This is a genomic window from Streptomyces sp. NPDC005931, from assembly GCF_042871235.1.
Lineage (GTDB): Bacteria > Actinomycetota > Actinomycetes > Streptomycetales > Streptomycetaceae > Streptomyces.
In genome coordinates this window covers 283,220-340,266 of the sequence record NZ_JBIAIG010000006.1, presented here as the reverse complement: position 1 = coordinate 340,266, position 57,047 = coordinate 283,220, and the positions used below count along the sequence as shown (strand labels likewise).

At 70.2% G+C, this 57,047-nt stretch carries 48 protein-coding genes and 2 pseudogenes (1 of these 50 cut by a window edge); 30 read left to right on the top strand and 20 right to left on the bottom strand.

All coding sequences use genetic code 11. The annotated features are described in order from the left end of the window. Positions 1-14 precede the first annotated feature (14 nt). Positions 15-1,445 (top strand): wax ester/triacylglycerol synthase family O-acyltransferase, encoded by a 1,431-nt coding sequence (locus ACFYOV_RS17535; protein WP_389088585.1) that lies wholly within the window; start codon positions 15-17, stop codon positions 1,443-1,445. Positions 1,446-1,638: 193 nt separating this feature from the next. Further along, positions 1,639-2,727, top strand: a complete 1,089-nt coding sequence (locus ACFYOV_RS17530; protein ID WP_389088582.1) for a TerC family protein — start codon at positions 1,639-1,641, stop codon at positions 2,725-2,727. A gap of 64 nt (positions 2,728-2,791) precedes the next feature. Here the strand turns inward: ACFYOV_RS17530 and ACFYOV_RS17525 are convergent, their stop codons facing one another. Then, the gene (locus ACFYOV_RS17525) at positions 2,792-3,976 is read right to left on the bottom strand and encodes an FAD-dependent oxidoreductase (RefSeq protein ID WP_389088580.1); all 1,185 of its coding nucleotides are present in this window, start codon (positions 3,974-3,976) and stop codon (positions 2,792-2,794) included. Between the two features lie 424 nt (positions 3,977-4,400). Between ACFYOV_RS17525 and ACFYOV_RS17520 the strand changes: the two genes are divergently transcribed. Beyond that, complete coding sequence (locus ACFYOV_RS17520) at positions 4,401-5,246, top strand: endonuclease/exonuclease/phosphatase family protein (RefSeq protein ID WP_389088578.1); 846 nt, start codon at positions 4,401-4,403, stop codon at positions 5,244-5,246. Positions 5,247-5,451: 205 nt separating this feature from the next. Here ACFYOV_RS17520 and ACFYOV_RS17515 read toward each other — a convergent pair whose 3' ends face one another. After that, complete coding sequence (locus ACFYOV_RS17515) at positions 5,452-6,180, bottom strand: hypothetical protein (RefSeq protein WP_389088575.1); 729 nt, start codon at positions 6,178-6,180, stop codon at positions 5,452-5,454. A 302-nt stretch (positions 6,181-6,482) separates the two neighbouring features. On the opposite strand from ACFYOV_RS17515, the gene ACFYOV_RS17510 reads away from it, so the two are divergent. Beyond that, entirely contained in the window at positions 6,483-8,036 is a 1,554-nt protein-coding gene (locus ACFYOV_RS17510) for a M1 family metallopeptidase (RefSeq protein ID WP_389088573.1), read from the top strand. Positions 8,037-8,175: 139 nt separating this feature from the next. Here the strand turns inward: ACFYOV_RS17510 and ACFYOV_RS17505 are convergent, their stop codons facing one another. Further along, a complete protein-coding gene (locus tag ACFYOV_RS17505; protein ID WP_389088570.1) occupies positions 8,176-8,364 on the bottom strand; it encodes a hypothetical protein in 189 nt (62 codons plus the stop codon). Positions 8,365-8,576: 212 nt separating this feature from the next. On the opposite strand from ACFYOV_RS17505, the gene ACFYOV_RS17500 reads away from it, so the two are divergent. Further along, positions 8,577-9,716, top strand: coding sequence for a glutathione-independent formaldehyde dehydrogenase (locus tag ACFYOV_RS17500; RefSeq protein ID WP_389088568.1), 1,140 nt, complete (start codon positions 8,577-8,579; stop codon positions 9,714-9,716). Positions 9,717-9,898: 182 nt separating this feature from the next. Here the strand turns inward: ACFYOV_RS17500 and ACFYOV_RS17495 are convergent, their stop codons facing one another. The 3 genes from ACFYOV_RS17495 to ACFYOV_RS17485 all read right to left on the bottom strand — a co-directional run bounded on the left by ACFYOV_RS17495 (position 9,899) and on the right by ACFYOV_RS17485 (position 12,640). Then, entirely contained in the window at positions 9,899-10,294 is a 396-nt protein-coding gene (locus ACFYOV_RS17495) for a cupin (RefSeq protein WP_389088566.1), read from the bottom strand. A 107-nt stretch (positions 10,295-10,401) separates the two neighbouring features. Beyond that, positions 10,402-11,526, bottom strand: a complete 1,125-nt coding sequence (locus tag ACFYOV_RS17490) for a serine hydrolase domain-containing protein (protein WP_389088760.1) — start codon at positions 11,524-11,526, stop codon at positions 10,402-10,404. A 217-nt stretch (positions 11,527-11,743) separates the two neighbouring features. Next, positions 11,744-12,640, bottom strand: coding sequence for an alpha/beta hydrolase (locus ACFYOV_RS17485; RefSeq protein WP_389088564.1), 897 nt, complete (start codon positions 12,638-12,640; stop codon positions 11,744-11,746). Between the two features lie 117 nt (positions 12,641-12,757). Between ACFYOV_RS17485 and ACFYOV_RS17480 the strand changes: the two genes are divergently transcribed. The 4 genes from ACFYOV_RS17480 to ACFYOV_RS17465 all read left to right on the top strand — a co-directional run bounded on the left by ACFYOV_RS17480 (position 12,758) and on the right by ACFYOV_RS17465 (position 17,468). Continuing rightward, a complete protein-coding gene (locus ACFYOV_RS17480) occupies positions 12,758-13,792 on the top strand; it encodes a helix-turn-helix domain-containing protein (protein ID WP_389088562.1) in 1,035 nt (344 codons plus the stop codon). Between the two features lie 394 nt (positions 13,793-14,186). Continuing rightward, positions 14,187-15,938: a lysyl oxidase family protein gene (locus ACFYOV_RS17475; protein ID WP_389088559.1), complete on the top strand. Its 1,752-nt coding sequence runs from the start codon at positions 14,187-14,189 to the stop codon at positions 15,936-15,938. Between the two features lie 351 nt (positions 15,939-16,289). Further along, positions 16,290-16,772, top strand: coding sequence for a hypothetical protein (locus tag ACFYOV_RS17470; protein ID WP_389088557.1), 483 nt, complete (start codon positions 16,290-16,292; stop codon positions 16,770-16,772). Positions 16,773-17,084: 312 nt separating this feature from the next. Then, positions 17,085-17,468, top strand: coding sequence for a hypothetical protein (locus ACFYOV_RS17465; RefSeq protein WP_389088555.1), 384 nt, complete (start codon positions 17,085-17,087; stop codon positions 17,466-17,468). A gap of 152 nt (positions 17,469-17,620) precedes the next feature. On the opposite strand, the gene ACFYOV_RS17460 is transcribed toward ACFYOV_RS17465, so the two are convergent. Continuing rightward, complete coding sequence (locus tag ACFYOV_RS17460) at positions 17,621-19,906, bottom strand: MMPL family transporter (protein ID WP_389088552.1); 2,286 nt, start codon at positions 19,904-19,906, stop codon at positions 17,621-17,623. A gap of 849 nt (positions 19,907-20,755) precedes the next feature. On the opposite strand from ACFYOV_RS17460, the gene ACFYOV_RS17455 reads away from it, so the two are divergent. The 5 genes from ACFYOV_RS17455 (at position 20,756) to ACFYOV_RS17435 (ending at position 25,324) form a co-directional block, all read left to right on the top strand. Beyond that, the gene (locus ACFYOV_RS17455; RefSeq protein WP_389088550.1) at positions 20,756-21,544 is read left to right on the top strand and encodes an LPXTG cell wall anchor domain-containing protein; all 789 of its coding nucleotides are present in this window, start codon (positions 20,756-20,758) and stop codon (positions 21,542-21,544) included. A 117-nt stretch (positions 21,545-21,661) separates the two neighbouring features. After that, complete coding sequence (locus tag ACFYOV_RS17450) at positions 21,662-22,660, top strand: branched-chain amino acid ABC transporter permease (RefSeq protein ID WP_389088548.1); 999 nt, start codon at positions 21,662-21,664, stop codon at positions 22,658-22,660. 9 nt (positions 22,661-22,669) lie between these two features. Further along, a complete protein-coding gene (locus ACFYOV_RS17445; protein ID WP_389088545.1) occupies positions 22,670-23,662 on the top strand; it encodes a branched-chain amino acid ABC transporter permease in 993 nt (330 codons plus the stop codon). Further along, positions 23,652-24,554, top strand: coding sequence for an ABC transporter ATP-binding protein (locus tag ACFYOV_RS17440; RefSeq protein ID WP_389088542.1), 903 nt, complete (start codon positions 23,652-23,654; stop codon positions 24,552-24,554). The genes ACFYOV_RS17445 and ACFYOV_RS17440 overlap by 11 nt, the downstream gene beginning before the upstream one ends. Before the next feature lie 2 nt (positions 24,555-24,556). Further along, positions 24,557-25,324, top strand: coding sequence for an ABC transporter ATP-binding protein (locus tag ACFYOV_RS17435; RefSeq protein ID WP_389088539.1), 768 nt, complete (start codon positions 24,557-24,559; stop codon positions 25,322-25,324). Positions 25,325-25,359: 35 nt separating this feature from the next. On the opposite strand, the gene ACFYOV_RS17430 is transcribed toward ACFYOV_RS17435, so the two are convergent. Further along, on the bottom strand, positions 25,360-26,565 hold the full coding sequence (locus ACFYOV_RS17430; RefSeq protein WP_389088536.1) for an ABC transporter substrate-binding protein: 1,206 nt from the start codon (positions 26,563-26,565) through the stop codon (positions 25,360-25,362). 317 nt (positions 26,566-26,882) lie between these two features. Here ACFYOV_RS17430 and ACFYOV_RS17425 point away from each other — a divergent pair, with 317 nt between their 5' ends. Beyond that, positions 26,883-27,671, top strand: coding sequence for a tetratricopeptide repeat protein (locus ACFYOV_RS17425; RefSeq protein ID WP_389088534.1), 789 nt, complete (start codon positions 26,883-26,885; stop codon positions 27,669-27,671). 582 nt (positions 27,672-28,253) lie between these two features. Here ACFYOV_RS17425 and ACFYOV_RS17420 read toward each other — a convergent pair. Next, positions 28,254-29,198 (bottom strand): glycosyl hydrolase, encoded by a 945-nt coding sequence (locus tag ACFYOV_RS17420; protein WP_389088531.1) that lies wholly within the window; start codon positions 29,196-29,198, stop codon positions 28,254-28,256. 562 nt (positions 29,199-29,760) lie between these two features. Between ACFYOV_RS17420 and ACFYOV_RS17415 the strand changes: the two genes are divergently transcribed. The 3 genes from ACFYOV_RS17415 (at position 29,761) to ACFYOV_RS17405 (ending at position 33,664) form a co-directional block, all read left to right on the top strand. Continuing rightward, positions 29,761-31,272: a condensation domain-containing protein gene (locus ACFYOV_RS17415; protein WP_389088529.1), complete on the top strand. Its 1,512-nt coding sequence runs from the start codon at positions 29,761-29,763 to the stop codon at positions 31,270-31,272. Then, on the top strand, positions 31,265-32,539 hold the full coding sequence (locus tag ACFYOV_RS17410) for a wax ester/triacylglycerol synthase domain-containing protein (RefSeq protein ID WP_389088526.1): 1,275 nt from the start codon (positions 31,265-31,267) through the stop codon (positions 32,537-32,539). The genes ACFYOV_RS17415 and ACFYOV_RS17410 overlap by 8 nt, the downstream gene beginning before the upstream one ends. Positions 32,540-32,743: 204 nt before the next feature. After that, complete coding sequence (locus ACFYOV_RS17405) at positions 32,744-33,664, top strand: class I SAM-dependent methyltransferase (protein ID WP_389088524.1); 921 nt, start codon at positions 32,744-32,746, stop codon at positions 33,662-33,664. Positions 33,665-33,732: 68 nt separating this feature from the next. Here the strand turns inward: ACFYOV_RS17405 and ACFYOV_RS17400 are convergent, their stop codons facing one another. Then, positions 33,733-34,065 carry a hypothetical protein gene (locus tag ACFYOV_RS17400; RefSeq protein ID WP_389088521.1) on the bottom strand — a complete coding sequence of 111 codons (333 nt, stop codon included), beginning with the start codon at positions 34,063-34,065 and terminating at the stop codon, positions 33,733-33,735. A 352-nt stretch (positions 34,066-34,417) separates the two neighbouring features. After that, on the bottom strand, positions 34,418-34,549 hold the full coding sequence (locus ACFYOV_RS17395; RefSeq protein WP_389088519.1) for a hypothetical protein: 132 nt from the start codon (positions 34,547-34,549) through the stop codon (positions 34,418-34,420). Positions 34,550-35,114: 565 nt separating this feature from the next. On the opposite strand from ACFYOV_RS17395, the gene ACFYOV_RS17390 reads away from it, so the two are divergent. Next, positions 35,115-35,369, top strand: coding sequence for an EF-hand domain-containing protein (locus ACFYOV_RS17390; RefSeq protein WP_389088516.1), 255 nt, complete (start codon positions 35,115-35,117; stop codon positions 35,367-35,369). An 84-nt stretch (positions 35,370-35,453) separates the two neighbouring features. Here ACFYOV_RS17390 and ACFYOV_RS17385 read toward each other — a convergent pair whose 3' ends face one another. From ACFYOV_RS17385 to ACFYOV_RS17375, 3 genes are all read right to left on the bottom strand, one after another. Continuing rightward, entirely contained in the window at positions 35,454-35,900 is a 447-nt protein-coding gene (locus tag ACFYOV_RS17385; protein ID WP_389088514.1) for a subtilase-type protease inhibitor, read from the bottom strand. A 283-nt stretch (positions 35,901-36,183) separates the two neighbouring features. Further along, complete coding sequence (gene glpK / locus ACFYOV_RS17380; RefSeq protein ID WP_389088511.1) at positions 36,184-37,698, bottom strand: glycerol kinase GlpK; 1,515 nt, start codon at positions 37,696-37,698, stop codon at positions 36,184-36,186. A 35-nt stretch (positions 37,699-37,733) separates the two neighbouring features. After that, positions 37,734-38,501 (bottom strand): IclR family transcriptional regulator, encoded by a 768-nt coding sequence (locus tag ACFYOV_RS17375; protein ID WP_389088508.1) that lies wholly within the window; start codon positions 38,499-38,501, stop codon positions 37,734-37,736. 197 nt (positions 38,502-38,698) lie between these two features. Between ACFYOV_RS17375 and ACFYOV_RS17370 the strand changes: the two genes are divergently transcribed. Further along, positions 38,699-39,124 carry an ATP-binding protein gene (locus ACFYOV_RS17370; RefSeq protein WP_389088505.1) on the top strand — a complete coding sequence of 142 codons (426 nt, stop codon included), beginning with the start codon at positions 38,699-38,701 and terminating at the stop codon, positions 39,122-39,124. Between the two features lie 82 nt (positions 39,125-39,206). Here ACFYOV_RS17370 and ACFYOV_RS17365 read toward each other — a convergent pair whose 3' ends face one another. Further along, entirely contained in the window at positions 39,207-39,854 is a 648-nt protein-coding gene (locus ACFYOV_RS17365) for an FkbM family methyltransferase (protein WP_389088503.1), read from the bottom strand. Between the two features lie 234 nt (positions 39,855-40,088). Next, positions 40,089-40,393: pseudogene (locus ACFYOV_RS17360) on the bottom strand (potassium channel family protein); the annotation flags it as partial. A 108-nt stretch (positions 40,394-40,501) separates the two neighbouring features. Here ACFYOV_RS17360 and ACFYOV_RS17355 point away from each other — a divergent pair. The 3 genes and pseudogenes from ACFYOV_RS17355 (at position 40,502) to ACFYOV_RS17345 (ending at position 44,711) form a co-directional block, all read left to right on the top strand. Further along, positions 40,502-40,861, top strand: a complete 360-nt coding sequence (locus tag ACFYOV_RS17355) for a hypothetical protein (RefSeq protein ID WP_389088500.1) — start codon at positions 40,502-40,504, stop codon at positions 40,859-40,861. 360 nt (positions 40,862-41,221) lie between these two features. Next, positions 41,222-43,645 (top strand): annotated as a pseudogene (locus ACFYOV_RS17350) (SpoIIE family protein phosphatase); the annotation flags it as partial. A gap of 442 nt (positions 43,646-44,087) precedes the next feature. Beyond that, the gene (locus tag ACFYOV_RS17345; RefSeq protein ID WP_389088757.1) at positions 44,088-44,711 is read left to right on the top strand and encodes a hypothetical protein; all 624 of its coding nucleotides are present in this window, start codon (positions 44,088-44,090) and stop codon (positions 44,709-44,711) included. A 191-nt stretch (positions 44,712-44,902) separates the two neighbouring features. Here ACFYOV_RS17345 and ACFYOV_RS17340 read toward each other — a convergent pair whose 3' ends face one another. Further along, positions 44,903-45,361: an SRPBCC family protein gene (locus ACFYOV_RS17340; RefSeq protein WP_389088497.1), complete on the bottom strand. Its 459-nt coding sequence runs from the start codon at positions 45,359-45,361 to the stop codon at positions 44,903-44,905. Positions 45,362-45,558: 197 nt separating this feature from the next. Here ACFYOV_RS17340 and ACFYOV_RS17335 point away from each other — a divergent pair, with 197 nt between their 5' ends. Then, positions 45,559-46,413, top strand: a complete 855-nt coding sequence (locus ACFYOV_RS17335) for a PrsW family glutamic-type intramembrane protease (protein ID WP_389088495.1) — start codon at positions 45,559-45,561, stop codon at positions 46,411-46,413. A 44-nt stretch (positions 46,414-46,457) separates the two neighbouring features. Here the strand turns inward: ACFYOV_RS17335 and ACFYOV_RS17330 are convergent, their stop codons facing one another. Further along, positions 46,458-46,685, bottom strand: coding sequence for a DUF5133 domain-containing protein (locus tag ACFYOV_RS17330; protein ID WP_389088493.1), 228 nt, complete (start codon positions 46,683-46,685; stop codon positions 46,458-46,460). 392 nt (positions 46,686-47,077) lie between these two features. Here ACFYOV_RS17330 and ACFYOV_RS17325 point away from each other — a divergent pair, with 392 nt between their 5' ends. The 5 genes from ACFYOV_RS17325 (at position 47,078) to ACFYOV_RS17305 (ending at position 53,415) form a co-directional block, all read left to right on the top strand. Further along, complete coding sequence (locus ACFYOV_RS17325; protein ID WP_389088491.1) at positions 47,078-48,334, top strand: PP2C family protein-serine/threonine phosphatase; 1,257 nt, start codon at positions 47,078-47,080, stop codon at positions 48,332-48,334. A 449-nt stretch (positions 48,335-48,783) separates the two neighbouring features. Further along, complete coding sequence (locus tag ACFYOV_RS17320) at positions 48,784-49,284, top strand: sortase (protein WP_389088488.1); 501 nt, start codon at positions 48,784-48,786, stop codon at positions 49,282-49,284. Between the two features lie 99 nt (positions 49,285-49,383). After that, positions 49,384-50,055 (top strand): class F sortase, encoded by a 672-nt coding sequence (locus tag ACFYOV_RS17315; RefSeq protein WP_389088486.1) that lies wholly within the window; start codon positions 49,384-49,386, stop codon positions 50,053-50,055. A 200-nt stretch (positions 50,056-50,255) separates the two neighbouring features. Beyond that, positions 50,256-52,208 (top strand): PAS domain S-box protein, encoded by a 1,953-nt coding sequence (locus tag ACFYOV_RS17310; protein WP_389088484.1) that lies wholly within the window; start codon positions 50,256-50,258, stop codon positions 52,206-52,208. Positions 52,209-52,422: 214 nt separating this feature from the next. Next, complete coding sequence (locus ACFYOV_RS17305) at positions 52,423-53,415, top strand: alpha/beta hydrolase (RefSeq protein ID WP_389088481.1); 993 nt, start codon at positions 52,423-52,425, stop codon at positions 53,413-53,415. A 129-nt stretch (positions 53,416-53,544) separates the two neighbouring features. Here ACFYOV_RS17305 and ACFYOV_RS17300 read toward each other — a convergent pair whose 3' ends face one another. Both ACFYOV_RS17300 and ACFYOV_RS17295 read right to left on the bottom strand, forming a co-directional pair. Continuing rightward, positions 53,545-54,750: a S8 family peptidase gene (locus ACFYOV_RS17300; RefSeq protein WP_389088479.1), complete on the bottom strand. Its 1,206-nt coding sequence runs from the start codon at positions 54,748-54,750 to the stop codon at positions 53,545-53,547. 212 nt (positions 54,751-54,962) lie between these two features. Continuing rightward, positions 54,963-55,754, bottom strand: coding sequence for a hypothetical protein (locus ACFYOV_RS17295; RefSeq protein WP_389088478.1), 792 nt, complete (start codon positions 55,752-55,754; stop codon positions 54,963-54,965). A gap of 807 nt (positions 55,755-56,561) precedes the next feature. On the opposite strand from ACFYOV_RS17295, the gene ACFYOV_RS17290 reads away from it, so the two are divergent. Then, positions 56,562-57,047, top strand: partial view of a GNAT family N-acetyltransferase gene (locus ACFYOV_RS17290; protein ID WP_389088475.1) — the 5' portion only. The gene runs 156 nt beyond the window's last position; 486 of the gene's 642 nt are visible here — the first part of the coding sequence; its start codon is at positions 56,562-56,564; its stop codon lies off the right edge, out of view.

The window sequence follows — 57,047 nt, the reverse complement described above, 5'->3', positions numbered from 1 at the left end:
TGATGTGAGTGGACATGCGCGACCGAGCCGTCGGCAGCGACCGGATCGAGCGGTTGAGCCCCCTCGATCTGAGCAATCTACGCGTCGAGACACGTGGTGCGCCCATGCACGTCGCCGCTCTCGCCCTGCTGGAGGGGACCCGCCTCCTGGACGAACACGGCGCGCTGCGACAGGGCAAGGTGCGTGACTGTCTCGAGGCGCGCCTCCCTCTGGCCCCCCGGCTGCGCCAGGTGCTGTACCGGCCCTGCTTCGGCCTCGGACCACCCCTGTGGGTGGACGACCCCCGATTCGACATCCGGGCGCACGTCCGGACCCGTACGGTGCCCGCGCCCGGTGACGAGGCGTCCCTGTTGCGGGTGTGCGCCCAGTTGAACGAACCGCCCCTGGACCGCTCGCGTCCCCTGTGGCAGATCTGGCTGCTGCCCGGACTCGCCGACGGCAACGTCGGGCTGCTCCTGCGTCTGCACCACGCGGTCGCCGACGGCCTGGCCGCACTGGCCCTGATCGGTGCCCTCCTCGATCCGGCGGCGCCCGCGCCGGACCCACCCACGACCGCAGCCGCGCGCACCCGGGCCCCGAACCGCCCGAAGCCGCACCAGCCCGACCCGGAGAGCCGTCCGTGGTCTCCCCGGCCGCGTCCCGGTCCGCGGGAACTGTTCGCGGAGAACCTCCGCCGGCACGGGGCGGCGGTGGCCCATGCGGCGCGGGCACTGACGCATCCCACCCGGTCGACGGTCCGGCTGCGGGCACTGCTGTCGCAGGGGCGCCGGCTCCGGGCGGAGGGCCGCGCTCCCGCGTTGTCGGTGAACCGTCCCGTCGGCCGGCACCGCCGCGTTCTCCTGCTGCGAGCGGATCTCGGTGACCTCAGAGCGGCGGCCCACAGGCACCGGGCGACGGTCAACGACGTCGTGCTCACGGCGGTGGCCGCCGGTGCCCGCGGTCTGCTCCAGGCCCGGGGTGAACTGCGGCCGGGGCTGACCGTCAAGGTCTCGGTGGCGGTTTCGGTGCGCACCACGCTGGACGAGCGGGCCGGAGGGAACCGGGTGGGCGTCATGCTGGTGCCGCTGCCGCTGGACGAGGCCGACCCGGTCCGCGTGCTGGCGAGGATCGCGACCGCCACCGCCTCACGCAAGCGGCTTCCCCCGTACCTGCCCATGGCACGCTTCGCCCAGCGGTGGATGGTGCGGGCCATGCCGCGCCAGCGCCTGGTCAATCTGTTCACCAGCAACCTGCCCGGCCCGCAGACACCGATGAGCATCGCCGGAGCCCGGATCCGTGAACTGTTCCAACTGGGCGTGGTACAGGGGAACGTGCCGATCAGCGTCGGCGTGATCTCCTACGCCGGACGACTCGAAGTCGCGCTGGTCGGCGACGCCCGGCTCGTCCCTGACCTCGACGTCTTCGCCGCCGGGATGTCGTACGCGTGGGAGTGCTTCGCACCCTGAACCGACTGGTCCACCGCGGTCGACGCTGCCGCCCCCCGGGGCACAGGGCATCGAGGCCCTCTGCCGGGTCCGTCCCCCTTGTCGTCCGGGACCGTCCCCTCGCCGTCCGCACACCGGCACCGGGACAGCCGCCGCCGAATGCCCCAGACTCTTAAGAAGACTCCCGGTCGGTCGCGGTGGAGAGGTCGAGACCGTGCATGACGTGCCGCTGTGGATGTGGGGGGCGTTCGCCGTCACCGTGCTGGTCTCGCTGGCGGTCGATCTCCTCGCGCACCGGCAGGAACACGTCATCGGCTTCCGCGAGGCCGCTGTCTGGAGCGGCGTGTGGGTCGGCTTGGCGGTCGTCTTCGGGTGCGTGGTCTTCGTGGTGGTCGGCACGACCGCCGGAGTCGAGTACACGACCGCGTGGCTCCTGGAGAAGAGCCTGTCCGTCGACAACCTCTTCGTCTTCGCCTTGATCTTCGGCTACTTCCACGTGCCGCGCGCCTTCCAACACCGTGTGCTGTTTCTGGGTGTTCTGGGAGCGTTGGTTTTCCGCGGCATCTTCCTCGCCGCCGGTGTGGCCGTGGTCAGCCGCTTCACCGCCGTCCTGTTCGTCTTCGCCGGGATCCTCTTCTACAGCACCTACAAGATCTTCAAGGGGGAGGACGAGAGCTTCGACCCGGGCAAGAGCATCGCCGTGAAGCTGCTTCGGAGGATCATCCCCGTGCGCGACTCCTACGTGGGGGCCCGGTTCTTCGTCAAGGAGGCCGGCAAGCGAGCCGCCACGCCGCTGCTCGCCGTCGTTGCCGCGATCGAAGCCGCCGACCTCGTCTTCGCCGTCGACAGCGTGCCCGCCGTCCTGGCCGTCAGCAGTGACGCGTTCATCGTGTACACCAGCAACGCCTTCGCCATCCTCGGTCTGCGCGCTCTGTACTTCATGCTTGCCGGGCTGCTGGACCGTTTCCACCACCTCAGCAAGGGTCTGGCGCTCATCCTCGCCTTCATCGGGGTCAAGCTCATCCTCCAGGCGTCCCACGAAACGATCAGTACCTCCGTGCCGGAAATTCCCTCACCGCTCAGCCTCCTCGTGATCGTCACCGTTCTCGCCGTCTCCATCGGCTTGAGCATGGCTCGCCCCCTGCCCTCCGGCCCCCCCGACCCTTCCGACCCCGCCGACGACCGGCCGCGGACCGACGCCGGCACTGCTCCCCCCGCTGCTCCCGCCCAGGATGCGTCCTACACAACCGACCGGGATCCACCCGCCGATCCGCCCACCACTGACGAGCCACCCGACTCCTGAGACGGCGAGCGCGTTCCAGGACGTGACGAAAAAGTCCCGCTGAGCACGGGCGGAGGCACGGCCGTTACGCCGGGAGACGAAAGCCGTCGAAGAGGTCGTCCAGGCCGCGCAGGGCCAGGCCGGCGGGGGTGGCTCGGACCGCCAGGTCGCGGGCGGCGGCCAGGAGCGGGTTGCGCAGGACGCCCAGGCGGCCGACCCGACGGGCGCGGACGCGTACCGCGTCGGTGCGGTCACGGCGCGCGGCGGTGTACGCGGCGAGAGCCACGGGGACCTGGTCCGTGCCGACCGCACTGTCTCCGGCAGGGAGGAGGCGGGTGAGGACCGCGGCGTCCTCGATGGCCTGGCAGCCGCCCTGTCCGAGGTTGGGGGCCATGGCGTGGGCGGAGTCGCCGAGCCAGGCGATCCGGCCGTGGTGCAGGCTGGGGAGCGGCCCGGCCAGGTCGTAGAGGTCGTTCTGGAGGACGTCGGCGGGGTCGAGACGGCTGACGCGCTCCAGCAACTCCGGGATCGGGGCGTGCCACGAGCCGAAGCGGCGCCACAGTTCGTCGCGGGAGTCGGCCCACCGGGTGCCGGCCGGGACGACTGCGGTGGCGTAGAGGTAGAACCGGCCGTCGGACAGCGGCGTCACCCCGAACCGCTCGCCCCGCCCCCAGGTCTCGCTCATGTCCACTGGGGGAAGGTCCGGGGCGTCCACGATGGTCCGCCACGCGGTCTCGCCGATGTAGTGCAGACCGGGATGACCGGGGAAATGTGCACGGCGCAGTGGGCTGTGGATGCCGTCGGCCGCGACGACCAGGTCGGCGGTGAGATCCGGGCCCGCGTTCGTGCGGACGGTGGGGCGGCCCGCGGCGTCGTCGACGCCGGTCACGGTGGTGCCGTAACGGAAGCCCTCCGGCGGCAGGGCGCCGGCGAGGGCGGCGGTCAGAGCCGGTCGCGGAACGGCGATCGGGGGCATGCCGTGGCGGGCCGCCATGTTCGCGGTGCTGATCCGGGTGAGCCATCGCCCGTCGGATCGGCGCACGCCCATCGTCTCGGGTACGGCGCTGCCGACGGCGTGGGCGGCGTCGTCGACGCCGATGGTTTTCAGCGCGAGCAGGGCGTTGGGAGCCAGACCGATGCCGGCACCGGTGGCGGGAAGCTGCGGGGCGCGTTCGCAGACGGTGACGCTCCAGCCTCTGCGATGCAGCGCGTTGGCGGCCGTGAGGCCGCCGATGCCCGCCCCCACGACCACCGCGTGACGTCTTGGCATGGACTTCCCCGTTCGGTGCGAACGCCCTCGGCGCAGCCGGCAGAACCCTTCGTCGCGCAACTGTAGAGGCTGCGGGCCGGGCGTCGGTTCCGTCGACGGGGCACGGGTATCGCCGAGGGGAACCAGGGGTACGGGGCACAGGGTCGACCGTGGCGCGCACCGGTCGACCGGAGCCCATCTGACACACGTGCGGGGTCAGGACACGCGAACCGCGTGTGCGGGGAGGGCGGTTCAGTGGCGGGCGGCAGGGTTCGCGGGCGGCCGTCCTGCCCGGGGCGCGTACAGCTCCGCTGGGCGTGCGGCCGGGCGGGCCGTCCGTACCGTGGCGCCGCCGGATCCGGCACTTTACGTATGGCTGACACCCGCGTCCCATAACCTCGTGCACCAGGACGTCGGACGCCCGTGCACGCACGCAGAGGAGGCCATGGTGCTCGGAGGGGGCACTCGGTGGCTCGCGGGTGCCATGACGCTTGCCTGCGTGGTGCTGATGGGCCCCAGCGCGCCGAGCGGTGCCCTCGGCACGTCACAGTCCGCCGAGGCCGTCGGGGACATCGTGACGAACCGGGTCCTGACGTGGAACCTCTGCAACCCCTGCGACACGAGCAACGTCGATCGCGCGGCGGAGATCGCCGAGCTCGCGCCCCAGGTCGTCGGCCTGCAAGAGGCATGCACGCGTGACGTCGACAGGATCCGGGAGTACCTGGAGAACCTCTACGGGCTGACCTACCACGTCGCGCACGGGCCGGTCCTGCGGAACATGGGCCGCTGCGGAGGAGCGCCCTGGAGCCCCGGGGCCTACGGTCAGGCGATCCTCTCGGCGGCACCGATGAGTGATCGCGTCGTCGTCGAATACCCCGACGGGGGGTCCGAGGACCGCGGATACATGGCGGTCACCACCCTGGTGGACGGCCGGCCCCTCCGGGTCTTCAACACACATCTCGCCCAACGACGTCAGGAAGCGGTCCGAGCGGACCAGGCCGATCTGCTCGCCGCGGACATCGCCCGCCACGACCGCGCGCTCGTGCTGGGGGACTTCAACGCCGTTCCCGAGGCCCCGGAACTCACCCGGATCTGGGCACTCGCCACGGACACGGATGCCCAGTGCCGTCCCACGCGCACCGCGACGTGCCGGCCGACCACCGACTGGCAGACCAAGTTCGACTACGTCTTCCTGCGGGGCATGCTCCCCCTCCGGCACAAGGTGCATCCCACTCCGCACTCGGACCACCACCTGCTCCACACCGACCTGGACCTGGATCTGCGGTCCTGACGACTGGGCCGGACCTGACGCGAGTCCTCACCGTCGACGTCGTGTCCCGAGGGGCGGGGGACGTCGCGATCCGCCTCGTCCGCCGTACAGGTGCCCTGCGGTACGCCCGGGCGGGCACGGGGCGGGCTCCGCACGCGTCGCCCGGGTCCACGGCAGAGAGGGAATCCGGCCCGACCCGACGCCGTGATGTCGCGGACCTGCCGGCCTACGCGGACTGCAGGGCGCGAACCCGGGCCCGGAAGGTACGCCAACGTCGCTCGTTGTCATGCACGAGCATCGCCGACTCCGCCATCAGGTCCGCCGCCCGGTCGAGCAGTTCGGAAGCCGCATACAGGTATGCGGGAGCCTTCCGCTCGCCCGCCAGGTCGGCCCGCAGCGCAGCCGGCGCGAAGTCGACCTGGGCCAGCAGGTCGAGGGCACGCCGCAGCAGTCGCGCGATCAGGGACTGGAGCGCGGCCGACTGCCAGTCGTTGGCGATGATCCGGTGCCGCTCCCCCAGCAGGTCGGCAAGCACGGGATAGGCCGCCAGGCTCCCCGCCGTCTCCCACGCCTGTTCCATCGCCCCAGCCAGCCAGGCAGCCGTCTGCTCGCCGTCATCCGCCACCTGCCGGACCTCACGCCTCAAGCGCTGAAGTTCAGCCGGCTCCCCCTCCCCCTCCATGAAGAGGACTCCCGACTCGGCGACGAGTCCGGGGGCGTTGAGGTCCTCCGTACCCGCGAACCCGGCCGCCGCCGACGGCTGCTGCCCCACCGCGACCTCACTCCACCGGTCGGCCAGCGCCTTCAGCACCCGCGACCTCGCCTGCACCTCACCGGCCTGCCGCAGCGGCGCCTGCGCGTAGTACTCCTCATGCTCGCGATGGAACCGCGAGAGATTGTCGATCACCTGCAGCAGAGACGCGGGAGGGTTGGACTGCGCTTCGTTCTCGGCCATGCCGCAAGTCTGCACCGCTCCCCCGCGCACGGCCTCGAGGCTCACGACCGCCGCGGCGCGGACGAGGGCGCCTTCCTCCGGACGGCCGCCCGTGGTGGTGCCCGCGGACCCGGCGGGCCGCCTTTGCGTGCGTGACGCGCTCGGCGTCATCGGGCGCGCGGCAGCGGCCCGCCGCGGCCTCCGCCACCGTCCTGGCGACCCGCCAGGCAACCGACGTCCCGATCCTGCCGTCCTGCAGAGGAGATCACTCGTATCCGTGACGGCCGGATCCGACCACCCGGCTGCCAGAGCGAAAGCGGACCATGAGATATCGCACCAGAGTGACGGCCCCGGCGGCCGCCCTGATCGGCACGGCCGCGGCCCTGACCACCGGGGTCCCGGCCCAGGCGGCGCCCGCGGGGGTGGGGAGGACGGATGGCACACCCGGCTCCGAGACCCTCGGCGACCCCGTCTACCCCGACCTCGGCAACGGCGGCTACCGCGTCTCCGCCTACCACCTCGACCTCGCCTACGACGCCGCGACGAAGCTCGTCGATGCCACGGCGACCCTGAGGATTCGCACCGACCAGCCGCTGACCCGCTTCTCACTCGACGCCCTGGGACTGGACATACGGTCCGTCCGCGTCGCCGGCCGCGGGGCCGGCTTCGAGCAGATCGGAGAGAAGCTGCGGATCACGCCCGCCCGTCCCCTCCCGGCGGACTCCCCGGTCACCGTGTGCGTGAAGTACACGGCCGACCCACGCCGTGCCCTGCCGCACACCGGCTGGGTGGCGACCCCCGACGGCTTCGCGGTGTGCTGCCAGCCCCGCTCGGCGCACACCGTCTTCCCCTGCAACGACCACCCGTCCGACAAGGCCGGCTTCACCTTCCGCATCACCGTGCCGAACGGCCTGCGCGGCGTCGCCAGCGGCCGGCTGGTGCGGACCGAGCAGCTGGCCGGCGACCGCACCGCCTACACCTACCGCTCCCGTTCGCCGATCGCCACCGAGGTCGTACAGATAACGGTCGGCGACTACGTGGTCAAGGACCGGCCGGGCCCGCACGGGCTGCCGCTGCGGGATGTCGTTCCCACCGCCCGGGCCGACGCCCTGGAACCCGCGCTGTCACTCACGCCCGGCCTGGTGGAGTGGATCGAGCAGCGGCTCGGCGCGTACCCGTTCGAGACCTACGGTCTGCTGCCCTGCAACTCCGACGACCCCAACGCCTTCGACTTCACGGGGCTGGAGACCCAGACACTTACGATCTACAAGCCGAACTACCTCCTCCAGGAGGAGAAGAAGATCGGCTCGCACATGATGCACGAGCTGGTGCACTCCTACTTCGGCAACAGCGTCAGCCCCGCCACCTGGGCCGACCTGTGGCTCAACGAGGGCCACGCGGACTTCTACGGGTTGCTGTACCGCTATGAGCGTGGCTGGGCCGACTCCTTGGGCCTGACGTCGCTGGAGGCCCGCATGAAGGACACCTATGCGCGCGGCGACCAGTGGCGCCGTGACTCCGGGCCGGTCGCGGCACCGAACGCGGTCAACCTGTTCGACAGCCAGCGTTACCTCGGCGGTGTGCTGGTCCTGTACGCGTTGCGGCAGCAGATCGGTGCGGAGGCCTTCGGTGCCGTCGAGCGCACCTTCCTCGAGCGGTACCGTGACTCCACCGCCTCGACGCAGGACTACATCGCGGTCGCCTCGGAGGTCTCGGGGCAGGATGTGAGCGGTTTCCTGCGGGACTGGCTGTACGGCACGAAGACCCCGCGGATGCCCGGCCACCCGGACTGGACGGTGACGCCGGTGACGCCGTCCCTGGCGGCGCCGCACAGCCGTGGCGAGAGCCGTCACCACGACAATTCGGCCACCCTGTAAGGGCGGCGGTCGAGCCGGGCGGAGGCGCTCCGCCCGGCTCCCGCCGCGGGCCGCGCCGCTCGTGGACCACGGTCACTGCCTGCTTCAGCGGCACGGACGCTCCGTCGTGTCCGACAGGCCATGCGCGAGGGGCGTCGCGTCAGGTGCGGGGCGCGTCGTCCTGCCGGGTGTCGGCGAACTCCCACCAGGCCAGGGGCAGCCAGTCCCCGTCGACGAAGCCGTCGACGGATCCCCCGGTGCCCCGGATGGTCACCTGTGTTCCCACCGGGTAGCTGGTGCCGGACAGCCCGGACACCGGAACGAGCAGTACGCCGAGACGTCGTGACACGGTTTGATCCTTTCTGGACCGGAGGGGAACAGGGCTTTGCGGTCCCTGGATGCAAATCCTCTCATCATGGACGAGGCTGGACTATGAGGAACCGCACAGAAGGCCAGTCCACCTGCGCGGACCGAGGGGTGTTCACGCGGCGGGGCAGACGTTTCCCGGGAACTGGTTTCCATCTGTGATCGGGCAGGCACGTCTAGTGGAGGTGCTCGATTATGAGGGCCGTCGTGTACAAGGGACCGTTCGAGGTAGCGGTCGAGCAAGTGGAGGATCCCCGGATCCAGCACCCGAACGACGTGACGGTACGCGTCACGTCAACCGCCATCTGCGGCTCCGACCTGCACATGTACGAGGGCCGCACCGCCGCCGAGCCGGGGATCGTGTTCGGCCACGAGAACCTGGGGACCGTCGAGGACGTCGGTGACGGTGTGACGACGCTCAGTCGGGGAGACCGCGTCGTCATGCCGTTCAACGTCGCGTGCGGTTTCTGCAAGAACTGCACGGCGGGCTTCACCGGCTTCTGTCTCACCGTGAACCCGGGCTTCGCGGGCGGCGCCTACGGCTATGTGGCGATGGGTCCTTACGTGGGCGGCCAGGCGGAGTACGTGCGGGTCCCGTACGCCGACTTCAACTGTCTGAAGCTCCCCGAGGGCACCGAGAACGAGACCGACTTCGTGCTGCTCGCCGACATCTTCCCCACCGGCTACCACGGCAACGAACTGGCCGACGTGCGCCCCGGTGAGAGTGTCGCCGTCTACGGCGGCGGTCCGGTCGGGCTGATGGCCGCCTACTCGGCGATGCTGCGGGGGGCGAGCAAGGTCTTCGTGGTCGACCGGGTGACCGAGCGGCTGCAGAAGGCGGAGGAGATCGGTGCCGTCCCGATCGATTTCACCCAGGGCAACCCTGTCGAACAGATCCGGGAACACACCTCGGGCGAGGGCACGGACAAGGGCATCGATGCCGTCGGCTACCAGGCCCAGGCGGGTGGCGAGGACCGTGAGGAGCCGGCGACGGTGCTGAACTCCCTGGTCGAGACGGTGCGGCCGACGGGCGCCCTGGGCGTGCCGGGACTGTACGTTCCGCGCGACCCGGGCGGACCGGATGAGCAGGCCAAGCACGGCATGCTGATGGTCGCCGTCGGCCGCCTCTTCGAGAAGGGCCTGCGCATGGGCACCGGTCAGTGCAACGTCAAGCGCTACAACCGTCAGCTGCGCGACCTGATCATCGAAGGCCGAGCCCGGCCCAGCTTCGTCGTCTCCCACGAACTGCCTCTCGACCAGGCGCCGTCGGCGTACGAGAAGTTCGACAAGCGAATCGAGGGCTACACCAAGGTCGTCCTCCACCCGCACGCGTAGGTCCGCCTGCGGTGCCCGAACGCCGGACCGTCGCCGGCACACGGTGTCCCGGGCCCTGGCCCGGGACACTCGCACGGTGAGAGCGAGACGCCCGGGCCGCCGCCCGGGCTCGTTCATGTCCGCGACCGCACGGCTCCCCGGCAGCGGCGACCACCGGAACCACGTCGGCAGCGGGCTTCGGCCTAGGCTTCGGTCCACTTCTCCTCGTGGGTGCCGCGGGGCAGGGTGACGGCCATCATGTCGCTGGGGGCGTCCAGTGCCAGGCGGTGCCATCGCCCGCGCGGCACGATGGTCGCGGTCCCAGCACCCAGTTCGATCTCCTCCTCCTCGTCCCCCGGCCGTTCCGGGCGGAGGATGACACGTATGCCGCCCGTAAGGCAGGAGACGAACTCGTCCGCCTCGGTGTGGATTTCCCAGTGGTCGCCGTGGACGTCGGCGTCGGTCTCCGCGTGGGCGACCATCAGCAGCCAGCCGTCCCGCTCGAGCTCGGTGTCCGCTGTGGGCCGCTCGGTGTGCACCTGGCCGCCTGGGTGAAGGTGGACCAGGGATCCGAACAGTTCGATCCGGGTGGCAGTCATACCAGGACGTCCTTCGTGTGGTGGTTCTGCGTCGGTGAGTTGTGGCATGAGGGTGGCCGGTGAGTCGGCGGCCCGTGGCCTGGGTCGGTGAGCGTGCAGCACTCCGGTCACGGGGCGAGCGCCGTGGCTTGCGAGGCGTTCTCGGCCCGGGCGTTTGAGTTGCCGCACATCGCCTGCTGGTACAGCGTCTCCAGCGCGTCGTCGATGGGGTGGCGCTGCGGCTGCCCCGAGGAGTCCCGCTCGTTCCATCTCTGGAGATTGACCGCGACGGACATCTGACGCTTTCCGTCGGCCCGGGTCAGGGACATCGTTCCGGCCCCCCAGACCGTGCCGTCGTGGCCCCAGAAGGTGCCGCAACCCGGGATGACGACCTTGTGCAGACCGAGGCCGTACTCGATCATCGATCCGTCCAGGGCGATGACGGGAACCGTGCGCTGCATCTGAGCCAGCGATGACCTGCTGACGATCTTGCCGTCGAGCAGCTTGGCGTAGAAGCGGTTGAGATCCTCCATGGTCGACACCAGAGCGGCACCCGTCCACGTCCAGGACATGTTGTACACGCTGTAGTCGCGCGGCGGGTCGATCAAGCCGTGCAGGGCCTCGTACATGCGTGAGTGCGGCCCGTTGATCCGTGGGCCGGTCGGGAACTCGGTGTGCCGGAGGCCGGCGCGTTCGATGACGCTGCGGGTGATGTACTTCTCGGCCGTGGTGCCGGTCACCCGCTCCAGAAGCCGGCCGAGGAGCAGCCAGTTGGTGTTGGAGTACACCCCTATGGGTGCTCCCGGCTCGCTCGCGGGAGGCGCCGTGACCCCCATTTCGATCAGCTCGGCCGGGGTGAACTGCCTGAACCTGTTGTCGTCCAGACTCGCGGGCGAGTTGCGCCGCAGGGAAGGGAACGCGTAGGGGATGTAGTCGGGGAGGCCACTGGTGTTGTTGAGCAGCATCCGGACCGTGATCTTCCTGCCGCGCTCTCCCGGCACCAGCTCGGGAAGGTAGTCGCCGATCGGCGCATCGAGCCGGATCCGGCCCCGCTCGGCCTGCTGCATGACCGCGGCGGCGGTGAAGGTCTTGGTGATGCTGCCGACGCGGTGGCGCATCTGCGGGCTGACAGGACGTCCGGTCCTGACATCGGCGACGCCGGATGCGCCCCGCCATGTCCCGTCGGTGTCCCGCACCTCGGCGTACGCCCCCGGTACCCCGGCGCGGTGCACCGCGTCGAGTGCGGAGTTCAGCTCCTCGCGGCCGAAGCCGGCGGACGGGCTCGTGCTGCCGGTCGGCCCGATTCCGGCCTCGGACACGGGAGCCGCTGCCACCGTGCCCGCACCCACACTCAGCGCGGCCACGCCAGCGCACACCACCAGTCGGATCTTCACGGCGTCCCTCCTTTCACGATCGACGAGTGCGACAGGGACTCTCCCCGCGCGTTCCGGTATCCGCGGGATCCGTGGCTCATCCGGCGAGAGCGCGGCGCAGGACGGCGCCGATCTCGGCGTTCTGGCGCTGCGAGACGTCGGCGGAGAGGATCGCCTGCGATCCGTGGAACGTGCCGGGCCACTGGTGCAGCTCGACCGAAACGCCCGCCTGCATCAGGCGCAGTGCGTACTCGATGCCCTCGTCGCGGTTCGGGCAGAACTCCGCGGTGGCGATGTGGGCCGGGGGCAGGCCGGACAGGTCGGCGGCCCGCGCGGGGGCGGCGTACGGTGTGGCGGCCCGCGAGCCCAGACAGTGCCGCCACGCCGCGGTGATCTTGTCTCGGTCGAACCAGGGCGTTTCGGTGAAGTTCCGCGCCGACCAGGTGTCCTGTCGGTCGTCAAGGCCCGGCTGGTTGAGCAACTGGAAGCAGATGGCCGGCCCCTGCTCGTCACGCGCCCGCAGCGTCACGGCGGCCGCGATCCCGGCGCCGGCACTGTGCCCTCCGACCGCGATCCGCTCCGGATCGATGCCGAGTTCGTCCGCGTGTGCGGCCGTCCAGGTGAGTACGGAGTAGGCGTCGTCCAGGGCGGCCGGGAACGGGTGCTCGGGTGCCAGGCGGTAGCCCACCGAGACCACCACCGCCCCGGAGAGGTCCGCGATCCGGGCAGCCCACGGATGCTCGGTGTCCAGGTCACCGAAGACCCCGCCGCCGCCATGCAGCCAGACGATGGCGCCTCGTGCCCGCAGCGGGCGGTAGACCCGCACCGCCACGTCCGGATCGGCGGGCACCGTGCGGTCCTCGACCTCCATGGCCGAGGTCTCCGGTGCCGGTGCCGCAGCGGCACGTTCCGCGAAGTCCTTGCGCGCGGCAACCGGGTCGTTCATGTCGATGTGCGGGAGGAACGGGATGAACGCTTCGAGTTCGGGATCCATGACGACCATCCTCATGGCCGTCCCCCGAGGGGTCATCCGCCACCCGTCGCGCATCCCGCCCCGATCACGCACCGATCGGCGCCCCCGTCCTGACGCCCCTCCTTCTACCCTTCTGCCATGGAGGCACTGGCCATACGGCTGTCGGGACTGGATCCGTACATCGACGGCGCGATCCGCATCATCGCGTTCTACGACACACTGATGCGCCGACGGGTGGACCTCCCGGCACTCGCCCGGGCCTCGGCGGGCCTGGCCGAGTGTGTCGCCGGGATACGACTCCACGGCACGGGGCGGGCGACCCGGATCTCGCCCCACGGCACGGAAGCGCCCATCCCGCAGTCACCCGCGTCCACCACGGCGCCGATCACCCTCGACGACGAGGAGATCGGCACGGTGTGGTTGGAACGCCCCGGCCCGCCGGGGCCGCTCGACGAGGTCCTCCTCGACCGGCTCGCCATCGCTGCGGCGGCAGCCGTCGAGCGGTACGGCCCTGCCCGCACCACCATGGCCGACCCCGCCCTCGTCGAACTGGCCATCAGCTCCGACAGCGACGAGGCAGCCAGAGCACGGGCACTACGACTCCTCGGGTTCGCGGCCGACCTGCCGATCCACGTCGTCGCCGTACGCTCGCAGCTCCCGCTCGACCAGATCGGCAGCCTGGTCTGCCCCGCCCGCCCCGTGAAGGCGGCACCGCTCGCCGACGTAGGCGTCATCCTGGCCACCACCGTGGAGCGGGCCCGGTTCCCGGCAGGCGTGCGCGCGGGCATCGGCGCCGCCGAAAGCCCCGACCGGTCCTGGCAGCAAGCCCGCACCGCCCTCCGCTTCAACACCCCGCGCGAACCCGTCATCCGCTACGCCGACCTGGGTGCGCTGGCACTCCTCGCCGAGGTACCTCAGGACACCGCACGCCGCAACGCCGACGTGGCCGCCATCGCCCGCATCGCCCGCAACGCGGAAGACTTGGAGACTCTGGACACCTACTGCGCCACCGGCTCCCTGCGCCGGGCCGCCGACCTCCTCCATCTGCACCACAGCAGCGTCGCCCGCCGACTCGAACAGATCGCGAAGACCCTGGACGTCGAACTCGCCGAACCCGCCGGGCTGACACGAGTCAGGCTCGCCCTTACCGCATGGCGGCTGCTCGACGACTGAGCAAGATCCACCTCGCCACCTGGACGAGGACGCGAGCCGCCGGTCTGTGTGGTCAGCCCCCGGGTGCTCGGAGGGGCTGTCCTCACCCTGAGCAGCATCGGAGGCCGGGCTCCGCCCTGTGTCGGACGACGCCCGGTGCCCAGGTACTGGCACAACAGTTCCCTCGGGTGACGGGTCAGTTGAGGCGGCAGGTCCGGATCGCCATGGGCGGAATCCGGCCAACATCCCGCTCTTCCGACCCACCGCACAACCGAGCCGTCCATCCGTTCCTCTTCCTGCGCGGGCACAGCACAGCAGCCGGCACTCGCCGCGCCGGCCCGGCGAGTGACACGCGGCGCAGCCCCGCCCCCCGCCGTCTGCTTCCTTCCACAGCATCCGGAAAGACGAGGAACCGATGACCAGAACTCGCACCACCCGACTGCGGCGTCCACTGTTCACGGGCGTCACCGCCCTCGCTGTGATGGCCGTGACGGCCGGTCTCGTGGCCGCCAAGTCGGGGACCGAACAGTCTCCGGCCAAGCCGAGGCTCAGCCTCATCGCCGCGACCACCTCGGTGACGCTCACCTCGTGGAAGGAAGAGCCGGGAGTCTACCTGGACCTGGGCACCTATCTCCGCGCGGAGGAGGCGCCGTTGGAGCTGAAGGTGACCAGGAAGTCCTACCGGGATCCGGTGACCGTCTCCCAGACCGTGTACGAGGGCGGCAAGGCGAGGAGCAAGGCACTACCCAAAGGCACCGTCAAGGACTTCTCCGGGCTTCCCGGCTTCGCCGAGATCACCCTGACGGACAAGGCGGGCAAGAAGGTCCTCAGCCGGAGCGAGGACTTCTGTCCCAACAACGCGAGCGGACGGGTGCGACCCGACGCACCCGCCACGTCGAAGTATCCGGAGAGCTGCCCCACCAACCCGTTCACTCTCGGCTCGGTGTGGGGTGTGGAGAGGGGTTGGGCCGCCAACACTTACGGGGGCTCCTACAGCAAGGCGGTGAAGCTGGCGGCCGGTGCGTACACCGCCAGGGTGAGCGTGGCCAAGAAGTACCGTGACCTCTTCGGCATCGCCGACAAGCCGGCCACGGTCAAGGTGACCGTGGTGGAGCGCAGCTACGAGGAAGAGGAGGGTGCCCCCTCGGCGGCCCGCTTCGCCAAGGCCGGTCAGCATGCCGGGCACGGTGCCGGCCACCACGCGCCGGCCGCGCACGCGGGTCACGGACCGGGCCACGCCCCTACGCCCGCAGAAGCCGGCGCCCCTGCGACGAGCGGAGCGGGCCCCTCCTACAACGTGGGACACGGGCCGCTGAGGGCCGCACCCCCCGCCTTGCCTTGGGCGCTCAAGAAGCGAGTTGCCGCGCACTCGCTGAACGCCGGTGACACCAAGGGCCAGACCGACGGTTCGCGCAAGGCGCCCGCCCTCGAGCCGCTGTCGAAGCGGCCCACCGGCAAGGCCTCGGTCCCGGACGTCCCCAAGCCGGACCTGCGTTCGCTGCCCGCCTACGGCATCACAGTCAGCGACGGCGACAAGGACGTGCCCGGCAAGGACTACCTGGCGTTCAGTGCCAATGTCTGGAACGCCGGTCCGGCCCAGCTCGTGGTCGACGGCTTCCGCTCGCCCGGCAAGCCCAAGATGGACGCCTTCCAGTATTTCTACGACGCCAAGGGCAAGCAGGTCGGTTACACCCCGACCGGCACCATGGAGTGGGACCCGCGCCCGGGCCATGTGCACTGGCACTTCACCGACTTCGCCAGCTACCGGTTGCTGAAGGCGGACAAGAAGGAGGCCGTGCGCAGTGGCAAGGAGGCCTTCTGCCTGGCCAACACGGACGCGGTCGACTACACGGTGAAGAACGCCAACTGGCACCCGAACAACACCGACCTGGCGACCGCCTGCGGAGAGGAGAACTCGATCTCCGTCCGCGAGGTGCTGGACGTCGGCTCCGGTGACACCTACACCCAGGACCTGCCGGGTCAGTCCTTCGACATCACCGATGTGCCCAACGGCACGTACTACATCCAGGTACTGGCCAACCCGGAGAAGCGGCTGAAGGAGACGAACCTCGGCAACAACAGCGCACTGCGCAAGATCGTGCTCGGCGGCAAGCCCGGCAAGCGAACGGTGACCGTGCCGGCGCACGACCTGGTGAACGCGAACTGACACGACTGTCCTCGGGTCGACACCGCGCCCCGCCCGGGTGCGGTGTCGACCTCGTATTGTTCAGGGCCGGTCCGCACACCACGTGCGGCGTCGCAGTGGACCCGGCGGACGACGCGCGCCGCACGACGCACCTCGCATCGACGTCACCCACTGGCGCGCCGTCCTCCCGCAATCCGTCCGGCTCGGTCGTGCAGAGGGATGGCGGAGCCCGGCGACAGCGCGCGGCTCCTGGCTCCACGGGGTCATGTGGGTCAGCATGCTCGGACAACACCCCTCCCCCCGCACCGAGGCCATGTGATGCCGGAGCACGATGTCGATCCCGTCCGTCCCAAGAGCGTCACACCGTGGCCGATGTGGCACGGACCCGCAGAAGAATCGCTGTTCAGGGGCATTTACGGGTTGGTGCTGGCCAGCGCCCTGGTGGCCGCGCTGGAGGGGACGGGCGAGGAGGCCGATCCCGGTTCGGACGCGCTGTGGGTACTGCTCACGGCCCTGGCCTCGGGCGCGGCTCATGGGTACGCGCACGTCATCGCCCGGCGGGCGTCCGAGGACCGTTCGGCCACCCCTGGCCGGCTCGGGCTGGTGCTCGCCGAGTGGCCCGTTGTCGCTGCCGTGCTGCCCACCGTGGTGATGCTGCTCGCCGCGGTGGCGGGCTGGTGGTCCGAGGCCGTTGCCGTGGACGCGGCCCTGGTGTTCAACACCGCGGCTCTGTTCGGTTGGGGAGTGTGGGCAGCCCGCACCGCCGGACACGGGTGGCCGTCCTCGCTGCGCTCGGGCGGCCTCGACATGCTGATCGGCTTGGTGATCATCGCCGCCAACGCTCTGATCAAATAGGCGGTTTTCGGGCGACCGGCAAGGTGCCTGTCACGCGGACTACCGACGGCAGGGCGTCGTCGGTACCCGCGACGGGCAGCCCTTGCCGACGAAGGGCCGGTGCCGTGTCCCCGGTTCGCCTCCGCGTCCACCGTGGTCGCCCGACCGCCGTGACGCGCCCCGCTTCAGCGCCCTTCACTCCTCATACGCTCCCCCGATCGAGGATTAGTCACATTGCATGGGGCTTGCCGACAGTGTTGTGTGAATCCCTGGTACAGCCAGGCGCGGCCGCGGTCTGGAGCAATTGGTCACTCTTCTGCCATGGAGGTCTCCATGCGTCCGAGTCATCGCCTCACTGCCAGGATCGCCGCTGCCGCCCTCGCGGTCGCAGCCGGCCTGTTCGCTCCCATGGCGGCAACGGCAGCACCTGCCCATGCCGCCACGATCACGCACCGTCAGTCCACCACGGCTGTGACGGGCTCCGTGAGCATCGGCCTGACGACCGGCGTCACGATCACCGTTCCCGGCGTCCAGCTCACCGGCGGCGCCACCCTCGACACCGGTGTTCAGGTATCGACCGTCACCACGGTGACCAACAACACCAACGCCACGCTCGTCCTCTCGGGAGGCGGCGGCACCAGCGTCACCGTCGCGCCCGGCGCCTCCGCCACTGTCGACGCGCTGGTCGACGGCACCCTGAAGATTCGGGTCGCGTAGCGGGCGGACACCCCCGTCGGGCGGGCGGTTTCCGGGAGTACTCCGGAAACCGCCGGCCCGTCAGGGCCCAGTACCAACCCGGTTCGGTACTGGGCCGGAAACGACGCGCCGTCCATGACGATCCCGTACGCCCCGGAAACCGGCCAGGCCCATCAGCGGAGCGACTTCTGCTGGGCCGTCAGGACGGCCGGCGCCGTCTCGCTCTCCTCTTCGCCCTCGGTGTCCACGTGCGGCAGGAGCCGGTCCAGCCAACGCGGCGTCCACCAGGCAGATCTGCCGAGCAGTGTCATGGCCGCGGGCACGAGCAACAGCCGCACGATGGTGGCATCGATGAGCACGCTGGCTGCGAGTCCCAGGCCGAGCATCTTGACGACGATGTTGTCGCTGATGACGAAGGCCGCGAAGACGCTGACCATGATGAGTGCCGCGCAGGTGATGACCCGCGCGGTGATCTCCAGCGCGTGAGCGACACTCGCCTTCGGGTCCCCGGTGCGCTGCCATGCCTCGTGAACCCGGGTGAGCAGGAAGATCTCGTAGTCCATGCTGAGCCCGAAGACGATGGCGAACATCATCATCGGCACGTAGCTCTCGATCGGCACCTCGCCGGAGACACCGAGCGCGGGCCCGCCCCACCCCCACTGGAAGACGGCCACCACCACGCCGTACGAGGCGGCGATCGACAGCACATTGAGTACGGCTGCCTTGGCGGCGACCAGCACGCCGCGGAAAACGATGAGGATGATGAGGAAGGCGAGGCCCACGACCACCGCGATGATCAGGGGCAGCCTGCTGGAGACGATGTCCAGGAAGTCGACCTGGGCCGCGGTCGTGCCGGTCACGTACGTACGGGCGTCGGTGCCGGACACCGCGCTGGGCAGCACCTCGTCCTCGAGGCGGTTCACCAGGCGGGTGGTGCTCGCGTCCTGAGGGGCGGCGGCCGAATACGCGGTGCCGATCAGGACGTCGCCGTCCGAGGTCGGTGCAAGGGGGGTGATCGTCGCGGCGCCCTCCACATCGGTGAGGGCTTTCTGCGCGGCGGTGGCGAGCGCGGCACGGTCGGCCTGCGGGACGTCGCTCTGGTCGATGACCAGAGTCATGGGGCCGTTGGACCCGGGTCCGAACGCCGAGGACATCAGGTCGAAGGCCCTCCGGTCCGTGAAGGACTTCGGGTCGGCGCCGTCGCCGATGTGCCCCAGTTGCATGGAGAAGAGGGGGATGGCGAGGACGGTGAGGACGACGACTCCGGACACGAGGAACCACCAGGGGCGGCGCTCCACCCGCTGCGCGTAGCGATGCCAGGTGCCGTGGGCCTCCTCGCCGGGGTCTGCGTCGGTCTCGGCGAGGGGCCTACGAACCCTGAGCCTGTCGATCCGTCGACCGATCAGCCCGAGCATGGCCGGGACCAGGGTCAGGGCACCGAGGACGGCGGTGGCCACGGTCACCGCGGCGGCGAGGCCGAGCTTGCCGATGAAACTGATCCCGGAGACCCACAGGCCCGACAGGGCGACGACCACTGTGCAGCCGGAGACCAGCACGGCACGCCCGCTCGTGGCCGCCGCCAGGCCGGCCGCGGTCACGGGGTCCCGGCCGTTCATCAGATTCTGACGGTGCCGGGTGATCAGGAAGAGCGAGTAGTCGATGCCGACGCCGAGACCGATCATCGTGGCGAGCGTCGGCGAGACCGTGGCGAAGACGAACGCGGTGGCCAGGAGGCCCAGGAGCGCCAGGCCGCAGATCACGGCGATGAGGGCGGTCACCAGGGGGAGCACGGCGGCGATGACACTGCCGAAGCCCACGAGAAGGACCAGGATCGCCACCGCGAAGCCGATCGCCTCGCTGGTGCGGTCGTCGGGCTCGGGCCGGGCCAGCTCGCCGAGCGGACCGCCGTACTCGACCGTCACGCCGGCCGACCGCAGCGGCTGGACGGCCGTGTCGACCCCGTCCAGGTAGGACGCTCCCAGCGTGGAGGGCTGGACGTCGAACCTGACGGTGATGTAGGCCGTCCTGCCGTCGGTGGAGAGCGGGCCCACGTTCTGACTCCCGGTGGGCGGAGCGGTGCCTGGTGCGGGCAGGGGGTTCTGCGCGTTCAGCACGTGGGGCAGCTTCTTCAGATTCGCCACCGTGGTGCCGATCGGGCCGCTGACGTCGGTGAGCGGCTTCGAGGAGTCGTTGAGGACGATCTGGGCGCCGTATCCGCCTGCGGCCGGGTCGTGGGCCTTCAGGACGTCGAGGCCTCGCTGCGACTGGGAGCCGGACAGGGTGAAGTCGTCCGAGTACTCGCCCCCGTAGACACGGTCGAGCACCTGGAGGCCCACCAGGGCGGCCAGCCAGAGGACGAGGACGGTCACACCATGACGGGCGCACCATTCGCCGATACGGCGCAGTGTGCCCTTGCTGACGGTGCTGGCCCGCTCGGCTGTGCGCGGCGGCGTTGGCATGCCTTCCCTCCCGACGGCTCTCCGCGTTGCCGCGGACACGGTCACTGCGCGTTCTTGAGCTCCCGGGAGCCCGAGGTACCGCACTGCCGTCATTGAAGGAGACCGCCTGCTTCCCGGCACGCCCCGGCGGGGGAACGGGTGACGCTGAGCGGTCTCACACTCCGGTCGGGCGGGCCATTTCCGAACGTTGTCCCTCCGGATGAAAAGCAATCACTCATCCATGCGAGTGTCACCCGTTTGACGGATTTTCCCGCCGAGAGGCTATTGCATCCGTCCAGGGGTGAGAAAACGCAAGGGCAATCACATCCAGCAGACAATATGACTGATACGGTCATATGGCCACGCCGCCCAGAGGCGTGTAGAGCGTCCATTCCGCACCTCATCGGAGGCGAGGATCTGGCTGGTTGGACAGTGACGGCTGGAAGAAATTTCAGAGCGTATCCACCGCTGCATCTCCCGCGGTAACAGTTGTCGAGGTCCTTCTCAGTGCACCAGTCAGGAGATCGAGCGGACGCGGCACCACAGGAGAAAGGAGGTTGTGCCGAGACGGAGCCATAAGAGCCGGCTTCCGCGGCAGGCGCACGCATTGACTTGCTCCCCGTCCGCAGCCCTCCGGATTCCGCACGTCATGTGCCGGCCCGGCAGCGGTCGCCCTGCAGCGCACCGGCGACGGGCCGAGACACGGCCCTGGGCCTTTCCGGAATCCGAGGCTTTCCCATTCCTACCAGAAGAAAGACGACGAGATTGCGACAGAAACTGAGCAGGGGACTGGTCGTGGCCGCCGCCGCGACGGGCGTCATTCCCCTGTATGTCATCCCGGCATTGGCGGACTCGCCAGCCGAGGTTCCCGTGAGCACCAGCAGTGCCGGCCCGCAGGCGGCACACGGTGCTCCCGAGGTGTCCGCACCCGGCGACGACCGCGAGCGCGACATCTCCGGCGGCGACAGCCGGCACGGCATCGACTCGGTGGCATCCGCAGTGTCGGCTGCGTCCGCGGCCTTGGCATCGGCGGCATCAGGGGCATCGGCGGGCTTCGGCGACACGCCCACCACCCTGCCTGACGCCGCGCCACCGGCCATGCGGGAGCAGACGTCACCCGCCCACCACGACGGCTACGGCGAGGACAACGGCTACGGTCAGGACGAGGCCGAAACCGGCTACGGCTCCGACGACGGCTACGGCAAGGAGCCGGAAACCCCCGGCTACGGCGACACGCCGACCCCCAAGCCCTCCACCACACCACCGGCCAAGCCGAAGCCCACCCCACCCGCCGACCCCGGCCACGGCTACGGCGAGGACCACGGCTACGGCCACGACGACGGCTACGGTGAGGAACCGGACGCCCCCGGCTACGGCGACAGTCCGACGAAACCACCGGTGACGAAGCCTCCCACCAAGCCACCGGTGACGAAGCCGCCGACCACACCTCCGGCCACCAAGCCACCGACCACACCACCGGCCACCAAGCCACCCACCACACCGCCGACCAAGCCACCCGCCACTCCCCCGACGAAGCCGCCGTCCCTTCCCGACACCGGAGCCGGGGAGCAGGCTGCCCTGGTCTCGGGGGTCGCCGCGCTCCTGCTGGCGGCCGGCGTCATCCTCTACCGGCGAAGCCGCGCCGCGACCCGTCGGTAGGGAAGCGACCTGGGTGCCCCACGCATCGCGTCCGGCACCCGGGTCGTCCGGCATCTGTCCGGCGCCCCAACTCCTTTACACTGAGCAGCAAGCGAATCGTCCGCATATGCCGGTCTCATGATGCGTGGTCGGTCGACCCTGGTACCGATACTCGCCCTGCTCCCTGTGGTGCTGTGCGCGGTCCCCGCGCGTGCGCAGGGCGAGGGGGCTCGCCACGGCCCGACCTTCGGCGCACGCGCTCTCCAGGCTTTCATCGACGGCGTTCAGTTCGGTGTCGTCATCGCGATCACCGCGGTGGGGCTGTCGTTGATCTTCGGGACCATCCACCTGATCAACTTCGCGCACGGCGAGTTCGTCACCATCGGTGCCACCTTCGCGTTCTTCCTCAACGTCTCGCCCGCGGGTCCCGGCTGGCACCTCGTCCCCGCAGCCGTCGCAGCCGTCGCGTTCGGGGCTCTGGTGGGCTGGGCCGTCGACCGCGGCATCTGGCGGCCCCTGCGCGCCCGTGGCACCGGGCTGATCAACATGTTCATCGTCACCATCGGCCTGTCGCTGCTGCTGCGCCACCTGATCCTCGTGCTGTACGGCAACCGTCCCGCCTCCTTCGCCCAGTACGACATCCAGAGCGCCATCGACGTCGGACCGGTCGGCATCACGCCACGTGACCTCACGGTCACCCTGCTCTCCGTTCTGGTGCTGCTGGGCCTCGCCGCCTTGCTGCAGAGAACTCGCATCGGCACCGCCGTTCGAGCCGTGGCCGCCAACCGTGACCTCGCCGAGGCATCGGGGATCGACGTGCGGCGGATGGTGAGCATCGTCTGGATGACCGGCGGCGGGCTGGCCGCGTTGGGCGGAGTCTTCTTCGGACTCGTGGAGGTCATCACCTGGGACATGGGCTTCAAACTGCTGTTGCTCATGTTCGCCGGCATCGTCCTGGGCGGTCTCGGCTCGGCCTATGGTGCCATGGTCGGCAGTCTCGCCATCGGCGTCGTCGCCCAGATGTCGACCCTATGGTTTCCGGTCGACCTGCAGTACGCCTGGGCGCTGCTGGTGCTCATCGTCGTTCTGCTCGTCCGGCCCCAGGGCATTCTCGGCCGCCGTGAGCGCGTCGGGTGAGGGGGCGGCATGGACGTCTCGCTCATCCTCTCCGACGCGCTCCGCTCCGGCATCGGCCCCATCGCCGCGATCTACGCCCTCGCCGCCATGGGCCTGAATCTGCACTTCGGGTACACCGGGCTGCTCAACTTCGGCCAGGTCGGCTTCATGCTGGTGGGTGGCTACGGACTCGCCATCACCGTGGCGACGTGGGGCCGGCCGATGTGGCTCGGCGTGCTGGCCGGACTGGGCTGCGCGATCGTGCTGGCCCTGCTGCTCGGCGTTCCCACCCTGCGGTTGCGCGCCGACTACCTCGCGATCACCACGATCGCTGCCGGGGAGACCCTTCGGCTGTTCTACCGCTCCAGTTGGGCCGAGCCCGTCACCGGTGGCGTGTACGGGTTGCAGAGATTCGCGGGCGGCTTCTACGACCTCAATCCCCTCCCGCGCGGCAGCTACGGCGTGGGGCTGGTGAAGTTCGGCGCCCGTGACCTCTGGGTGATGACCGTCGGCTGGTCGATGGTGGCCCTGGCCGCGGTTCTGCTCGCGTTGCTGGTCCACAGCCCCTGGGGCCGTGTCGTCCGGTCGATCCGTGAGGACGAGACGGCCGCTGCCGGATTGGGCAAGAACGTGTACGCGTACAAGATGACGAGTCTGGTGCTGGGCGGCCTCATCGGGGGCGTTGCGGGCATGCTGCAGGCGATCCAGGTGCAGTCGGTGAATCCCGACGGCTTCGATCCAGCCGTCACCTTCTTCCTGTACACGCTGCTGGTGCTGGGTGGGGCCGGGCGCGTCCTCGGCCCGGTCGTGGGCTCGGTGCTGTTCTGGTTCCTGCTGACCTTCCTCGACAGCGGCCTGCGTCAGGCCATCGGCGCCGGTTACGTGTCCCCCGAGCTGATCAGTACCGCAGAGGTCGGTGCTGTGCGCTTCGCCCTGGTGGGAGTGGCCCTGATCCTGCTCATCGTCTTCCGACCGCAGGGCCTGCTCGGCAGCCGGAAGGAGATGCTGCTCAGTGGCCGGTGAAACCGCTAGCCCGGACGGAGCTCCGGGTCCCGCACCCGGCGTCCCGCGTTCCGCCGCCGGTCGGCTGACCGGGATCGCGGCCGAGCCCGGAGTGCGCAAGCCCGAGCCGCTGCTCGTCATGGACCGGGTGACCCGCACCTTCGGGGGCCTGGTCGCCGTGCGGGTCGAACACCTCGAACTGCAGAGAGGGATCATCACGGCACTGATCGGACCCAACGGTGCGGGAAAGACCACGCTGTTCAACGTCATCAGTGGATTCGACCGGGCCGCCCATGGCCAATGGTCGTTCGACGGAGAACCCCTTACCGGCCGTCCGGCGTACCGGGTGGCGCGGAGCGGTCTGGTGCGAACGTTCCAGCTCCCCCGGACGCTGCCCCGCCTGACGGTCATGGAGAACATGCTGCTGGCGGCCCCTCGGCAACGCGGCGAACGACTGCTGCCCGCCCTGCTGCGACCGTTGTGGCACGGGCAGGAGCGGGCGGCCGAGCGCAGGGCCGACGAGCTGCTGGAGCGGTTCAGGCTGGCGCCCCTCCGCGAGGACTACGCGGGTTCGCTCTCCGGTGGACAGCGCAAACTGCTGGAACTGGCACGCTCGCTGATGTCCCGGCCGGTCATGCTCCTTCTCGACGAGCCGATGGCAGGCGTGAACCCGGCGTTGACCCAGGCCCTTCTCGGACACATCACCCGGCTGCGTGACGAGGGACTGACCATCTGCTTCGTCGAGCACGACATGGACGTGGTCATGGGCATCAGCGACTGGGTGGCCGTGATGGCCGACGGTGCCCTGGTGGCCGAAGGCCCGCCGTTCACGATCGGCCGCAACCCCGCCGTCGTGGACGCCTACCTCGGCAGGCGCCACGACGAACCGGTGACGAGGCCCGAGGAGGAGTGACCATGGCCGAGCATGACGACCGTCGGACGGACACCACGCCCGGCCCCGAACCGGCGCTGGCAGCCGACGGGATCGTCGCCGGATATGTACCGGGAGCGGATGTGCTCCGCGAGTGCAGCATCCAGGTGGGCCCCGGCGAGCTGGTCGGTGTCGTCGGACCCAACGGGGCGGGCAAGTCGACCTTCGTCAAGGCGGTCTTCGGGCTGCTGCGCGTGCGCGGTGGGACAGTACGGCTCCGGGGTCGGGAGGTCACCAACCGGCCCGCGCACGAGCTGGTGCGCCACGGTGTCGGGTACGTGCCCCAGTTGCAGAACGTCTTCCCCGAGCTGACCGTGGAGGAGAACCTGCGCATGGGGATCTATCTGCGGCCCCGGGCCTACGCTCGGCGGGTCGCGGCGATGGAGGACCTCTTTCCCGCACTGGCCACCCGCCGCCGGCAGAAGGCCGGCTCCATGTCCGGCGGCGAACGCCAGATGCTCGCGATGGCGCGTGCGCTGATGATGGAGCCTCGGCTGCTGCTCCTGGACGAGCCGTCGGCCGGTCTGTCGCCTCTCCACCAGGACCATGTGTTCGAGCGGGTGAAGGAGATCAACGGCGCGGGCGTCGCCGTGCTCATGGTCGAGCAGAACGCGCGCAGGTGCCTGCAGATCTGCGACCGCGGCTATGTCCTCGACCAGGGCCGCAACGCCTACACGGGCACCGGCACGGCCCTCCTGCACGACGAGAAGGTGATCGAGCTGTACCTCGGCACCCTCGCCCGCGTCCGCTGACTCGCCCTCCGGGTCGCTCCGCCCGGAGTCCGTGGTCACTCCGGGGTGCTCTCCTGTGTGCGCAGCGTGCGCAGCTGCGCCTGGTCGTCGTAGCCGTACACCTCGATCGTCGCCCGGCCCGGCTCACCTGCGCCGGTGAAGTCGAGCGGACCGCTCACGCCGTCGTAGTCGATGTCACGTCCGGCCGCGAGCAGCTTCTTGCACTCGGCGAACGACCGGCACTTGTCGCCGTCCTTGGTAATGGCGTTCATCTCCTTGGCGAAGACCTCCGGGTTGTCCGACTCGGCCTGCTCGGCGGCGAGTGCGATGGTGTTCACGCAGTCGAAGGCCTGTGGTGCGTACTGCACTTCCTTCAGCTTGGGCGCGAACTCCTTCAGATCCTTCACGTACTGCTCGTTGCCGACGGAGGCAGGAGCCGTGCCCTTCATCCCGGCGAGCCGCTCGGGATCGCCGGAGGAGACCAGCGAGGGCAGTTCCTCGCTGCGCAGTCCGTCAGCGCCGTAGACACCGACACGATCCGGTCCGAGCCCCGCCTCGAGCAGGCCCTGAAGGATCTGAGCACCCTCCTCGAAGGCGATCACCACGACCGCGTCGGGGCCGGTGTTCCTCACCTGCTGCACGATCTGGTCGAAGTTGGTGGCCCTGGGGTCATAGGTCTCGGCGAGCGCCACGGTCGCGCCGCCTGTCTCGAGGGACTCTTCGGTGGCCCTCAGCAGCCCACGCCCGTAGTCGTCCGCCCGGGCGATCAGGGCCACACGCTCGTGGCCGTCCCCCCGCACGACGTCCGCGAGGACCGGACCCTGCAGGACGTCGCTCGGTGCGGTACGGAAGTAGAAGCCGCCGTCGTCGTAGTCGGTGAACGTGGGGGCCGTGTTGGACGCCGAACACTGCACCACTCCTGCGCCTGTCACCCGGTCGATGAAAGCGAGTGACATGCCGGAAGCCGCGGCGCCGATCACCGCGTCGACCCCGGCGGCGAGAACGCGGTCGGCGGACTGAGCCGCGACGGCCTCTTGACCGGCCTCGTCGCTGGAGACCACGGCCGGCACGGGCTTGCCCAGAACCCCACCGGCGTCGTTGATCTGCTGGATCGCGAACTTCACCGACTCGATCTGCGGCGGTCCCAGATAGGCCAACTGCCCCGTCTCCGGCAACACGTAGCCGAACTTCAGCTCACCGTCCTCGTCACCGGCCGGGACGGCGGACGCGGTGACACCGGTCCCGCCAACCGCCGAGATCAAGAGAGCAACCGCACTGGCGCAGATCGCACAACGCCGCGTCGACGCTTTCATGCCCGCCTCCTCTCCTCGGAGGCGACGGAAGGTCGTCAGGCGGCCTTCCGCCTGCCTTCCCTTCCGAGAATAGAACACCTGAACGGCACCCTCACCTGTTGCCGACCGGCCGGCTTCCTCCCGCGGCGGCGCGACGGCCGTCGAGTCGCAGAAGCGGACCGACTGCACGCCCTCCCTTCTGCTCGGCCCTGCGGCTGCCGGCGCGTAGCCGGGGCAACCACGACGGAAAGCTATCTTCCGCTTGTCGTGGACGCGATGATGCACGAATGCAGCGTGTGTCGAAGGCGTGGCGCTGGCCCCTGGGCGGCGTGGCCGCTGCCGGTGCCGGTTCGATGTTCGTGCCGGTCGGCGGGATGCTCTGGACCCATCTGCTGGTGTCGCTGGGCGCGACCTCCGTGCTCGTACGGCTTGCACACCGCGAGGTACCGTTCCCGGTGGCGTTGATGCAGTGGCGCCTGGGAGGCGATGATCCCCGCGTCCTGCGCGCCCGTGCACTCTCGGCGGTGGCATGCCTGCCGCGGGGCCGTGTCGGTGTCGCGGTAACGCGGCTGCAAGAAGTCCTGCCGGAGCTGACCCGCGTGATGGGGCCTGATCACCCCGACACCCTGTCGGCCCGACGCCTGTCGCTGCAGTTACGGGGAGAGACAGGCGGCCTGCCCGACCGCATCGCGGCGATGAAGGCACTGCTGAGCGACGTCAACCGCGTCCTCGGCCCCGGCCACCCGGACACCCTGGCCGGGCACTACTGCGTGGCCGAATGGCTCAACCAGGACGGACGGACCGAGGAGGCCGAGGCCGCCTACCTGGATGTCATCACCACGGGCACCCAGGAGTTGGGTCCCGACCACAACATCACGCTGATGGCCCGCAGTTCACTGGCCATCCTGCATTACTACGGAACCGCGCAGGACAAGCCGCGAGCCGTGGAGGAGATGGCCGCCGTCGTCGACGGCATGGAACGCACCCTCGGCCCTGAGCACTCCAGCACGGCCGCCACCCGCCGCCTCCTCACCCAGTGGAGCAGCGCCACAACCACCGATCCCACCAGCAGCTGATCGGGCTTGTCGCCGCCATCGTCCCGGCCACCGGGCAGGGCGGAGCCGTTCTCGCCGAGCCGAACACCGAACTCGGCGAAGACGTGCCTCATTGCTCTCAACGTTCCGCATCACGGTGTGGGACGGGACGCCGAAGTTGCCCCACCTGCCAGAGCCACCGGATCAGCCGATGCCTGGACGGCACCGGCTGATCGGATCCAATTCCTCTGCCAGGGGTGCCCATGGCGGCACTCTCGACACAACCGCCGATCCCCGAAGGAATCACCGGCGGCTCAACTGCCGCATCCCCCGGAGAGAATGGGCGGCCCACCGGTTGGATGCCCCCATCCAATCGACTGCCGCGAGATGCGGTCAAGGCTCTCCCGGTGGGGTCACGCAAATAGCGGAGCGCAACATTCCGCCCTCTCCGGAGCTGTACCACCTACCGCGCGACGGGTGGGCCCGTCGGCAGCAAGGGTGACGCCGGCTGCTCGCTCCGAGCGTGGATCGCGCACGTCGAGTCGTCCGGTCCCGCGTCGACCGCGGTGATCCGCACCTCCCGCTGGGCTCGTCGCGTACGTCGTCGCAACGGGGGGTGAGCTGTCACGAAGCCCCGAATCGGAGCTTGTACTGCGCTTTCCCGTTGGGAAAGTCGTCGAGTGTCCCACTGCCCCAGTCATGGCGGAAATACGCCTGGTACGTGGAGTCCCGGACCAGCTCGGCCATCCGGTCGATGAAGTAGGGGGAGTCCCCTCCCCCGGCATAGGCGTCGCCCTTACGGTACAAACCCCATTCCGGGTACGACTTGGGCTTGTTGTGCGCGGCGGCGAACGCCTTGAACTCATTGACCCCCATGGCAGTGGTGAGGGTGTGGTTCCACCGCTGCACCGGCGTGGCATCGGGACGCTGCCACCACACGTCGTAGATGTTGAGCCCCACGATGTCGACATAGGCGTCGCCGGGGTACAGCGTCTCGAACGACGTGACCCGGCCCGCGGTGCCAACGGCCATGTTGTAGTCGAACTGGAAGGCCGCTCCGGCACGAGCACGCATCAAGGTGACCACCCGGCGGAACATCGCTCGGTAGGCTGCAGGATCGTCGGTTCCCTGCCACGACCCGATGTTCCTGTTGTTCCCCTCGTAGCCGAGACGGACGACGGAATCTCCCAGGCCGTTTTTGATCATCAGGTCGGCAAGATTCCGGAACTGGCTGTCGTACTGGCCGCGAAGCCCTTCCGCGTAGGTTCCGCCCTTGGGCAGCAACGGCAGTCCGAGCACGAACTCCCGGTCGGCTCCGGCTTTCTTCCAGTCGCCCCAGTACTTGGTTGCGTACTGATTCCACAGGGTGTTCTCGGATGGATCCAGATAGTCGGTCGCATCCACCTGGGACCGGCCGAGCCACGCCCGGAACCCATTCACCTCGGTGGTCTTACCGGGGCCAATGTACACACCGAGGCGAGACGGAGTGATGACACCTTCCGACGGCACGGCCATACAGCCGAGCATAACCAGCGCCAAGGCCAGCATCGTCGCCAACTTGCGTTTCATTCTCATCCTTCTCGACCGGCCCGCGCGAGATGCGGATTTCCACGCCACGACCGCGCCCCGACCACCCGGTGCGCCCCATGGCCCCGCCATTCTCAGAACGGCCGCACACACAGGCAACGAAAGATCGCTACTACGCGGCTACGTAGGAAGAATGGGCCTTGCTGTGGGCTCGTCCGCATGCTGTCCCTCCCCCCTGGCCCACCCAGCACCTGTGACGCCGTCAGAAAAGCCGCACGGCTGACCGGAACGCCGTCGGCGTCGGTCTGAGAGAAGGCACACCCATGGACGGACGTCGCATCCGTTATGCACCACAAGCATCAGTTCGTCCTGGATGGCGCACTGCTACCCGGCGTCGTTGAGGCCGAGCGCAGCATGGCGGATATCACATCAGCGGAAGTTTCACCCGTTCGGAGCACTGCACCCGGCGAACCGCCACCGCGGTTGCCATAGTGGATCGGCAGACGAGCTGCACCCGTCCGGGTGGGCTTGCGGCACGTGAGGCCCGCCCCCTGCGCCTCTCGAACGGGGCACACCGGAGGACACCACGGACAGGCGGAACTCCATGCTGACCGAAATATCCGACTATGACATACAACCGGGCCTTCTGGTGGAATTCTGGGCGCGCCCGCGACTTCCGGGAGAGCCCCCCGACGACAGCCGACCACCGTCGTATCTCCAGGAGGCGCACGTCCGCTCCGTGGACGCGATGCGCCGTGCCGGATGCTGGTCGCCTTCCTGGCTGGCCATGGCCTTCGACCTGCCGGGCAAGGTGGGCGTCGAGCAGCTCGGCTCGGTCCTGTCCGCCTGGATCGACCACCATGAAGCAGTGCGCAGCGGATTCCGGTTCGCCGACAAACACCTGCGGCGTTTCACCTACGCGAGCGGGGACCTGGTCGTACGTCCCCGGGTGGTAGGCCGGTTCTCCTCGGGACGGGCCGTCGGCGTACATCTGGAGGCGGTGTTCGACCGAGCGACGGATCCGCTGGCCGGCCGTCCTCCCTTCCTCGGTGCCGCGGTGGTCCGCGAACGGTCGACGACCGTGTTCACCGCGTTCGACCACAGCCTCACGGACGGATACTCCTGTTCCCTGGTGCCGCACGAGGTGCACGAGCTGCACTCGGCGCTCCTGGCCGACCGCGACCCGGACCTGGAGCCCGCCGGCAGCCACGCCGACTACAGCGCGGCGGAACGCGCCGAGGCCGACGGCATGGAAGCGGATCATCCGGGGGTGCAGATCTGGCAGCGGTTCCTGGACCGCACGGGCGGCGTCCATCCGGAGTTCCCGCTGGAGCTGGGTGTGCCGGCCGGGCAGGCACCCGAGTCCGCAGGACGACTCGAGGACGTGATGTCGGCGCCTGGTGCGGAAGCGTTCGAGGCAGTCTGCAGGCAGGCCGGGGGCCGTTTCCACACCGGGCTGCTGGCCGCCTGCGCCATCGCCGCGTTCGAGGCCGGTGGATCCCAGGACTTCTGCACCACTGTGCCGATGCACACCCGCTTCGAGCCCCAATGGGTGCTGTCGCAGGGGTGGTACGTCAACGTCCTGCCGGTTCACATCCGGGTAGGGGCCACCGAGAGCTTCACCGAGGTCTTCGCCCGCGCCACAGCGGCCATGCACACCGCCCTTCGCGCGGTCCGTGTGCCCAGCATCCGCGCCTGTCAGCTGATCGGCGCGTCCCCGGCACCGCGTTTCACCGTGTCCTACATGGATCTGCGCGTGGTGCCGGGAATCGAGAAGTGGCCGCGGTGGAACACGCGGTGTCTGGGCAAGTCCGACCGCGGTGACCACGTCTTCATGTGGTTCCATCACGGTCCCGAAGGGGTGTCGGTGACGACGGCCCACCCCGAAACGGCCGTAGCGCGGAACAACGTGGCCGCCTACGTCCATCGTGTCCGGCACGTCATGAACACGGTCGCGACAACCGGCGGGTACGAGGTACGCCGGCCCATGGCACGCACCAGGCTGAGCCCACCGGCACCGCTGCACGACTTGTCGGCCCGTAGGCAGGATCCTGCCGGTTCGGATGCGGCGCGTGCGGTCCGGAACACCCGCAGTTCCGGTGACCCCTATGGCTGAGAAGGTGGCGCTCACCGCCGCGGAGGGCATCCACGCCGGCAATCCGAGGGTCCCGCAGACATTCGCCGTTGCGGCGTTGTTCTCCGGCGGGCCTCCGGACCTCGAAGCGCTGCGCGGGCGGGTCGCCGCCCGCTGGGGGCCCGTCACGAGACTCAGGCGGGTGCTTCCGGTGAGCCGCCCTCCGCTCGGGGTGGGCCGGCAACGCTGGGACGTGCTGGACCACTTCGACCCGGCCAGGCACGTCGTCGCGTCCGCCGACGGCGGTGATCTGACGGACCTGCTCGCAGCGACAGTGTCCCGCCGACTGTCCGCAGGCCTCCCGCCGTGGAGGCTCCGGGTCGTACCCCACATCGGCCGCGACGGCTTCGCGCTCGTCCTGACCGTGCACCACGCCCTGATGGACGGAGCATCGGCGCAGACCCTGCTCGACCGCCTTCTCGACGGCCCCTCTCCTCCGGCCGGACGAAACGTCTCTTCGGCACCGGTCGGCGACCACGGCCCCACCCGCCCAGGGGTGCCCACCGGCGACACGGGAGCCGCACGTCTCACGCTCGGTCTGCTCCGCCCGAGCAGACGCCTGCCGACAGGTTCCACCCGAACTCTGCCGCAGGCGACCTGGAGGCCGCTCGATGCCGGAGTGTTCGCAGCGGCCAGAAACGCCCTGCCCGGCCAAGCCGTGACGCGCACCGAGATGGTGCTGGTCGCGGCCGCCGGTGCCCTGAGAGCCGTCTACGGGCCGCCGGAGGCCTGGGCGGGCAGACCGGGGCCGGTCTGCGCCGGAGTGCCGGTCAGCACGCGCTCCGAGACCGGCGAACTCGGCAACATGCTGTCGGGTCTGCGCGTCACCCTGCCGGTCACCGCTGCTCACCCGCGTGCGCGCCTGACCGCCTGCCGGGGGGTTGTCGGCGCCCTGCGCACGGAGCACGCGCAGATCGGCACCCGCGTGCTCGAGACGGCGGGGCGGCTGGGGCCCCCGGCGCTTCGTGGACTGGCGGCTCTCCAGCCGCACATCGCACCGATCGGATGCACCAGCTTCCGCTGGAAGCAGGGCCCTTGGTCCCTGGAGGGCAGGCCGCTGACCCGAGTGATCATGGTGCCCGCCCTGTCCGTCGCGGGAACGTGCTACTTCGTCGTCACCGAATGCGACGATGCCCTTACGTTGTGCGTCGGCGCCCACGCTCCCGCGAGGCACGCGCGCCTCCTGGCGGCCGCCTTCGAACGGGAACTGGCCGTTCTCGCGCCGCCGGAGAGCCTCCCGGTCGGCTGAGCGAACGACGTCCCTGCGGCACGACAAGGCCGACTCGCGAGCGCTTCCGCGCCGGGATGTGTGCACACGTGGCGCCGCGCCGGGTCACGAGGGGCATGACACCGACCGGCTCACGCGCAGCAGTGTGCGCAGTGATGATGCGAGGTGGCCGGACCGGGTAGGTGAGGAAAGAGGGCCGGACACGCGCGAGCGGAGGACGCGCCGATGGATGCCAGCGAGGACATCACGGGTGCATACAACGACGACAGTGTGGTCTTCCGGGTCCTGCGCCATCTCGGCTGGGACACCCTGGCCAACATCGGCTACTTCACGCTGCCCACGGTGCCGATCGCGGCATGGGCCGGTCCGGTGCCGTTTCAGCGCCGTCTGGCGCGCCGGTCCCTGGCATTGCTGGGTGCCGCGCCCGGGCAGCTCGTACTGGATGCCGGATGCGGAAGCGGTGACACCACGGCGCGGTTGGGCACTGCGGGGTGCCGGGCACTGGGGGTGGACGTCCAGCCCGCGCAGATCGACCGGGCACGTCGCCGGTTCGGCGGCTGCTCCGGCACGCATTTCGCCGTGGCCGACGCCAGGGCTCTGCCCCGACAGGCAGCGGGGATCCCGCTGACCGACGGTTCCTTCGACCGAGTGCACTGTCTGGAGGCCGCCTTCCACTTCGGCCACCAGGGTCGTCAGTCCTTCCTGAGCGAGAGCTTCCGGCTGCTCCGCCCGGGTGGCCGACTGGTCCTCGTGGACGTCACTTCCCGCACCGGGCAGCCGATGGCAGAGCTCGACCCGAGCGGACTCGTGCGCGGGACGTGGCGCTTCGACGACATCGAGGCGTACGAGCGGTATCCGCTCATGGCTGCCACGGCCGGCTTCACCACGCACCGCGTCCTGGACTGGACCGCACCGGTCCTCCACAGGGCCGCCCAGCTCTGTGCCCTGTTCACCGGCGCCGCGTCCACCCGGGTCGGCCGTCGGGCACTGATCCTGCGGTGGCCCGGCCTGAGATCCCTGAACGCACGCGACTGGGCCGAGGTGATCGCCGTCGTCCGCGCTCACCGGGCCGTCGGACATGCCGCCTGTTATGCGGCGTACGTCTTCGACAAACCCGCGGACGGCTTCGACGACGTTCCTCTGTAGCGCTCCGGTCACGCCCGCGTACGCGGCATCGGTGACCGCCATCGCCCGGAACAGCAGCGGAGACTCGTTCATGTCTCACTCCGCGGGCCGTCGTACCGGTGCGCCGGATCGGTGCACTTGTGGTCGTGCGCCGCGCCCTTCGACGTCCGGCCGAGTCGGCAGCACGGCTCCAGCGGCGGCGGGGACTGCCCCAGGGCGCGGCGTCTGGCCCAGTCCTGTTCGGCCGTGACCCGCTTGTGGTGGGCGTACTCACGGGCGGCGAGCCAGACGAAGAAGCCGGCCGTGTAGAGCAGGCAGAGGGAGACCGGCCAGTACGGGGTGCGAGCCAGCCAGGCGGCGCCCGCGGTGAAGAGGAGGGCAGCTGCGGAACTGGCGTGGGCGTAGCGGAGGCTGGATGTCACAGCGAGCTCCCGGTGATCGGCGCATCGGTGGGGTGTGGAGCCGGAGGCGGTGAAGCCCTGGCGCGGGTCGCGGAGTCGTGGAGGCGGGGCTCGTCGGGCTCCTCGCCGTGGTCGGACCGCGGTCGAGGACACGTGGGTCGTCGGCGGTCACGGCGGTTCCCCTGCCCCTGCCGTGCGACGGCGATCCGCTCGAACTGTTCGGGCGCTCGGGGGCCGCGCGGCGCCGACCGATGGGAAACGGGCGCCGCCTCCAGGCGGCTGCCCTCGGCGCGGGCGGCGGTGTCGTCCCGACCGCGGCGGGCGGTGCGACGGACGTGCAGGAAGGCGGACCGGACGTCCCGTACCACGGGCATCAGCGGCTCCGGCGGCGTCGGTGGACCAGCTCGCGCACGGCACGTGCCGCTCGGCCGAGGCCCAGCAGGGCGGCACTGATGGCGACGGTTCCGCCGGCGACGAGGACACCGATGAGGCGGGCCCCGTTCACGCGGTTTCCCCGTGCCGGGTGAAGGCGGTCTCCAGGGTTTCTGTGATCACGGGTGCTCCGGGTGGCTGGGAGGACGGCGCAGGTCGCGGGCGGGCGGGCCGGCCGGAACCGGACCGATGGCGGAGGTGCCTGCTGTTCCGGACAGGAGCGGCCTGCGCCCCTCCCTGGTCGGTGCTGCGGGGCACACCGCACCATGTGCAACGGCCGTGGAGCGCGCGGGTCGCGGCAAACCACTCGCAGGTGGTGAGGTGTGGTGATGTGAAGAGTTCAAGGCGCGGCTCTTGCGTCGTGCACCGAGTGCGGTTCGGGCGCCGAGGGCGCCTTCGTCGACGGGCCTCCAGGCGCAGATGAAGGCGTGCCGTGACGGGTGCCGCAGCTCCGGCCGTCACGTCCGGGGGATCCACGCGCGGGCCCGAGCCCACCTACCTCGGGACCATGCGGTGGGAGAGCCGCTGAGGCGAGCCGCGCAGGAGTTGGCCGGCGGCTGGAACCCGAACGCCTCCGAAGGCGTTCTCCTTCTGTGAGTGGGTGGATGTGCCACCCGCCTGCGCATCGGGGACGACGTATGAGTGACAGGGCCCTCAAATTGTTCGAGGCACTCGACCTCGACCAGGACGGGCTTCTCACCCGAGAAGAGGTGATCGTCGCCCTGCGGACGAAGGGACCGTCCCTGGCCGCCTCGGGCGTCCTGCCGGTCTGGGGGGTGCAGGACGCCGACGCCTCCTCCGCGATGTTCGACGCCGCCGACCAGGACGGAGACGCCGTACTGACCCCCGAGGAGTTCACCGCAGTGGTGGACCGGCGGTTCGGCTGGAGCTGACACGACGGGAGCCGTACGAGGAGTGCCCCCGCGTCGGGGTTTGATCCCGACGCGGGGGCACTGCCGTGCGCTGAAGGGGTTGGTTCAGAAGGCGAAGACCGAACCGCCTGCACCGTCCTTGACGCAGGTATTGCCGAAGGTGTGCTCGTAGTCCACGCGCTCGCCGCGCCATACGCCCTGGGCGGTCACGACGACCGGCCGGTACTCCTTCGTGCAGTACCGCCCGTCCCTCTCCCCGAGCGTGATCAGGCGGTCGAGGTCTCCCTCCGCCTCGGCCAGTTCGGCACAGGCATTTCGCACATCCGGGTGCGTGCCGGAGGGTGTGGGCGCGCAGTTCAGCGTGACCGCACGCTCCGCTGTCGTCCCGGCGGCCTTCTCGCCGTGACCGACGGTCAGGACCAGGGCAGAGGGCGCATACAGAGAAGCGGGGGCGCTGGGTGCGGGGGCGCTGTGGGCGGGCGCGCTCAGGGGCCACGACAGGGCCGCAGCGACCAGAGCACCCGCCGTCGTCCAGCGTGTCATCGGTCGCATGGTGTCTCCTTCCGTTGATGTATCCGGTCGCGCCGAAGTACCCGCTTCGTCCCTCTCGTCCCATGAGGGGCGCGTGGAGGGTGTGCCGACAGGACGCTGTTGCGCACTAAATGAGTGGCTTGTTGAGCAAGGCATGTCATTTCAGGCGCGCAGGTGAAGGTTTGTCACGGCGGATGCCGTACACAGCGGATGGCTGAAGCCCAGCGCATACGGAATGGCCTGAACGACTTGCCATGACCGGCTCGGGAGACCGTTGGCCGGTCCGGCCCGTGCTCGGGGCCGGTCAGGGAGTCCGGGGGGACGCGATCCACCCCAGTGACCGCTCGACGGCTCGCCGCCAGTTGTCGTACTCCGACTCCCTGCGCTCGGGGTCCATGTCCGGCAGCCACTGGGCGGCACGGTGCCAGTGCCGGCGCAGGACCTCCAGGTCCGACCAGTAGCCGGCGGCGAGTCCGGCGGCGTAGGCGGCACCGAGGGACACCGTCTCGGCGACCATGGGCCGCACCACGGGCACGTCGAGCACGTCGGCCACGAACTGCATGAGCAGGTTGTCCGCCGTCATGCCGCCGTCGACCTTGAGTTCCTTCAGCGGGACGGGGAAGTCGGCGTTCATGGCGTCGACGACCTCCCGTGTCTGCCAGCCGGTCGCCTCCAGCACGGCCCGAGCCAGGTGTCCCTTGGTGATGTACGAGGTGAGGCCGACGATGACTCCGCGAGCGTCACTGCGCCAGTGAGGCGCGAAAAGTCCCGAGAACGCGGGGACGATGTAACAACCACCGTTGTCCTCCACCGTCCGCGCCAGGGTCTCGATCTCCGGCGCGCTGCTGATCAGGCCAAGGCGGTCACGGAACCACTGGACCAGGGAACCGGTGACGGCTATCGAACCTTCGAGGGCGTACGCAGGCGGCCGGTCCCCGATCTTGTAGGCGACGGTCGTGAGCAGGCCGTGGCGCGACCGGACGACCTCGGTGCCGGTGTTGAGCAGCAGGAAGCTGCCCGTGCCGTACGTGCACTTCGCTTCTCCCGGGGAGAAACAGGTCTGGCCGAACAGGGCGGCCTGCTGGTCCCCGAGGGCCGCTGTGAGGGCAACGCCCGGCAGGACCGAACGGGCACCACCGTATCGTTCGGCGGAGGAGCGGATCTCGGGCAGCATCAGGCGGGGAACCCCGAAGTAGGCCAGCAGCTCCTCGTCCCAGTCGAGGGTGCGGATGTTCATCAGCATGGTCCTGCTGGCGTTGGTGACATCGGTGATGTGCAGACCGCCGTCCGGGCCGCCCGTGAGGTTCCAGATCAGCCAGCTCTCCATCGTGCCGAACAGCACGTCGCCGTTGCCGGCCCGCTGCTCCAGTCCGGGGACGTGGTCGAACAGCCAGCGGATCCGCAGGGCGGAGAAATAGGTCGACGGCGGCAGACTGCAGCGCTCGAGGAAGAAGGCGTCCCCGGGTTGCCGCCGGAGCTTCTCGACGAGCGGTGCGGTGCGGGTGTCCTGCCAGACGATCGCCCGCCCCAGCGGCGCACCGGTCCGGCGGTCCCAGAGCACCGTGGTCTCCCGCTGGTTCGCCAGGCCCAGGGCGGCCACGTCCTCCGGGCCGACGCGGGCAGAGGACAGGGTCTCGGGCACGATGCGCTGCACGTTGCGCCAGATCTCGACGGCGTCGTGCTCGACCCATCCAGGCCGGGGGAAGTGCTGCTGGTGCTCCCGCTGGGCGACCGAGACCAGCCGCCCCTGATGGTCGAACAGGATGCACCGGGTGGAGTTCGTACCCTGGTCTATGGACATCACATACCGTTCAACCATGATCGGATCTGCCTTCCGATGTCGGGGCGGCGGGGCTACCAGCGCATTGCGCCCAGGTCTCTGGAAATCGCCCGTGCGGCCTCCCGTAGCAGGGTGATCAGGGTCGGCCGCGGGTGGCCCTTGCTGTCGCAGATCCTCTCCACCGGGCCGGACAGTCCGATGGCTCCCACCACGAGACCGCCGTACCCCCGGATCGGCGCGGCGACTCCAGCCTCACCCATGCTCATTTCCTGCACCTCGGCGGCCCATCCGAGGTCCCGTACCTCGGCGAGCGCCCGGTTGAGGTCTTCCGTGGTGACCAGGGTGTGCCGGGTGTAGGCGTCCAGCCCGGAACCCAGTGCGGCTTCCAGCGGCGCCGTCCCGAAGGCGAGGAGGACCTTTCCGAGCGAGGAGGCGTGCAGAGGCAGCAGCGAGCCGACGTCCAGGGTCTGGAGCGTGTCGTCCGGCCGGAACACGTGGTGGACGACGAGGACGTTGCCCTCCAGGGGAGTGCCCAGACGGACCGCTTCCCCGCTACGGGCGGCCAGCGCATCGGCCCAGTTGATGGAGCGCGACCGCAGCTCGTTGACGTCCAGGTAACTGGTGCCCAGGTGCAGCAGAGCGGCACCGAGCTGGTATTTTCCCGTCGCCTCGTCCTGCTCCACGAAGTCGACGTGCTGCAAGGTGCGCAGGATGCCGTGGGCCGTGCCCTTGGCCAGCCCCAGCGAAGCCGCCACCTCGCCGAGCCCGAGTCGGCGCGGGCCGGCAGCGAGCAGGCGGAGAATCGCCGCCGCCCGTTCGATCGACTGCACAGGGCCGGCCACAAGGCGAGCCTAGTCCCGCACGCAGGGGTCTGCCGTGCGGGAGTCCCGCCCGATTCATGCCGATGAGGGGCATCGTTCGGTAATGCCGACCGTCATTCGTTGACCGGCCTTCTCCGGCTCCCTAACCTTCCCAGTGCCCCGGCGATTCGCGCCGGCGCCCGGCGCAGGCATGCGGCGCTCACCTAAGGACGGCGGAGATGGCGGTTCAGCTCAACACGCGGCTTCGCGAAGCAGTCGAGCACGTGGGGCCGCTCCCGCATGATCCCGGCATCGTGTCCGCCGTCCGTCGACACGCCAGGGCGGTGCTCATGGACTGGAACGTGTCCCCGGCCGTCGTCGACGACTCCCTGCTGGTCGTTTCCGAGCTGCTCACCAACGCGATCGTCCATGCCCTGCCTCCGGCGGAACTGCGGCTGTCGTGGAGCGCGGCGGAGGGGCTCGGCATCCTGCGTGTCGAGGTCACCGACGGGGGTCCCGCACGTCCGGCGGGTCGGTCACCGGAGGGGATCGACCCGGACGAGCACGGCAGGGGCGAGGACATCGTCAACGCACTGGCGACTCGATGCGGCATACGCGCCCACGCCGGCGGAATCACCCGGTGGGCCGATCTGGTCGCAGCGTGAACCGGGGGCAGCGCGGCTCGCGACCGCTCCGCGCGGAACCTACGTCACCGTGAGACCCTTCTGGACCACGTCCGTACGCCCTTCACGGCCTTTCGGCCCCGGGCGGCGCCACGAATTCGTACGTGGGCGAGGCGTTGAACACGCGTCCCGTGGCCTGGTAACCATGCGGTTCCAGAACAGAGAGAATACGGCCCTTTTCCTCCTCCGAATGCGCCTCGGCGAAAACCCTCGGCCGGTAACGGTGAAGAATGTCCTGAGCGCCCGCGAGTGCCTGTGCCTCCATGCCTTCGACGTCGAGCTTGATGACCGCTACGCGGTCGTTCACCAAGGTATCCAGCCGGCGCGTGTGCAGTGTGTGGTTCACTCGGTCGAGACGGACGTCCACCGTTCCCTCCCTGTCGGACAGTGCCCACAGAGAGGTTTCCACTCGGTCCTCCAGCCCATTCAGGTGCACATTGCGCTGCAGGCGGGTCATGGCTCCCGGCCGCGGTTCGAAGGCGTATACCCGGTCGGACGGGCAGCACAGCGCGAAGAAGATCGTGTGGGTGCCGATGCACGCGCCGACGTCGAGGTACGTGCCGGGAATCTGCAGTGAGGCAATGTAGTCGAGGAAGGCATGCTCGTAGAACTTACCCCGGAGCATCGGCCCGTACATGGTGCCGGGGCACTCCGGGTCGACACCCTCGTCGTCGAAACGGCAGATTGTTCCCGCGTACTTGATTTCGATCACGCATACTCTCCGATCGGTGATCCCCGGCAGGAGTCTTCGGGGGATGTGCGCGAGCCTACAGTCCGCGTCACGCCGCCCCATTGCACCGATGCACGTGTTTCCATTCGGCCGCTGATCGAGTGATGCGAGCCGGAGCAGGTACGAACATTTCCGGTGGAGGAAAAAGGGCCGGTAAAAGCGACCGCACGGCTCGGCTCCCTACGGACACGTACCGGGGCGGGACGGACGAGGATGTCACTGGCCTTCTCGCGGGCGGGTCACCATCCGCTCCAGCCGGTCGAATCGCTCGTGCAGCGCTTCGACGGTCTTCTCGGGCAGGCGATGGGCGCCCTCGCGGCGCCGCTGTTCCCGGCCCACGAACCACGTGGCGAGGGAAGCCGTGACCATGCATTACGTGGTGATGCCGACGATCATCACGACCGCGCCGACGACTCTGCCCCAGGGTCACCAGGAAGAAGTCCCCGTAGCCCACGGTGGCCGCGGTCTCGAGCGACCACCACAGCGCCCTTGGGGTACGAGGTCGGATTCGCCCCGGGGGCGCCGCTCTTTACCGGCTCCGGCATGCCGGGAGGCGCGTTCGAGTTGCCGCGCGGCGGTCGGCACGGTGCGCTGAAGTGGGCCGACCATGCCGGAGAGGAGCGGGAGCGATGACAGAGGAATCCCGCCGTGGTGCCGGTCGGCTTCCCGGAGCCGTGCCGGAGACGTTCGTGTTCGTGTGCGGCGGCTGCGGCTTCGTCTGGCAAGCGGTCTTCCAGGTCGTGTTCTTCACCGACCCCACGTCGCTCTACAGCCAGGAGTACGTGGACGAGGCCGGACGGGCGGTACGGTCGCCGGTCGACGAGGCGGTCTGTCCGCGGTGCCGTGGACGCACGGTCCGCGTGACGACCCCCGGACTCGCCGGGGCCGGACGGGCCTCGTCTGCAGCCGCCCACACTGGGAAGGACCGGCCGTCGCTCGGATGGCTGAGCGCGAGGAGGCGGCGCTCCCGCAGGAAGCCGCCACGGTGATCCGTGGCGGCGTACGTCGTCCTACCGGGCGCGACGTGCGCACGCCCGTCACCGGCGGCGAGGGGCACGACGCCACCGTCCGGCCCGGTGCCCCGGCGCCTCGGTGATCGCGGATGTGTCGGGGGCACGGCATGCCCGCCTCGGTCGGCCGGGATCCCGGTCGGCGGGACCGGCCTCGGCGCAGGGACCCCCGTCACCCGCATGCCGCGCCGACCGTGCCGGACCACGAAGCGCGCCCTGCCCCTTACGGCCGATACTGGGAGATGAGCCGCTGCAGACCGAAGCATGCGGGACCGGTGGGTGCGCCCCGGCGACGCCGCACTACGGGGGTCCCTCAAACGGTGCGAGGTTGATGGGGCGATGGACGACACATCCCTGAAGACGCTCGACGAGAGCCCGGAGGACCCGTTCTCGATCCACCAGTCGGCGTCCGCGGTCCTGGACGACCGGGGGCGGGTCGTCGCCTGGAGCGAACAGGCCACGGGCCTGCTCGGACATCGGGCCGACGAGGTGCTGGGCCGGCCGATGCGCGACGTCCTGGTCCACGAGGGGGACGAGGCCCTCATCGCCGAGGCCGTCGCCGCATGCCTGCGTGATCATGGCTGGTTCGGGCTGCTGCCGGTCCGGCACCGTGCGGGTCACCGCATGTACGTGGGCTTTCGGGCTCGAAGGGTGGACCGGCTGGACAGCACCGTCGAGTGGCTTCTCGTCGGCTCGCGCGCCGAGGATGTCGTCCAGTGGGAGATCGACCGGGCCGTACTGGACGGCTTCTTCCGCCGGTCACCGGTAGGTGTCGCGGTCCTCGGCCCGAACCTCCGCCTGCTGCGGGTGAACAGGGCCATCGCGCGGTTCGGCGGGCTCCCGGCGGAGGCCTTCCGCGGGCTTCGCGCCGCCGACTTCCTGTTCGGTCCGGACGCGGCCCTGGTCGAGGAACGGCTCCGGTCGGTCCTGGAGACGGGCGAGCCGCTGATCTTCGCCGAGCAGCAGTGCCGTCTGCTGCGGAACCCCCAGAGGGAACTGATCGTCTCGGTGTCGGCCTTCCGGATGCAGGATCCTTCGGGCCGGGTGCTCGGCGTCGCGGAGGTCGTGGAGGATGTCACCGACCGCCACCGGGCCCGGCGGCGCCTCGCCCTGCTCAACGAGGCCGGCACCCGCATCGGGAGCACCCTGGACGTGGCCAGGACGGCGCGTGAGCTGGCCGAGGCTGCGGTTCCCGCGCTCGCCGACGCCCTGTCGGTGGATCTGCTGGAAGCCGTAACCCTGGGAGAGGAGCCCGAGCCGGACGCCGTGGGCCCGGTTCGCAGGATGGCGGTCCGCGCCGTCCGGCCCGAGGCACTCCGGGAGATGCACCCGGTGGACCACCTGTTCTCGCACCCCCGGCAGTCCGCGTCGGGACGCTGCCTCGCCGAGCGGCGGTCGGTCCTGGAGCAGGCCCTCGAGCAGGTCGGTCCCGAATGTTCCTCGGGTGGGCGGGACCGGGTGGAGGGCATGCCGGGGCTCGGCTTCCACTCGCTGATGGCGGTGCCCCTGGCCGCGCGCGGTGTCGTCCTCGGCCTGGTCTGCTTCTGGCGGTCGGAACGGCCCGAGCCGTTCGAGGCGGACGACCGCACCCTGGCGGAGGAGTTCGCCTCCCGGGCCGCGGTCTGCATCGACAACGCCCGCCGTTACACCCAGCAGCGTCAGGCTGCCCTGGCACTTCAACGCAGCCTGATGCCCAGCGGGGTGCCCGACCATCCGGCGGTCGAGACGGCCCACCGCTACCTCCCCACTCACGCCGCCACGGGGGTGGGCGGGGACTGGTTCGACGTGATCCCCCTGTCGGGACTGCGCGTCGCCCTGGTCGTCGGTGACGTGGTCGGCCACGGCATGCACGCCTCGGCGACCATGGGGCGGCTGCGCGCGGCCGTGCACACCCTGGCCCACCTCGACCTGGCCCCGGACGAGGTGCTCGCCCGGCTGGACGACCTGGTGGACCACCTGGCCACGGAACACCAGCACGTGGACGGGCACGTCCCCCAGATCGTCGGCGCCACGTGCCTGTACGCGATCTACGACCCGGTATCCCGGCACTGCGCCATGGCTCGTGCGGGGCACCCGCCGCCGACGGTGCGGACACCGGACGGCCGGGTGCGCCAGATCGACGTCCCTGCCGGACCACCGCTGGGCGTCGGCGGGCTGCCGTTCGAGACCGCGGAGGTGGAGCTGGGCGAGGGCACTCTCCTCGCCCTGTGCAGTGACGGGCTGCTCCTGGCCGACCGCCGAGACGTCGACCAGGGTCTGTCGCTGCTGGGCAGTGTCCTTGCCGGTCCGGCGCGCTCGCCGGAGGGAACCTGCAAGGCGGTGGAGGACGCGATGCTGCCCGACCGACCCGCCGATGACGTCACGCTCCTGCTGTGCCGGACCCGGGTGCTCGCGGCCGGGAAGGTCGCCACCTGGGAGCTGCCGGCCGACCCCACCGCGGCTGGTAGGGCGCGTGCGCTGGTGTCGGAGCAGCTGTCCGAGTGGGGGCTGGTGGACATCGCCTTCACCACCGAACTGATCGTGAGCGAACTGGTGACCAACGCGTACCGGTATGCCGGCGGTCCCGTGCTGCTTCGCCTGCTCCGGGACAGCAACCTCATCACTGAGGTCTCGGACGCCAGCAGCACCTCCCCCCATCTGCGTCAGGCCCGGAGCACCGACGAGGGCGGCCGGGGCCTGTTCCTGGTGGCCCAACTGTCCGAACGGTGGGGCACCCGCTACGGCCGCAGCGGAAAAACGATCTGGGCCGAGCAGCCCCTGCCCACCGCGACGAAGGGCGGGCAGGGACACGCGCAGCATGGTGGTGCAGGCATGGTCGACCCCGTACGAGTGCCCACTCCGCCGCTGACAGGTTGCACCGGGCAACGGTGGACGGCCGCGCCGTGGAGGGGGAGCGGACGCGCGATTCCTCTCCCCGGGCGCACCGTCGCCACGCCGTGTCCGGCCCCGTTTCGTGCCGACCTGCGCGGCAGGCCACAGCCGCTGAGTCGGGCCCGCAGGACGGCCCCGCGAGCGGCGGACCGCGGCGGCTGCCTCCGTGATCGCGCTGGTGTCGTGCCGCGTGCAGCGGCTGCCTCCGACGCGGGCCCCCGCGGGTTGTGGTCCGATCGCCCGGCCGGAGATGCGGCTCTTCCCGGCTCGGGCAACAGTGGGACGCGGCGACGATGTGCAGCCGGCCCGTGGTCCAACGAGAGGAAGTCACGAGATGTCGGAACGCAACACCTTCCTGCGCAGCATGCACGACCTGGGGCTGGCCGCATGGTTCGGTGGCTCCCTGATGGGCGCGGTCGGCCTCAACGGTGCGGCGCGAGCCGAAGGCGGGACTCAGGCGACCGCCGCCCGGATCGCCAGTTCCGGCTGGGCGAAGTGGGTGCCGGTGAACGCCGCGGCCATCGGCACCCACCTGGTCGGCAGCAGTGGCCTGCTCGCGGCGAACGCCGCACGGGTGGCCACCCAGCAGGGTGTGGCCGCCTCCACCCTTGCGAAGACCGTCCTGACCGGGGCCGCTCTGGCGGCGACGGTGTACAGCCGGGTGCTGGGGAAGAAGGTCGAACTCGCGTCCTCCAGCGATCCGGAGGACGCCGAGAAGGCCGCCGACCACCCTGTGGACCTCGACAAGGCACAGCGGCAGCTCGCGTTCCTGCAGTGGACCGTCCCGGCACTGACAGGCGGGGTGCTGGTCCTGAACGCACTCCACGGGGAGCAGCAGCGCCCCGAGGAACAGGCCCGGGGGATGTGGCAGCGCGCGATGGACAGGGCGCCGCACATGCCTTCCCTGCCGCACCTGTCGTCGGGGGCGCATTGGCCGTCCGTGCAGGACTGGCGCTGAAACCGTTGTGGAACGGTCGGCCGGCCGGGCCCGGGGGCTCCACGTCGGTCACCGACGGGGCTGCCGAACGTGTCGTGCGGCGACCGCGGACACTGTGCCGCGGAGGAGGCCGGGCCCGTGCGTGAGACCGGGCGACCGGGCTGGGGCGGGCGGCTGGACCCGGGTCGCAGCCACCCGCCGCTCCCCTGCCCTCATCCCGGTGTGATGCGCCCGCGCCAGGCTCCGGACTCGCCGCCGCGCCGCTCGATGTACTCCTTGAACCGTCGCATGTCCCCCTTGACCCGGCGGTCGATCACTCCGATCATGTCCGCGGCCTTCTCCGCGGTGCCACCGGGCTCGACGTCCATCACCAGCTCCACCCGGGTGTGCGTGTCGTCCACGCGCTGGAAGCGGACGGTGCCCTTCTGCTTGGTGTCGCCGGAGGTGGTCCGCCAGGTGATCCGCTCGTCGGGGAGCTGGTCGACGATCTCCGTGTCGAACTCCCTCCGTACCCCGCTGATCTTGGTGGTCCAGTGGTTGTGTCGGTCGTCGAGCTGCCTGACCTCCTCGACGCCCTCCATGAAGTTCGGGAACTCCTCGAACTGCGTCCACTGGTTGTAAGCGGTGTGCACGGGCACCTCGACTTCCACCGTTTCCCTGACCGTGCTCATGTTCGTGCCTCCTCGGCCGATCGACAGCGACGGACTGCACATGTTCGCCGCAGGGTTTCGCGCTGGGGCGAGTACCCGGGAAGCCTCGACCTACGGCCCTGGTGGGGCGCCAACGCCGGCGCACGCAACCCGCGGCGCGTGCCGTGGAGTGTGTCACCGGGCGGGCGTGCAGATCAGCGGGAAACGGGAGGAGCACCATGGGCGCAACGCGACACCACACGGACGAGGTACAAGCCGGCCGGCAGGGCGGACAGCGCCGCCCTCACTTCCGCAGGTGGATGCGCGTCTGGTGGGCCACCATGGCCCTCTCCCTCCTGCTGGCAGCCGTCGCCCACAGCACCGGCAACTCCTTCGTGCTGCCTGCCGCCTTCTTCTACGGTGCCGCTGCCGGCCCCATCGCTCTGCTCGTCGCCACACAGGACCGCACCGGCATCGCGGCATCCGTCCCGGCCGTGACCCTGCTGGGCACGTTCCTGTTCGGCGGCGGAGTCGCCATCGTGCTCGGGGGATTCTTCGACGCGCTGTTCGTGCACCCGCTCGACGGCCCCCGGATCCTGCGCGTCGGCTTCATCGAGGAACCGGCCAAGATCCTTACCGTGATCGCGGTCGCCGCGATCGGCGGCTACCGTACGAAGAGATCCGGGCTCGCCCTCGGCCTGGCGACCGCGACCGGCTTCGCGGTGATGGAGTCCATGGCCTACGCTCTCGCCACCGTCCCCAAGGGCGTCTTCCGCGCCGAGACGGTGGAACTCGTCCGGGGCCTGACCACCCCCTTCGGTCACCTGGCGTGGACCGGCTTCTTCTGCGCCGTGGCCTTCGGGGTGTGGGAAAGGCGTGGCCGCATGGTACTCACCCTTCCCATCGCCGGTGTGTTCCTGCTCGTCTGCCTGCTGCACTCGCTCAACGACGCCCTGCTGACGCTCCACGACGTCCCCGTCGCGGTCCATCTGCTCTACGGCGTCGTGGCTGCCACCAGTTACGTCCTGTTCCACCGTTCGACCCGTGACCTCACCGGGCCGAGCCCGCACCGGGTGCCCGTCCCCGCGGGTTGACCCCGCCGCGGGCGCCGCTCACGGCCGGTTCCGCGGAGCACCGGTCACCCGGTCAGCGCCGCATCACCCGCTGAGGCAGTGCCCAGCCGCTGCCGGGCCACTGCGAGGGCACGGCCCACTTCGCGGGTGCCGGTGAGGACACACAGCGTGTAGGCGATGTCCTCCCTGCGCCGGCGTACGTCACCGGCAGAAGGGTCCTCCGCGTCCTGCGCGGCCAACACCTCGTACTGCGCGACCAACTCGTTCAGCACACCGGGGTGGGCCAGCAGCATGACAAGGACTCCCTTGATGTCTCGCGACTCATGACGGCGTCCGACTACCCGGCCGTCGCCGATGCATACTTCACCATCGAGCGTCCGGCACTCCGACGCGGCGGGCCGCGCCCGACCGAGCGGCTTCACACACCTGGCGCAGCCTCGCCGAGCGGCGAGCGGACACGGCGACGGGCACGTATGCCCGTCGCCGCGAACGCGGACGTCGGGCGTCCCGATCCGGTGGCGAGGACCGGCCGCTCACCCCGGAGCCGCTTGGCCGGCGGAGCCGGGACGTACGCTGGTGGTGACATCGGTTGGGACGTCCCGCGGGGCCCGCCGAGCCGCCGCCACGCCTGGCGAGGAGGCCGGCGGGCCGCCGGGGAGGCGTTCCCGTACGACGGGTGACCGGCATGGCTTCGCTCCAGGACTGCGTCCGGATGCTCCACTTCCTCCTTCGGGCCAGCCATCTGTCCGCCTTTGAGGAACTGCCGGAGCTGCTGGCCCGGTCCGCGACCGAGGCCGGCCTGCACCGGGCACGGATCTACGTGGCCGACATCCAGGGGATCACGCTGCGGGAAGCGACCGGGCAGGGCGCGGACGCCGGAGCCGGCGGCCAGGAGCTGCGCGTCGACGCCACACTGGCGGGCCGTGTGTTCCGCAGTGTGCAGTCCCACTCCGCTCACGTCGACGGACACGTGCAGCACTGGCTGCCCGTACTGGACGGCACCGAACGCCTCGGTGTCCTGCGGATCGAGACGGAAGGTGAAGTGGACGAGCAGACGCAGGCCTCGATGGAGGACCTCGCGTCGTTGACAGGACTGTTGCTGGTCTCCAAACGTCATCACAGCGACTCCTACGCCCGCCTCACCCGAGTCGGTCCCATGTCGGTCTCCGCGGAGATGCAGTGGACGCTGATGCCGCCGCGTGCATTCGCCAACAAGCGGGTGACCATCGCCGCGGAGATGGAGCCCGCCTACGCGACAGCGGGGGACGCCTTCGACTACGCCCTGGCCGGTGACACCACCCACCTGGCGGTCTTCGACGCCATGGGCCACGACACCTCCGCCGGGCTGACGGCCAACCTCGCCATGGCCACCTGCCGCAACCAGCGTCGCCAGGGCAGCAGCCTCCCCGAGGCCCGCGACGCCATCGAGGCCACCCTCATCGAGCAGTTCGCCCGGTCACGGTACGCGACCGCGGTACTGGCCGACCTCGACCTGGAGGCCGGCATGCTGACATGGATCAACTGCGGCCATCACCCCCCGGTGCTGATCCGCGGCAGACGCTGGACCGCCCACCTCACCTGCACCCCGACCCACCCCCTGGGTACCGGACTGGGTCTTCCCACGACCCTGTGCCGGGAACAGCTGGAGCCCGGGGATCAACTGCTGCTGTACACCGACGGCATCGTCGAGGCACGGGACGCCAAGGGACGCGAATTCGGCCGCGACCGCTTCGTCGACTTCGTCATCCGCCACCAGTCCGACGGCATGGCCGCCCCCGAAACACTGCGCCGGCTCGTCCACGCCGTACTGGAGCACCACGACGGACGCCTGAACGACGACGCCACCGTTCTGCTGTGCGAATGGCACGGGGGCGCCGGAACCGCCGCGTCCGTCCGGGAGAGTCACGAGCCTCCGCCGGGGTCGCCGCGGACGCCCCGCTGAAGCCCGCCGCGGTCGGGACCACGGACGGCCGGCCCCACGCCGGAGTACAGCCGTGCCGCGCACTTGTGGACGGGGCCCGGGAGCGGTACGCCGTGCCGGAGCCACCCGCGTCCCCCCGCCCGTCCTCGGCACGTGCGTCGCGCGGTGCAGGTCTCCGCTGCGGCGCCGGCGACCCGCCGCCGGTGCCCCCATCGGGCCCGACCCGGCCCCTCCCGCCCGGACGCGGACGCCGGTTTGGATGTCGCCTGTCCGGTGCATTCCTGCTCGTCGCCGACAAGGGTCGTTCACCTGCGTAAATGATCAAAGCACTGCGGTCGACGCGCGGGGCCGGGTGACCCATCCGCCCGTATGCCGTGTTGCGGGCCTGACGGTCTGTCGGTTCCCTCGGGAACGGAGCACAACAAGGGTGCCGCGCATTCCGGCCGGCCACTGCTTCCTCGGAGGAGAACATGCGTATCAAGTGTGTAGGCGCCGGCGTCGGTCTGGCCCTCGCCACCGTCTGCCTGTCCGGAACGGCCGCAGCGGCCTCGAGCGGCCCCGCGGGTGACGCGGACGTCCGCATCAGCCCGAGACACGCCGCCCCGGGTTCTACCGTCACCGTCAGCACCACGGCCTGCGGCTCGGAGACCTACGGAAAGGGCGAGTCCGAGGCAGGGGGCAAGTTCCACCTCTTCGCGAGCGACCGCGCGGGCGTGCTCTCGGGCCGATTCACGGTGCCGGAAGGGACGACGGCCGGTGATTACACCGTCACCTTGAAGTGCCCGCCCCGGGTCAAGGTCACCGGGACGTACCGCGTCGGCACCGGCAGCCCCAGCGGCGCGATCGACGCCGGTTTCGGGGCGCCGGACGACAAGGGCACGCAACTCGCTCTCGGGGCGGTGCTGCTCGCCGGCGCAGCCGCGGGAGGCGCGATCAAGATGCGCCGCCGCACCACCGGTTCACGGGCCTGACGCTCCGCTCTGCCGACCCGTCCCCGGGCCCGTTCCGGTCCGGGGGTGGTGATCATTCCGCCTTCACTCGTCTCAGCCCCGAAGCGGAGGTCCGCAGCGATGGATTCCGGGAACGAGCCCGTCGAGCCCTCCCCTTCGTGCACCGCCTCCACCAAGTTCCTCGTCTTCCTGCTGCTGACAGGGATGCTGCTGGTGGTCACGGCGCTCCGCGGTGACCAGCCCCCGCAGCCCTCGTCGACACAGGCCTTCTCCCCGCCCGCACAACCCGGCCCCCGCACCACCGTCTCGGCCACGCCCCCCTCCGCACCGACGCTGCCCCCGTCGGATCCGGTCCGGCTGCGGATCCCGGCCATCGGTGTGGACGCCCCCCTGACACGACTGACTCTCGACGGAAAAGGGGCACTGCGCCCGCCACCGGCCGACAAGCCGGCCCTCGCCGGTTGGTACGGGGACGGCACGAGTCCCGGCTCGGTGGGGACAGCGGTCACGACCGGGCACGTGGATACTCCCGCGGGCCCCGGTGTGTTCTACCGTCTCGGGGTCGTGGCGAAGGGCGACACCGTCCAGATCACCCGGGCGGACCGGCGGACTGCCGTCTTCACCGTCGACGCCGTGGAGCTCTACGACAAGGAGACGTTCCCGGACGAGAAGGTCTACGGCAGTTCCCGCCGGGCGGAACTGCGCGTGATCACCTGTGGGGGCGACTACGCCGAGGGCACCGGATACCAGGGCAACGTCGTGGTCTACGCGACGCTGACCGCGGTGGCGTGAGAACGGCGGCGCTGAAGGTGACGACACGTCGTCCTCACGCCTCGTGCCGACGGACCCGGAGCGGCTGCCGGGCGATCGCTCGGGAGCCCGATTCGGAAGTGCTTCGATCGCGGTACGCGCAGTAAAGGACATGCCGCACCAAGTGGTCGCCGATGCGCTGAAATGGCGGGATTCACAGCACGAGGCGGGCGGTACGGAACATGTGTGCATCTCTTGACGATCCGGCACCAGCGGCGAGTCCCGCGATCATCGACGGGTGCCGTTGCAGCACGCCGTTCCGCGAGAACATCCAGTCCGCCGCCGAGGAGAGGTTCCGCGGGCTGCTCGAGGCGGCACCGGATGCCATGGTGATCGTCGACGACACCGGCACCATCAAACTGGTCAACGCCCAGACGGAGGCGCTCTTCGAGTACCACCGGGAGGAACTGCTGGGCCACCCGGTCGAAATGCTGGTCCCGCACCGCTTCCGGGGCCACCACACCCTGCACCGGGGCGGTTACGCCGCCAACCGGCAGGTGCGTCCGATGGGAGCCGGTCTCGAACTGCACGGGCTGCGCAAGAACGGTTCGGAGTTCCCCGTCGAGATCAGTCTCAGCCCTCTCGAGACGGCACAGGGGCTGCTCGTGTCGGCCGCCGTGCGCGACGTCAGCGACCGCAAGGCCGCGGAGGCCCGTATCAACGAACTCGCCGCGCTCGTGGAGTCGTCCCAGGACGCGATCCTGGCCGCCACCCTCGACGGTCACATCACCTACTGGAACGCGGCGGCTGCACGCCTGTACGGCTACACCGCCGCTGAGGCGATGGGCCGGCACATGTCGCTGCTCGCCCCTCCGGAACTACGGGACGACATCGGCCTGCTCCTCAAGCGTCTGCGGCACGGGGAGAAGTCCGAGCACTACGAGACGCTGCGGGTCACCAAGAGCGGGGCGCTGCTGGACGTGGACGTCACGCTGTGGCCGACCAGGGACACCCGGGGCGCGGTCGTCGGCGCGTGCGCCATCGTGCGCGACATCAGTGACCGCAAGCGGGCGGAGGCCGAACTGACGGCGCTGCTGGAACAGCAACGCCACATCGCCCTCACCCTGCAACGCAGCCTGATGGGCACTCCACCGGCCCTGCCCGGTCTGGCCACGGCCAGCCGCTATCTGCCCGCCACTCAGGGTGCGGGCGTCGGCGGCGACTGGTTCGACCTCATACCGCTGGGGGCCGGCCGGGTGGGTGTGCTGATCGGTGACGTGATGGGCCGGGGGCTGGAAGCCGCCGCCGTCATGGGCCAGTTGCGTTCGGCCGCGCACGCGCTGGCCAAGACCGACATGCAGCCTCGTCAGCTGATGCAGGCACTCGACGCGGTGGTCGCCGACCTGGACGTACCCGACCAACTGGTCACGTGCTGCTACCTGGTCGTCGCGCCGGACGCCGGGACGGTGACCGTGTGCTCCGCCGGCCATCTGCCGACCCTGGTCGTCGTTCCGGGTATCGACGTCCGGGCCCTGCGGGCACCGGTCAACGCCCCGCTCGGGGTGGGCAACGTCCTCTACGAGCAGTCCTGCACGGCCGTCGCCCCCGGGGCCACGCTCGTCCTCTACACCGACGGGCTCATCGAGACACCCGACAGTGACATCGAGGCACGACTGGGTGACCTCACCGACACCCTCGCCACCTTCTTCACGGGGGCGACCGGTCTGGAAGCGGCCGCCGACCACGTGCTGACCACGCTGTTGCCCGACACCGAAGGGCACAACGACGACGTGACCCTGCTGCTGGCCCAACTGCCCGCCGCGCCCCTGGCGGCCGTCACCACACACCTGCCCGCCACGGCATCCTCGGTGCCGGCGGGACGCGCCTTCCTCGGCGACACCCTGGCGGCCTGGGCCTGCACCACGCCCGTGGACGACGCCCTGCTGCTCCTCTCCGAGACGCTCACCAACGCCGTTCAGCACGCCGAGGGTCCCCTGGTCCTGCGCTTGTGCCGCACGGCCACCGACCTCACGGTCGAGGTGAGCGACCGCAGTCCGCATCTGCCCCGTCCTCGCATCGCGGACCAGGACGAGGAGTCCGGCCGTGGTCTCTTCCTGGTCCGGCACCTCGCCGAGAGTTGGGGAGTGCGCCCGACGGACGAGGGGAAGACCGTCTGGTTCACCCTGAAGCTGTAACCCGGTGGCCGAGCCGACGACTCCGGTGGCCGGCAACCGCCGCGGCCCGCAGGATGGAGGACCCGGACGGGGGACCCGGGCTCGTGTGGACCACATGGCCGCCCCGCGCGTCCGGGACGGACTCGACGGAACCACCGTCGTGGGGCGTACCGGCTGAAGGGCGCCGGGGAATTCCCGGCGTGACTGGCATGACTGTGGTGAAGGACGGTTCCTGATGGTCGATGTCACGACCGTGCGACGTACTCACGGGGGATCGGCGGCTGCGCCGGAGCACTGCCAGGGGCACGACTCACCCGGTGTCCGTCCGGTGACCCTCGACGCCGATGGCATCACCCTGTCCGGTGTGTTGAGTGAGCCTGCGGGAGAGGCCCCGCGTGCGGTGATCGTCGCCCTGCACGGATGCGGGATGAATGCCCGGTACTTCGACGGTCAGGCGCACCCGGACGTGTCCCTGCTGGCTCTCGGCGCACACCTGGGGTACATGGTGCTCGCTCTGGACCGTCCCGGCTACGGTGCCTCGGCAGCGGCTCTGCCTGCGGGGCAGCGACTGACCGCCCAGGCGGCCACCGTGCGCTCCGCCGTCCGGACGTTCGCAGCGCAGCACGCACCCGGTGCCGGCATTCTCCTGCTGGCGCACTCCTTCGGGGCCAAGGTGGCCTTCGCGGCAGCCGCCTCCTGGGACACGCCCCGGCTGCTGGGCGTGGACGTATCGGGGTGCGGGCGTCGGCCGGCGGTGGGCACCGACGCGGTCTCCTGCCCCCGTGGCAACGGCCTGCGGAGGTTGAACTGGGGACCGCTGAGCCTGTATCCGCCCCGGACCTTCTGGGCGAGCCGGCGGATGGCGGCACCGGTTCCCGCGTACGAGGTCAGCACCGTGGCCGGATGGCAGCGGTTGTCGACGGCCGTGCTGCCACGCGTGCGTGTCCCCGTCCGGCTCACCTTCGCCGAACACGAGACCTGGTGGCGGCACGGCGAGGACGACCTCGCCGACCTGACCGCGCGCCTGTCCGCCGCTCCGCGGGTCGTCGTCGACCGCCTGCCACGGGCGGGCCACAACATCAGTCTCGGCTGGGCCGCCCGCGCCTACCACCTCAAGGCCCTCGCCTTCTTCGAAGAGTGCCTGACGGCCGGTGAGGTGAACCAAGACGTACCGGGCCGGGTGGTCGGCGACACGGATCGAGAACCCGCCACCGGACGAGCCGGCTGACTGAGCTGCCGACGGTCGCCGGAACACCGGCCGTTCGCACATCCGGGGTTCCGACGCCGCACGTGGGACGTCACCGCGGGGCCGACGCACCGCCGGCGCAGGAGTCCCGCCGGTGCGCCGGTCGGTGGGTTACGGGACGATCCTGAGGAGCCTGTTCGGTGAGCCCGTGCCGATGTTGCGCAGGACGCCCGGGGTGGCTCGGTTGACGAGGGCCGCGGATACGGCTGCCGGGCCGGCCGTGGGGTTGGACGTGAGATACATCGCTGCCGCTCCCGCGGTGTGCGGGGTCGCCATGGAGGTGCCGGACAGTGTGGCGGTGGCGGTGTCGCTGGTGTGCCAGCCCGCGGTGATCGCGGAGCCCGGTGCGAACAGGTCGAGGACCGCCCCGTAGTTGGAGTAGGAGGCCCGGTAGTCGGAACTGGTGGTCGCCCCGACGGTGATCGCCGCCGGGACCCTGGCCGGCGAGTAGTTGGCGGCATTGGCACCGGAGTTGCCGGCCGCGACGGCGTAGGTGATGCCGGAAGCGATGGAGTTGTTCACCGCCGTGTCCAGTGCGGTGCTGGCCCCTCCGCCGAGGGACATGTTGGCGACAGCGGGCCCGGTCCGGTTGGTGGTGACCCAGTCGATACCGGCGATGACACCGGACGTCGTGCCTGAGCCGTCGTCGTCCAGTACTCGGACGGCCACGACCCTCGCGGCCTTCGCCACCCCGTAGGTGGTGCCCGCGACGGTGGTGGCCACATGGGTGCCGTGGCCGTTGCCGTCGGAGGCTACGGTGTCGCCGTCGACCGCGTCGTATCCGTGGGTTGCCCGCCCGGCGATCTGCTGGTGGGTGATGCGCACGCCGGTGTCGATCACGTACACGGTGGTGGACCTGCCCGCGGAGTCGGGGTAGGTGTAGGTCCGGCTGAGCGGGAGTTGGGCCTGGTCGATGCGGTCGAGTCCCCAGGGAGGGTTGACCTGGGTGGCGTCGAGACGGACCTTCTGGTCCTGCTCGACCGATGCCACGGCGGGGTCGGCCGCCAGACCCCGCGCTCCCGCGGCGCTCACACGAACGGCGTAGCCGTTGAGAGCGGAGCTGTAGGTGCGCCGGACGGTGGCGCCGTACTGCGCTGCGAATGCCTGTCCTGCCGGCGAGTCCGCCCTGAATCGGGCGGACGGCTTCAGGGTGACGATGTAGCTGTTGCCGACGGCGTCGGGGGAGTCCGCGTGCAGGATGGTGGCCCTGGCCGGCGTCGCCTCGGCGGGCAGAACCGTGCCGCAGCCGACGGCTGCCGTCGCGGCCGCGGCGATCGCTGCTGCGAGCCGTCTGCGTTTGATGGGCGTCTTCGACATGGTGAAGCCCTCTCCAACGCGCGTCGGCGCTGAGTGCCGACGCTGGGCTCCGAGGATGTCCAATCGGCCGTACGGGAGGGCGGCGCACGAGCGGATGTCAGCGCGGTGAACCCGTTCGTGGGACGGCCGCATGACCCGAATGCCGCCCGTACGCGCGCCGACCTGGCGCACGTTGCCGCCCGTGGCGGGGCGCCCCGACCATGGCGGACGGCTCAGCCGTCCCTCCCCGTTTCCGCACGCGGCACGAGCGTCCGGCGTGTCCACAGGCTCAGCAGTACCGTGCCGCCGACGAGGAGAGATATCGGGTCGTAGTCCAGTGGAGCCAGCGCATACCCGAGCGCGGTGACCGTGCAGACGGTCAGGACCACGAACGCGGCGGCACCTTCCATCCCCAACCGCAGCATCGGCCGGCCTGCGCCCAGCACGCTCGCCCCTCCGGGCACCCACGGGGCGACCGCCAGCACCAGTAATCCGGCAGTGACGCAGGCACCGGCGGACTGCGCGGACATCACCCCGGTGGTGTGCGGGCCGACACTCCACAGGCGCAGCGTGTCGCCGAGCAACGTCATGGACAGCCCCACCACCGCCACGCACACCGTGGCACGCTGGTCGCCCCGTACCAGACGGCGCAGGGCGCACAGGAAACCGAGGAAGACGACCTCCCCGGTCCACAGGACGCCCACCATTCCCGTCTCTGGCCGCCAGCCGTCACCGGCCCTGCGCAGCAACAGCCATCCCGCCATGAACACGGACCCTGCTACGACGACGCCGTCCAGGACGCGCTTCAGCCACATGCGGCGCCCCGCGCCGGCATCGGCTGCGACCACCAGACCGACCATCCCGAGCCCCACGGTCACCGTCACGCCGGTGACCATCAGCGGAACGAGCCACGGCCGGGCATCCGCTCCTCTCGCGGACGGGTGAGCGGAGAGAACGCCGACCGCCAGCCGGTACACACCACCGGCCGCCGCCGAGCCCGCAAGCAGCAGGAGCCGCGTCCTCACCCGGTGGCGCGCCTCTCTGGAGCGAAGGCCCAGGGACACGGTGAGCGCCCAGCACCCGACGGCCGGTCCGAGACCCGCCAGGGGCACCGGGAGGCTTCCGGCCGCCCACCACCACCCGAGGATCGTCAGGGCCGCCACCAGGCATGGAGCACCGGCCGCGCCCAAGGCCTCCTCACCGATCGGGCGGCATCCGCCCTGCCGGACCCTGGGCGGGGTCGGCGACTTCCCGAAGCCCAACATCAGGTGGCCTTTCAACCGGCGCCCGTTCGCAGGTCTGCCCCGCCTGCTGCCGGCGGATCTTCGGCGACCGTAATCCAGTCGACCTCACGGCTGAACCGGAAGGCCCACTGATTCACTCGTTGTGGGTAAGTGGAACCATTTCCTGGCATCCAGGCACTCGGCCGTGGCGGCCCAGCACACGCCGCTCAGCATGCGCACGATGCAGCCCGGCGACACGGTGATCCAACGCTGCACGAGGCACGGCCCACGGCAGGAGGACACGGTCGCTGTCGCAAAGCACGGTCACTTGTCGGACTCACCTGCCGACGTGGGCCGAAGACAGCCGGAGTGCAGATTCTTGAGTCCGGACGCGCACATCGCTCAGGATCGGCGGCTACGACGGCCGGCCCCCTTCACAATTTGGTTGCTTTCCGTAACTAGACATGCGCACAGCGCAATCGACTTGACGAGAAAGGCCCTTGAACGGGGGCGCTCTGCCGCAAAAGACTTCAGGGGCAACAAGGCCGTACTCGCGTCCCGTGGCTCCGCGGTACGGCGGTCACCGACGCAATGTGAGGAGAAGCTGTCATGCCCGACGCAGCCGAGCGTCGAGATGCCGCGTACTCGATCACGCTGACCGACGGCGCCACCACCCGGACCCGGGAGGCGGCCGCGGTCGACCTCGCACCGGTCCAGGAACTGCACCGTCGTTGCTCACCGGGCAGCCGGGCCCTGCGGTACCACAGCGGCAGGTCCGGGATCTCGTGCGCCGAATGGCGTCAATTGGCCGATCCGGAGCGCGGCACCACCCTGGTGACCACTCCGGCCGAGCAGGAGAACCACATCATCGCCGTGACCAACGTCATGCACACCGAACAGCAAGGGGTGGGGGAACTCGCGATCCTGGTCGAGGACGCATGGCAGGCCCGGGGACTCGGCACCGCGCTGGCCGAGCACGCGGCCGCCGTGGCCCGCGACGAGGGTCACCACACGTTGACCGCGTCGGTCGTGGCGGGCAACGAACCCATGCTCCACGTACTGGAACACCTGAACGCCCAACCGGCCGACGCCACC

Coding starts and splice junctions, on each gene's coding strand:
- ACFYOV_RS17315 (WP_389088486.1), top strand. CDS start 49,384: ATGGATTCCGGGAACGAGCCCGTCGAGCCCTCCCCTTCGTGCACCGCC.
- ACFYOV_RS17415 (WP_389088529.1), top strand. CDS start 29,761: ATGCTGACCGAAATATCCGACTATGACATACAACCGGGCCTTCTGGTG.
- ACFYOV_RS17425 (WP_389088534.1), top strand. CDS start 26,883: ATGCAGCGTGTGTCGAAGGCGTGGCGCTGGCCCCTGGGCGGCGTGGCC.
- ACFYOV_RS17405 (WP_389088524.1), top strand. CDS start 32,744: ATGGATGCCAGCGAGGACATCACGGGTGCATACAACGACGACAGTGTG.
- ACFYOV_RS17445 (WP_389088545.1), top strand. CDS start 22,670: ATGGACGTCTCGCTCATCCTCTCCGACGCGCTCCGCTCCGGCATCGGC.
- ACFYOV_RS17420 (WP_389088531.1), bottom strand. CDS start 29,198: ATGAAACGCAAGTTGGCGACGATGCTGGCCTTGGCGCTGGTTATGCTC.
- ACFYOV_RS17410 (WP_389088526.1), top strand. CDS start 31,265: ATGGCTGAGAAGGTGGCGCTCACCGCCGCGGAGGGCATCCACGCCGGC.
- ACFYOV_RS17520 (WP_389088578.1), top strand. CDS start 4,401: ATGGTGCTCGGAGGGGGCACTCGGTGGCTCGCGGGTGCCATGACGCTT.
- ACFYOV_RS17330 (WP_389088493.1), bottom strand. CDS start 46,685: ATGCTGCTGGCCCACCCCGGTGTGCTGAACGAGTTGGTCGCGCAGTAC.
- glpK (WP_389088511.1), bottom strand. CDS start 37,698: ATGGTTGAACGGTATGTGATGTCCATAGACCAGGGTACGAACTCCACC.
- ACFYOV_RS17470 (WP_389088557.1), top strand. CDS start 16,290: ATGTGGCACGGACCCGCAGAAGAATCGCTGTTCAGGGGCATTTACGGG.
- ACFYOV_RS17320 (WP_389088488.1), top strand. CDS start 48,784: ATGCGTATCAAGTGTGTAGGCGCCGGCGTCGGTCTGGCCCTCGCCACC.
- ACFYOV_RS17480 (WP_389088562.1), top strand. CDS start 12,758: ATGGAGGCACTGGCCATACGGCTGTCGGGACTGGATCCGTACATCGAC.
- ACFYOV_RS17310 (WP_389088484.1), top strand. CDS start 50,256: ATGTGTGCATCTCTTGACGATCCGGCACCAGCGGCGAGTCCCGCGATC.
- ACFYOV_RS17370 (WP_389088505.1), top strand. CDS start 38,699: ATGGCGGTTCAGCTCAACACGCGGCTTCGCGAAGCAGTCGAGCACGTG.
- ACFYOV_RS17460 (WP_389088552.1), bottom strand. CDS start 19,906: ATGCCAACGCCGCCGCGCACAGCCGAGCGGGCCAGCACCGTCAGCAAG.
- ACFYOV_RS17345 (WP_389088757.1), top strand. CDS start 44,088: ATGTCGGAACGCAACACCTTCCTGCGCAGCATGCACGACCTGGGGCTG.
- ACFYOV_RS17485 (WP_389088564.1), bottom strand. CDS start 12,640: ATGGATCCCGAACTCGAAGCGTTCATCCCGTTCCTCCCGCACATCGAC.
- ACFYOV_RS17325 (WP_389088491.1), top strand. CDS start 47,078: ATGGCTTCGCTCCAGGACTGCGTCCGGATGCTCCACTTCCTCCTTCGG.
- ACFYOV_RS17535 (WP_389088585.1), top strand. CDS start 15: ATGCGCGACCGAGCCGTCGGCAGCGACCGGATCGAGCGGTTGAGCCCC.
- ACFYOV_RS17435 (WP_389088539.1), top strand. CDS start 24,557: ATGGCCGAGCATGACGACCGTCGGACGGACACCACGCCCGGCCCCGAA.
- ACFYOV_RS17465 (WP_389088555.1), top strand. CDS start 17,085: ATGCGTCCGAGTCATCGCCTCACTGCCAGGATCGCCGCTGCCGCCCTC.
- ACFYOV_RS17355 (WP_389088500.1), top strand. CDS start 40,502: ATGACAGAGGAATCCCGCCGTGGTGCCGGTCGGCTTCCCGGAGCCGTG.
- ACFYOV_RS17305 (WP_389088481.1), top strand. CDS start 52,423: ATGGTCGATGTCACGACCGTGCGACGTACTCACGGGGGATCGGCGGCT.
- ACFYOV_RS17450 (WP_389088548.1), top strand. CDS start 21,662: ATGATGCGTGGTCGGTCGACCCTGGTACCGATACTCGCCCTGCTCCCT.
- ACFYOV_RS17515 (WP_389088575.1), bottom strand. CDS start 6,180: ATGGCCGAGAACGAAGCGCAGTCCAACCCTCCCGCGTCTCTGCTGCAG.
- ACFYOV_RS17300 (WP_389088479.1), bottom strand. CDS start 54,750: ATGTCGAAGACGCCCATCAAACGCAGACGGCTCGCAGCAGCGATCGCC.
- ACFYOV_RS17385 (WP_389088514.1), bottom strand. CDS start 35,900: ATGCGACCGATGACACGCTGGACGACGGCGGGTGCTCTGGTCGCTGCG.
- ACFYOV_RS17390 (WP_389088516.1), top strand. CDS start 35,115: ATGAGTGACAGGGCCCTCAAATTGTTCGAGGCACTCGACCTCGACCAG.
- ACFYOV_RS17525 (WP_389088580.1), bottom strand. CDS start 3,976: ATGCCAAGACGTCACGCGGTGGTCGTGGGGGCGGGCATCGGCGGCCTC.
- ACFYOV_RS17475 (WP_389088559.1), top strand. CDS start 14,187: ATGACCAGAACTCGCACCACCCGACTGCGGCGTCCACTGTTCACGGGC.
- ACFYOV_RS17340 (WP_389088497.1), bottom strand. CDS start 45,361: ATGAGCACGGTCAGGGAAACGGTGGAAGTCGAGGTGCCCGTGCACACC.
- ACFYOV_RS17495 (WP_389088566.1), bottom strand. CDS start 10,294: ATGACTGCCACCCGGATCGAACTGTTCGGATCCCTGGTCCACCTTCAC.
- ACFYOV_RS17500 (WP_389088568.1), top strand. CDS start 8,577: ATGAGGGCCGTCGTGTACAAGGGACCGTTCGAGGTAGCGGTCGAGCAA.
- ACFYOV_RS17335 (WP_389088495.1), top strand. CDS start 45,559: ATGGGCGCAACGCGACACCACACGGACGAGGTACAAGCCGGCCGGCAG.
- ACFYOV_RS17510 (WP_389088573.1), top strand. CDS start 6,483: ATGAGATATCGCACCAGAGTGACGGCCCCGGCGGCCGCCCTGATCGGC.